The following is a 57,671-nucleotide window of genomic DNA, read 5'->3' as shown; positions in this document are numbered from 1 at the left end:
GACTCTTGTCTCAAGCCAATTAATTGCTCATTATTTACAAATGCTGCAGTCCAGTAGCCCTTCATATATATTGATGGCTTCTCTTGACGATGCGCGTTCGTATATCGCTTCCTATACAGAGGAAGATAAAGCCATATTCATGATAAAGCGCCTGTCATTTATCAAACGGTTGAAATCAAACCCACGATTACAAACGGTGGAATCGGATGATCCCCTTAAGCTCCTTTTGAGAATGGAAGGCTATTCGGGGTTTGAACTCCAAAGGTGTTTGGAAAAGCAAGGCGTGTACAGTGAGCTTGCAGATCCTTATCAAGTGCTATTTGTGTTGCCATTATTAAAATCGGAAACGGATTATCCGTTTGAAGAAACTTGTCGTCGTATCCAGTGGGCGATTGCAGAACTGGAAGTGCAGCATAACGCCAATGTTGCAGCGGAAGTGCCAGTATTTAATGAAGAGATTTCAAGCCCCGTGTATTCATTTGCGAAGATTGCAGAAATGGAGTCTGAGTGGATACCTTTTGAACAATCGGCCGGGCGTGTAGTGGCGGGTTCCATTATACCTTATCCGCCTGGCATCCCCTTTTTAATAAGCGGGGAAAGGGTATCGGAAGAAGATGTCTGTTATTTGGATGAATTGCAAAGAATGGGAGCCAAGTTCCAAGGCGCAATCCGGGTCCATGAAAAACAAATGCTTGTCGTAAAGAAAGGAATGGAAGAATAACATGGTACAGAAAGGTCAATTCATCACATTTGAAGGTCCGGAAGGGGCGGGGAAGACGACGGTTATACAGGAAATCTATCATCGCCTGAAAGAGGACGGCCGAAATGTACTTCTGACGCGTGAACCGGGGGGCATCCGGATTGCAGAAAAAATACGTACCATCATTTTGGATAATGACCATCAGGAAATGGATGCAAGAACTGAAGCATTACTCTATGCCGCAGCGAGAAGACAGCATCTTGCCGAAAAAGTGATTCCTGCCCTTCATGAAGGTTATACGGTTTTATGTGATCGGTTTGTGGACAGTTCACTTGCTTATCAAGGCTATGCACGAGGGCTTGGTATTGATGAGGTATGGGCAATCAATGCATTTGCAATCGATGGGGTCATGCCGGATTTAACGGTATTCTTTGATATTGATCCGGAAGTGGGGCTTGCCCGGATTGCGAAGAATGATCAGCGTGAAGAAAATCGGTTAGACAATGAAAGCCTCCATTTCCACCGTAATGTTTATGAAGGTTATCAAGAGCTGATCCGCCGTTATCCTGATCGGATTCAATTGACGGATGCATCGTTGCCGAAAGAGCTCGTGACGGAAAATGTTTGGAAAATCATAGGCGCGCAATTCATTTAATCGTTGGATTCATGATATAATGATTAGAAAGCGGATGAAAAGGGGAGATTACCGTGAAATTGGTTGTGGCAGTTGTACAGGATCAGGACAGCAATCGATTATCGACAGCATTGACTAAAAATGACTTCCGGGCTACGAAATTAGCGAGTACGGGTGGATTTTTGAGATCGGGTAATACAACATTCCTTATTGGTACCGATGATAGCCTTGTACCTAAGGCACTTGAACTCATTCGGGAAAATTGCCGTTCACGGGATCAAATGGTCGCGCCTGTTTCACCGATGGGAGGCAATGCGGACTCTTATATTCCCTATCCGGTTGAGGTTGAAGTGGGTGGAGCAACTGTGTTTGTTCTTCCTATCGAACAATTTCACCATTTTTGATGGACCGAGGTGAGCCGAAATGAAAGTCAATAGCGACTATAGGGCCGGTCTGGATAAGCTGAGGAGCGATCCGTTGCAATCAACACAAAGTGGAGCGCGGTTCGGTCAAATGGTCATGAAACAAGAGCAACGTCTTCATGGTGAACAGATCACTCGACTAATGGGCGATATTTCAGCGGCTGGCGATCGAATTGCACGTTCCCGTAATTTACGGGATATGGCAAAGTTTAAAATGTTGGTTCGCCGTTTCCTGAAGGAAGCTGTTGAATCTGGTTTGGGCCTAAAGCAATCCCATACTTGGAACCAGTTCGGTGAAGGACGTCGGTTGAAGCTTGTGGAAACGATTGACGAAAAGCTTATAGAATTAGCGGAAGACTTGTTGGATGAAGAAAAGACGTCTGTCGATTTATTGGCTAAAATCGGTGAAATCAAAGGACTTCTTATTAATCTATACATGTAATCCCGTGTTTTCTGTTTTTTTTAGAAACACGGGATTTTTTAGAAAATATGAAAGTATTATGTTTATTTTGAATTTCGGACATTCAATTAAGTGTTTGCACTGAACGGTTGATGTGGGACAAGTACAAATTAACATCGGTATATCCCGAGTTGTGAACGAACAAGGAGGTGTTCAAGATGACAGTTGAAAAAGAACGTCGATTTTTTGAAGAGCAGCATGTAGTGATGAAGCGAATTTCTACTTCATTTCAAAATGGCCGGATTGGTCATGCCTACTTGTTCGACGGTGAGAGAGGAACTGGGAAAGAAGCGATTGCACTCTATTTCGCTAAATTGCTTCTTTGTGATCAGCCTGAAAATAGTGTTCCATGTGAAACATGTCATTCTTGTCGCCGCGTCACTTCCCGGAATCATCCTAATATTACAATGATTCGTCCAGACGGACAGGATATAAAGAAAGAGCAAATGTCTGACTTGATTTTCACGATGACGAAAAAAGGGTTTGAGCTCGGACGAAAAATCTACATTATAGCTGCAGCCGAACGTATGAATGTCGCTGCAGCAAATACATTGCTGAAATTTCTTGAAGAACCTGAAGGCGAAGTGACGGCGATACTGCTAACTGAAGCCTATCACTCGATTTTACCGACAATTCAATCAAGATGTCAGCGGATCGCTTTTCATCCCCCCTCCAGAGAGAGGATGATTGAAAATTTAGTAGAGAAAGGGATTACCACTTCGATGGCAGCGACGGTCACGATGGTGACAGCTGACCCCGATGAGGCCTTTGAATTAGCAAATGATGATCAGTTTGCACACATGCGAAAAACAGTGTTAAAATTAGTTGAAGCATCAGATTTACATGTCCAAGAAGCGCTGTTATTCATCCAATCGGACTGGGCCTCCTTATTTAAGGAGAAAGAAGAAACGGAAAGAGGGCTTGACTTACTTCTCTATGCTTATAGGGATATTGTTGCCTATAAAGCAGGCTTGCAATCTGTTCCTACATTTCCGGATCAGCAAGAATTTTTAAGAAGTCTTTCAATGAAGATGACTTATAGCAAGTTGTCAGCTCATATGGATGCAATTTTACAGGCGAAAAAGCAGCTGCATGGCAATATGAACCGTACACTGTTAATGGAACAATTGGTGCTTAGCATGCAGGAGGGGTTACTCGTTGTATAAAGTTGTCGGAGTCCGCTTTAAAAAAGCGGGTAAAATATATTATTTCGATCCGCTCGATTTTCATCTTGTCGAGGGAGATTATGTCATTGTTGAGACTGCTAGAGGGATTGAGTATGGCAAAGTGGCAGGGCGAATAAGGGAAGTCGATGAAAATGATGTCGTGCTTCCATTGAAGAAAATCATTCGCCCGGCTCAGCAAGAAGATCAGGAAAAAGTGGAAGAAAACCGTATTGAAGCCGAAAGGGCTTTCAGTACGGGGGTAGACAAGATTTTGGAGCATAAGTTGGAGATGAAGTTGGTCGATGTTGAATATACATTCGATCGGAATAAGATTGTCTTTTACTTTACAGCAGAAGGTCGTGTCGATTTCCGCAATCTTGTCAAAGACCTTGCCTCCATCTTCCGTACAAGGATTGAGTTGCGCCAAATTGGTGTAAGAGATGAGGCCAAAATGCTAGGTGGTATAGGGCCTTGCGGACGGATGCTTTGTTGTTCGACATTTCTCGGCGATTTTGAACCGGTGTCGATTAAGATGGCGAAGGATCAGAACTTGTCACTGAATCCATCCAAAATATCGGGTCTTTGTGGACGCCTTATGTGTTGTCTGAAATATGAAAATGATGACTATGAGGAAGCAAAAGCGCTTATGCCAGATGTTGGAACGCGTGTCCATACGCCGGACGGGGTTGGAAAAGTTGTAGGTCTGAATTTGCTTGAGCGTCTCCTTCAAGTGAATCTGACCGAGCAGGATCATGTATTGGAATATTCCTTAGAAGAATTGTTGAATCAACAAAACAATATGGCTCAATTGATGAAATGATGAGGTGGAATAGTTGAAAGAAAGGAACTTTCTGGACAGAATTATGGAATTCGAGCAGCAACTTGAATCTACACATAAGCAATTCCGCGAATTGATTGGTTTCGTTGCGCAGATGACGGAAGAGAACCATTCGCTTCAACTCGAAAACCATCATTTGCGTAAGCGGCTTGAAGAAATCGATGAACAAGCAAAGCCTTCGAATAAGAAACAACCGAAGAAAAAAACAGGAAAAGTGGATGTCGGGGAAGGTGTCGATAACCTTGCGCGTCTTTATAACGAAGGGTTTCACGTCTGCAACGTCCATTACGGTAGCAGCAGAAAGGGAGAAGATTGTCTTTTTTGTCTTTCCTTTTTAAATAAACAAAACGTATGAAGTGAGCCGATCCTATAAATCTATAGGTATCGGTTTTTCTTTTTGAGGAGCGAAGTAAATGGAAAACATATTACGAGACGATGAGCGACTTGATTATTTATTGGCGGAAGGCTTACGGATCATTCAAAGCCCATCTGTATTTTCTTTTTCCTTGGATGCCGTTTTGTTAGCAAAGTTCGCTTATGTCCCGATCCGCAAAGGGAAGATTGTCGACTTATGTGCCGGCAATGGGGCTATCCCTTTGTTTTTAAGTGCGCGGACGAATGCAGAAATCACTGCGGTCGAATTGCAGGAACGCTTGGCCAATATGGCGGAAAGAAGTATTCGTTACAATGGATTGGAAAACAGGATTCACGTCGTAAACGATGACGTCATTAACATCGCATCCCGATTAGGTTATGAAAGATACGATACGGTGACATGCAATCCACCTTATTTTCCAGCACATGAGGCGAGCGAAAAGAATCTGTTGGAGCATGTTGCCATTGCCAGACATGAAATCAAGTTAAATCTTGAACAAGCGATTCAATCGGCGAGTGAATTATTGAAGCAAGGTGGAAAAGCGGCGTTTGTCCATCGGCCGGGACGTTTGCTCGATATTGTGACGGCGATGCGTGCCAATCGATTGGAGCCCAAGCGGATCCGTTTTGTTTATCCGAAAGAGGGAAAAGAAGCGAATACATTGCTGATCGAAGGGATTAAAGACGGAAAGCCGGATTTAAAAATATTACCACCACTCTATGTGTACGGTGCGGATGGTGCTTATACGGAAGAAGTGAGGCAGCTTTTATATGGACAAGAAAACTGAGCATTTCTTTTACGTGTTGGAGTGCAAAGATGGTTCCTATTACGCAGGCTATACAAACGATTTAGAGAAGCGCATCCAAGTCCATAATGAAGGAAAAGGGGCGAAATATACACGCGCGAGAAAACCTGTCCATTGTATCTACTACGAAAGTTTTGAAACGAAGCGGGAAGCGATGCAGGCAGAATATCGATTCAAGCAATTGACAAGAGAGTCGAAAGAACGGTATATCGGAAAGGAGAAAATAGGGCATGAAGTCACAAAAAAGTGCTGAAGCGGGAGGCGGAAAGTTATTTCTTGTCGGGACACCAATCGGCAATCTTGAAGATATGACGTTTCGGGCCATAAGAATATTAAAGGAAGCGGATGTGATAGCGGCAGAAGATACGCGAAATACGATTAGACTATGTAATCATTTCGATATTCAGACACCGCTAATGAGTTATCATGAGCACAATCTTGAAGTCGGCGGGGAAAAGATTTTGAAAATGTTGGAGGATGGCAAGTCCGTTGCCCTTGTCAGTGACGCAGGAATGCCTTGCATTTCAGACCCGGGAGCAGATATTGTAGCGAAAGCGGTTGCTGCAAGTTATGATGTTGTTCCGGTTCCTGGGGCAAATGCAGCCATTAGCGCACTGGTTGCATCCGGATTAGTCCCTCAACCTTTTTTATTCTTCGGATTTTTGTCTCGGCATAAAAAAGAGCGGGGCAGTCAATTGGAAACTTTAAAAAATCGTGAGGAGACAATCATCTTATACGAAGCCCCCCATCGGTTAAAAGAGACATTGCTTGCGTTGGAAGCAAGTTTTGGCGGGGATCGTTCGGTTGTTCTTGCACGGGAAGTGACAAAACGTTTTGAAGAATTTCTACGTGGCACATTGGTAGAAGCCGTTCATTGGGTAGAAACACATGAAGTGCGAGGGGAGTTCTGTATTGTAATTGAAGGAGGCGATGGTGCTGTTGAGGAAGAAGAACCGGCATGGTGGAATGAAATGAGTATCCGTGAGCATGTCGCCTCATTAATAGAAAGAAAAGAAATTCGTTCAAAAGAGGCAATTCGGGAAGTGGCAACGGAAAGAGGATTGAGCCGACGTGATGTCTATCAAGCGTACCACGTTGAAGAAGAATGAAGAAGGAGAAGCGCATGCTAAGAAGGTTAAGTCCAACGAAGCGGCGCTTTTTTTGTAGATGGACGCAAAAAGGAGAGTGGACAAAAAAACCAGAACGGCTCGCCATTCTGGATAATCGTAGTGCAATATCATTTTTTTAAGTTTTCTTGAATTTCGTTGATCAATTGTTCCGCACCTGCAGGGCTTAAGATCAACTTGCCGCCGATTAGGCTTAAATTGTCGTCAGACACATCGCCTGTAATTGAACAAGTCATATTCGGCATGTACTTTTTCAAGATGATTTTGTCATCATCAACATAGATCTCCAAGGCATCTTTCTGTTCGATACCTAATGTACGGCGCAATTCGATGGGAATGACTACACGTCCAAGTTCATCGACTTTCCTAACAATACCGGTTGATTTCATTATAAGTACTCCTTCCAATACTTGAAATTTCGTCAAAATTCGACATAATTCTATTGTCTGCTTTTTATCATATCAAGTCTTCCATTTTACGTCAATAAGTCTATCTCGAAATTATGTGAAAAATAATAGTTTTTTACTACATATGGAAAGGGAAGAACCAGTAGAGTACTAGAAATGAAGTCAATACAGTCTTTAAGGCAGTTTTGATCCCATGTTCTTCGAGTGACGAATGTTTTCCTTGGCGAAATATTAAGCTGTTAAAGAAGGTCACCAAAGCGGATTTCGACTTATAGAAACGCCAAAAATAGGGTATGGCTAGACAATTAGACGGGCTGTTAAAGAGGAATGATGGTGAAATTCATTGTATCGGAAGGGTGCTTTCGATAGAATAGAAAGTATATTTAATTACACTGGAGGAGTTTTCGTGGCTGAACAGAAGAATACATTTTATATTACGACCCCGATTTACTATCCGAGCGGAAAATTCCACATCGGTACTGCGTATACGACGGTTGCTTCGGACGCGATGGCACGTTATAAGCGTTTGCGTGGCTACGATGTCCGATTTTTGACAGGAATGGATGAACACGGACAAAAAATACAAGAAAAAGCGGAAGAGGCTGGTTTGCCACCGCAACAATATGTCGATGGCATTGCGGACATTTCCAAAAAAGTATGGGAAATCATGGACATTTCCTATGATGACTTCATTCGTACGACAGAAGAGCGCCATAAACAAGGTGTCGAAAAAATCTTCCAAACATTCCTCGACAATGGTGACATTTACAAAGGGGAGTACGAAGGATGGTATTGTGTCCCTTGTGAAACGTATTACACGGAAGGACAGCTGGACAACGGCAATTGCCCGGACTGTGGACGTCCAGTGCAAAAAGTGAAAGAGGAATCTTACTTCTTTAATATGAAGAAATACGCGGACAGGTTGCTGCAATTTTACGAAGACAATCCGACATTCATCGAACCGGAATCCCGTAAAAATGAGATGATCAATAACTTCATTAAACCAGGTCTTGAAGACTTATCCGTTTCTCGTATGTCATTTGATTGGGGCATTAAAGTGCCTGGAGATCCAAAGCATGTCATCTATGTATGGGTCGACGCTTTGACAAATTATATTAACGCACTCGGCTACCGGTCAGATGACGATAACCTGTTCAAGAAATATTGGCCTGCGGACGTACATGTAGTCGGAAAAGATATCGTCCGTTTCCACACGATTTACTGGCCGATCTTCCTTATGGCGTTAGACTTGCCGTTGCCGAAAAAAGTGTTTGCGCACGGCTTCATCATGATGAAAGACGGCAAGATGTCGAAATCGAAAGGGAATGTCGTCTATCCGGAAATGCTTGTCGAGCGTTACGGACTGGATGCGACACGTTACTTCCTACTTCGCGAATTGCCATTTGGTCAAGACGGCGTATTCTCGCCAGAGTCATTTGTTGAACGTACAAATTATGACTTGGCAAATGATTTAGGGAATTTATTGAATCGGACTGTGTCGATGATCAATAAATACTTTAATGGTGACATACCGACAGAAGGACTGGAACCGACAGCCTATGATGAAAGTTTGACGTCTTTCATGGCACAAACTGTAGAAAAATATGAGGCTGCCATGGAAAATATGCAATTCAGCGTTGTTCTTGCTGAATTATGGGCGCTCGTATCTCGCACCAATAAGTATATTGACGAAACGTCGCCTTGGGTATTGGCGAAAGAAGAGGCAGATCGTGGAAAGTTAGCTTCGGTCATGGCACATCTTGCATCGTCGCTTCGTCATATTGCGGTGCTGCTACAACCATTCATGACGGAGGCGCCTAAAAAGATTGTCGCCCAACTCGGATTGGATGAAAAATGGTTGGCATGGGATACGCTTGGAAACCTTGAGGCGATTCCTGCAGGCACGAAAGTTGTTGAAAAAGGTGTACCGATCTTCCCACGTCTCGATCCAGACGTAGAAGTCGTCTATATCCGCGACCAAATGGCGGTTACGGCGCCTGCGCAAGCAGAGCCGGCCGAACAGGAGGAAGTGGAAGAGGTAGATGAAATTACGATTGATGATTTCATGAAAGTCGATTTACGCGTTGCGACTGTGACGGCTTGCGAAAAAATGCCGAAAGCGGACAAATTGTTGAAATTGCAATTGGATCTTGGTTACGAACAACGGCAAGTTGTGTCTGGTATTGCAGAACATTACGAACCGGAGTCGCTAGTTGGCGAAAAAGTGATTGTCGTAGCGAACTTGAAACCTGTCAAATTACGCGGTGAATTATCACAAGGCATGATTTTAGCAGGAAAGTCAGATGGCATTTTAAAACTGGCAACTGTTGATCCATCATTGGAAAACGGCGCACAGGTTAAATAATCGTATAGGTCAAATAATTAATAAATGGAAACGGCGTATTCGTGTACGCGCCGTTTCTTTTTAATTTTTTGAAAGGATAAAATTACAAACCTTGTTAGGCGGATAAACCGGATAATATAGAGCTTGATGACAAGTGTATGGCACTTTTTATTTTCGTTTTTGTTATAGAAATTACGGCTTTGTTACGAAGTTGTAAACAACTTGTAACAAATGATACAATTCGTTCGAATAGAATAAAACCATTGTGAGGCGATCAAAAAAATGTTCATAGATACACATGTCCATTTAAATGCGGACCAATTTGAAGAAGACGTAGAAGCGGTTATCCAACGTGCGCTTGACGCAAAACTTGAAAAAATGGTTGTAGTCGGTTTCGACCGAAAAACCATTACAAAAGCGATGGAACTTGCCGAACAATATCCATTTGTCTACGCGGTAGTCGGCTGGCATCCGGTCGATGCGATTGATTGCACAGAGGAGGATTTGGAGTGGATTGAGTCGCTTGCTGCACACCCGAAAGTCGTCGGTATCGGAGAGACGGGACTGGATTATTATTGGGATAAATCCCCCAAAGACGTCCAGCAAGAATTATTCAGGAAACAGATCCGTCTTGCGCAGAAAGTGAAGCTCCCGGTCATCATTCATAACCGTGATGCAACGGCGGATGTTGTCCGGATTTTGAAAGAAGAGGAGGCGCAGATAACAGGTGGAATCATGCATTGTTTTGGCGGAAGTGTTGAAACGGCAAAAGAATGCATACAGATGAACTTCATGATTTCTTTAGGCGGTCCGGTGACGTTTAAAAACGCGAGAACACCAAAAGAGGTGGCAACTGAAATCCCGCTCGATCACCTGCTCATTGAAACGGATGCACCTTATCTTGCCCCTCACCCGAATCGAGGCAAGCGGAATGAACCTGCGTGGGTAGTACTCGTCGCTGAGGAAATTGCACGATTGAAGGAATTGCCGGTTGAAGAAGTGGCACGTCAAACAACCGCGAACGCGTTAAAAATATTTAAGATTGAATGAATAGATTAAGAGGATATTCCCTATACTTTGAAAATGGCTGACTGTCTCTAGTAATGTCATAGAGCAATTCTGGATAGGTTGACACTTGGAAAAGGAACCTTTATAATCAGCCGAGTGATGAAGGAGGAGTTTTTTTCATGTCAAATAGATCCATGGAAAACCTGTTCTTTAAGTCATTGAGGAGTAAACAAGTTGTGGTGACAGTCCTATCTATCACCCTATTTGTTGCTATCATTTCACTTGTCCTATTTGAAGGGACGAAACAATCGGTCACATTGGAAGTGAACGGTGAAAAACGAACAATCAATACACATGCACATACAGTTGGTGAACTTCTTTCCGCACAGGAAATCGAAGTTGCCGAATTCGATGTAGTAACACCCTCAGTGAATACACCGATCGAAGAAGGTTTGTCGGTCAGGTGGGAACAGGCAAAAGAAGTTGCAATACAAGTCGGACCGGAAAATACAACAATCTGGACGACTGAAGATAAAGTAAAAGATGTTCTGGCACAAGCCGACATCGACATTACTGAGCACGACCAGGTCAGCCCAGCATTGGATGAGGAAGTCGGAGCAGACAATCTAATTGCCGTCGAAAAGGCATTTGAAGTGACGTTAGAAGATGGCGGAGAAGAGAAGAAATTATGGTCCACTTCGACTACGGTCGCTGACTTTTTAAAGAGAGAGAACATTCATTTGAATGAAGACGACCGATTGAACAGAAAGGCGGATGGCTATTTGAAGCCCGGCTCTTTTGTGCAGGTCGTACGAGTGGAAAAGGTCACCGATGTAGTGGAAGAGCCGGCGAACTTTGCAGTGGAAACGCGCAATGATCCAAAATTACTGAAAGGACGCGAAAAAGTCGTTCAAGAAGGTAAAAAAGGAACCGTATCCCGGAAGTTTGAAGTGGTGAAGGAAAACGGTAAAGAAGTTTCCCGTACATTATTGGCGGAAACGACGATAACCGAACCGCAGAAGAAAATTGTTGCGGTCGGTACGAAGAAAATGGTTGCAAGTGCATCCTCCGGTGTCGGTGTCTCCCGCAGTAATGCGGAACCTTCGGGAGGTAAGGAATTTTACGTAACGGCTACGGCCTATACGGCTTATTGTAATGGCTGTTCGGGTATTACGCATACAGGTATTAACCTGCGCGCGAACCCGAATGTGAAAGTCATCGCAGTTGACCCGAAAGTGATCCCGCTCGGTTCAAAAGTGTGGGTGGAAGGCTATGGATATGCAGTAGCCGGGGATACGGGTGGAGCGATCAAAGGGAAGAAAATCGATCTTCACGTTCCGACCAAGTCCGAGGCCTATAAATTTGGAAGACGCCAAGTGAAAATGAAAATCATCGACTAACTTGATTCAGCAGAAGTCCCTCACTTCTATAAGTGATTGGATGAGTGCTAGTTATGCATTTAATTCAGTGGGGTCACCCCCGGCTGAATCAAGTTAAAGCCTCCGGACGCAATTCCACCGAGACGTAATTGATTAGAGATCCGCAGGACTTGTAACAGTCCTGCGGATTATTGTGTTCTGCGCCGTTTCTACATGAGGAAACCGAGCTGTTTGACGCTGCTTCCGTGTGCCTTTCTGTACTTCTGCGTCCATGCAGAGTAAAATTGAAGTAAGAACAGAATGGGAAAGAGGATTTTGGTGAATATAAAAGAAATTATCGTTGTGGAGGGAAAGTCGGATACCATCGCCATAAGACGTGCAACAGGTGCGGATACAATTGAAACGAATGGCTCAGCCATTGACCATGAAACACTTGCACGCATTCAACATGCATTGGAAACACGTGGTGTGATTGTTTTTACGGATCCCGATTATCCAGGTAGAAGAATTCGCTCCATCATTGAAGAAAGTATCCCTGGCGTGAAACATGCTTTTTTGGAGAAAAAGCTGACCATTGCGAAAAACGGCAAAGGTGTCGGTATTGAACATGCCGCTGATGAGGATATTCGAGAAGCATTGCGCTCAGTCTATAGCATAGATGACCAACCGACTGTGGCGATTTCGCTCGCTGATTTAATGGAGGCTCGATTGATGGGGCATCCTGATGCCAAAAGGCGGCGGGAGAGACTCGGCGAATTGTTGCAGATCGGTCATGTAAACGGCAAAGGTTTAAAAAAGCGGTTGGAAATGTTCCGAATTGGACAGGATCGACTGGAAGAAGCATTGCAAGTTCTCGACAAGGAGGAAAAAGATGAATAAAGATATCGCGACTCCGGTCAGGACGAAAGAGATTCTTGATAAATACGGATTTTCATTCAAAAAAAGTTTAGGTCAAAATTTCCTGATCGATCCAAATATATTGCGCAATATCGTTTCACACGCAAATCTCACAAAAAAGACGGGTGTCATTGAAGTAGGCCCGGGCATCGGGGCATTGACAGAACATATTGCCAGAAGTGCCGGGAAAGTCGTGGCCTTTGAAATCGATGGGCGACTTCTGCCTGTATTGGAAGATACATTATCCCCTTACGATAATGTGACAGTTGTCCATCAGGATATATTGGAAGCCGATCTCAAACAAGTCATGGCGGATCATTTTGCGGATTATGAAGATGTGGTTGTCGTAGCCAATCTACCTTATTATGTGACAACGCCAATCATTATGAAGTTCTTGCTCGGAAAAGTTCCGATTTCCGGGATGGTCATCATGATGCAAAAAGAAGTGGCGGATCGTATTACAGCTGTTCCAGGGACAAAAGCTTACGGTTCTTTATCCATCGCCATTCAGTACTATATGGATGCAGAAGTGTCGATGATTGTGCCGAAGACGGTATTCATGCCGCAGCCGAATGTGGAATCAGCGGTTCTGCGCCTGACAAGGAAAGAAGTGGCACCAGCAGAGGTGATCGACGAAGACTTCCTTTTCCAAGTATCCAAAGGTTCTTTTATTCAACGGCGAAAAACAATTTTTAATAATTTACAAACGTCGTTGCCTGATGGAAAAGCGAAAAAAGAGCAGATTTTGCAGGCATTTGACAAAGCCGGTATTGAGCCGGGCAGACGCGGAGAGACGCTGAGCATTCAAGAATTTGCAAAGCTATCCAATGCCTTATATGAGGAATTTGGCAAGGGACGATAAAAAAGAAAAGGTTAAATCAACTTTTCTTCGAAAAAAATGACTAGATCAATAATAAAAAGATTGACAAGATGCATGGTCCATTGTTAAAATAAACATTTTAATTGACAGAACTTTTTAAAAGTGTTATGCTTATACTTAGTGAGGTGTAAGCGACATGCCAAAAACATTAGCGGACATTAAGAAGTCATTGGATTCTCATCTTGGTAAAAGGCTGCAAGTAAAAGCGAACGGTGGTCGGAAGAAGACAATCGAACGCGCTGGAGTACTGCGTGAAACTTATCGTGCTGTATTCGTAGTCGAACTTGACCAAGACGAAAATGCGTTTGAAAGGGTATCTTACAGCTACGCAGATATTTTAACCGAAGCGGTTGAAATAACGATTCTCGATGACGCAGATTCCTCTGCGTTTGTCATCAAATAATAACAGCATTTATGATTCAATTCATTTCATTTTTTTGAAAAAGCACTTGTGTAAACACTTCGCATCGGAGTGATTTGCACAGGTGTTTTTTCTTGTCTTTCGCACATACTGTGTTTGTCAGCCGAAAAGGAGGAAAACCGAATGGCGAGAAAACGTGGTATTATGTCTGAGCACTTGAAGGAAGAAATTGCGAAAGAGCTTGGCTTTTACGATGTTGTTGAGCGAGAAGGTTGGGGAGGCATCAAAGCACGGGACGCTGGGAATATGGTGAAACGTGCCATTGAAATGGCCGAACGAGGAATAGCACGGAACAACGACAAGCTATGACTGACCCGAAGTCCAAGAAAGGCTGACAAAAGAAGGGCTATATTCAATCGTCTTACAGACGGTGGATATAGCCCTTTTTATCTTCATTCAGCAAATGTTTTTGTACTGAAAGCGAAGCGTCAGCTACAGAAGAGTCCCACTTCATTGGTGGCGAGATGAATGTTTTTTGGTTTACTGTTCAACGGGTGTTCAAACGCCCGCTGAACGAATAATGGAGGGCAGTCTAAGTGCGCGACGTCCTAAAAGGAAAGTGCCTTAATTTCTGCAAAGATCGCAGAAATACGGCAAATCGAACCCTTCGTTGTTCGATTCGCAATTCAAAATCTGGACGCAATCACGCCTCGGCGTGATTGATCTTCATTCCCCTCATAATTATACTTATTTCACAATGCAAACAAAGCACCCTATGGTAAAATAGGAAGCAACTATAAGCTGGAATGGAGGTGGCTGGATGTTATATGAAAAGGCCCCCGCGAAAATTAATTTGACATTGGATGTATTACATAAGCGATCAGATGGTTTTCATGAAGTGGAAATGATCATGACGACGGTCGATCTGGCAGATCGGATTTGGTTGCGCCCAGCAGAGAGTGGAAACATCATCATTAAGGCATCTGAACGATTCGTGCCGAACGATCGGAAAAACTTAGCCTACCAGGCCGCAGAATTGCTCCAACAACGATATGGCATTCAGAAAGGCGTTGAAATTACTCTTGAAAAGAGCATTCCCGTAGCCGCTGGATTAGCCGGTGGGAGCTCGGACGCGGCAGCCACATTGCGTGGATTGAATCGATTGTGGAACTTGGGGCTGAGTGCGGACAAGTTAGCGGAGCTTGGTGCAATCATTGGTTCGGATGTTTCTTTTTGTGTCCATGGCGGTACGGCTCTCGCTACTGGACGAGGGGAGAAAATCCAAAGCTTGCCGGCCCCGCCGAATTGCTGGGTCATTCTTGCCAAACCGCCGATTTCTGTGTCGACAGCGGACATATATGGAAACTTGCGCCTATCAAAGATGGATCATCCCGATACAGCGAGCATGATGAATGCTTTGCGGCAGGGTGATTATGACAAAATGTGTGCTTCGGTCGGTAATATTCTTGAACCGGTGACGATGAGCATTCATCCACAAGTGGCTGTACTGAAGGAGCAGATGAAAAAATTCGGTGCAGATGCAGTACTGATGAGTGGCAGCGGTCCAACGGTTTTTGGACTTGTGAAACATGAGTCAAGGGTGCCGCGCATTTATAACGGGCTAAAGGGCTTCTGTTCAGAAGTGTATGCAGTTCGAATGATTGGCGAACGTCATTTTCTTGCTTAGAAACGTACGATTATGATAATGTACGATTAAAAGATTCGGATTTAGGAGTTGGTACCGTGAAGTGGAAAAGGAGCGAGCGATTAGTCGATATGACGCGCCATCTGTTGGAACATCCACATGAACTCATTCCGTTGACTTTCTTTTCAGAGCGTTACAAAGCGGCGAAGTCTTCCATTAGTGAAGATCTGACCATTGTGAAGGAAACGTTCGAAGAGAAAGGCACGGGAAAACTGGTGACGGTATCCGGGGCTGCAGGGGGTGCAAAGTTTGTACCTCAAACGACAGAAGCGGAAGTCCGTGACGTCATCGCCCTTTTAAAGGATGAGCTGGGCCATTCAGATCGATTATTGCCGGGGGGGTATTTGTTCATGACAGATTTACTCGGCAATCCCCGTATCATGGACCGTGTCGGCAAAGTGTTTGCCTCCGCATTCGCGGATAGGGAAATCGACGCGATTATGACGGTTGCAACAAAAGGGATACCGATCGCCCATGCCATCGCCCGCCATTTGAACGTCCCTGTCGTCGTTGTCCGACGGGATAGCAAAGTGACGGAAGGGTCAACTGTAAGCATTAATTATGTTTCAGGGTCGACACGACGTATTCAAACAATGGTATTATCAAAGAGAAGCATGCAGAGTGGACAAAAAGTGCTGATTACTGATGACTTTATGAAGGCCGGCGGAACGATGGTGGGGATGAAGAATTTACTGGAAGAGTTCGGTTGCGAGCTTGCTGGTATAGCGGTCCTCGTCGAAGCTGTCCACCATGAAGAAGTCCTAGTCGATAATTATCTTTCTCTTGTGAAGCTTCATGGGGTTAATGAAAAAGATCGAACGATTGAATTGGACGAAGGAAACTATTTTACGAAGGGTGGAAATTGAGATGAATTATGTAGCAACAGAAAATGCACCAAAGGCAATCGGTCCTTATGCACAAGCGGTAATCGCTAACGGTTTGGTTTACACATCCGGACAAATTCCGTTGACGCCGGCAGGAGAGCTCGTTGAAGGGGCGATTGAAGAGCAGACGCATCAAGTATTCGCCAATCTGAAAGCTGTTCTTGCAGAAGCCGGTTCTTCATTGGATCAGGTAATTAAAGCGACTGTATTTATTAAAGATATGAATGAATTCGGCATTGTAAACGAAATCTATGCACAACATTTCGGATCTCATACCCCTGCGCGTTCAACAGTTGAAGTGGCAAGACTGCCAAAAGACGTAAAAATTGAAATCGAAGTCATTGCTCTTACGGACAAGTGATTCCAACCCGCCCGGTTAATCGGGCGGGTTTTTCCAATCCTTCCGCGTCCTATACAGTAATGTTTTTTTGATTTAATTCAAAAAAAAGAGCCGTTTATGGAAAAAGTTTTTGAAAAATTTCGTTTTCACGGGAGGAAAACGCTTTCTTTTGTGGAATATAGACGTCATGCGTTGTAATGATAAAAGGAGTGGTAACGGATGGAAGTAACGGATGTAAGGTTGAGAAGAGTAGAAACGGACGGTAGGATGAGGGCAATCGCCTCCATTACAATTGATGATGAGTTCGTCGTTCACGATATCCGCGTCATTGACGGAAACGAAGGGCTATTTGTTGCAATGCCAAGCAAGCGTACACCAGATGGGGAATTTCGGGATGTGGCACATCCGATCAACTCCAATGCACGAACAAAAATCCAAGATGCAGTACTTGCCGCCTATCACACTTCAGCCAAGGAGGAAGTACTTGAAGGGGCAGGTGCATGAGTACGAGCCGTGTGGAGTATGTATTTTCATATGAAGGGGAAGGGGCTGCCTGTTTGTAAAATAGGCGGCTTTTCACATAGAGAGTCCTCGTTGGAAAAAGTGGTAAAAAACGAGATTAATAATGATAAGAGATTGCAATCCGGTTGTCAAGTGGTATGTAGTTGAAAAAAAGCTTGAATTCAGCTATAGTCAATATTGAAAACAGTAGAGAGGAATTGTTTTCGATTCCTTATCGATGATGGGGGCAAACAAATGACAAATACATATGCCGTCGTCCTCGCTGCAGGACAGGGCACACGGATGAAATCCGGTTTATATAAAGTGCTACATCCCGTTTGTGGGAAACCGATGGTCGAGCATGTCATCGATCATATACACGGTCTCGGAGCTGACCGAATCGTGACGGTTGTCGGACATGGAGCGGAAGCGGTAGAAGAAACGCTTGGCCAGAAGAGTGAATACGTACTGCAACAAGAGCAACTAGGCACCGCGCACGCCGTCCAACAGGCGGAGGCGTTGATCGGGAGTCTGGAAGGCACCACGCTTGTCGTTTGCGGCGATACGCCACTCATCCGCTCGGAAACGATGGAGGCATTAATTGCCCATCATAATGCAACAGGAGCTAAAGCGACCATTCTGACTGCCCATGCGGATGATCCGACAGGATACGGAAGAATCATCCGGGGAGAAGATGGACAAGTCCTTCGAAATGTTGAGCAGAAGGACGCAACAGAAGAAGAAAAGAAAGTAACGGAAATCAATACAGGAACGTATTGTTTTGATAACAAGGCGCTATTTGAAACGTTGAAAAAGGTGAAAAATGATAACGCCCAAGGGGAGTATTATCTTCCGGATGTTGTCGGCATTTTACAATCCGAACATGCGAGGGTATCGGCTTTTGTGACGGATGATTTCAGTGAGACGCTCGGTGTCAATGACCGTGTTGTACTGGCTGAAGCAGAAAGCGTGATGCGCCGCCGTATTGCTGAAAAGCATATGCGCAATGGCGTCACGATCATCAATCCCGACAATACGTATATTAGCGCCGCTGCGGAAATCGGACGGGATACGCTCCTCCAACCGGGCACAATGATTGAAGGGCATACCGTAATTGGTGAAAATTGTACGATCGGGCCAAACAGTCAAATCGTCAATAGTGAAATCGGTGACGGGACATCCGTTCATTCATCGGTCGTCCTTGCGAGTAAAATTGGCGCGGATACGACAATCGGTCCCTTTGCCCATATCCGACCGGAATCCGCACTGGGCGACAAGGTGAGGATCGGTAACTTTGTTGAAGTGAAGAAATCGACAATCGGAGACGGCAGTAAAGCATCCCATTTAAGCTATATTGGAGATGCGGAGGTCGGGTCCGGCGTCAATTTTGGCTGCGGTACGATCGTCGTCAATTATGACGGGAAGCATAAGCATGTGACGACGGTGGAAGACGATGCATTTATTGGCTGCAACTCCAATCTAATCGCACCGGTTAAAATTGGAAAAGGTGCTTATATAGCCGCTGGTTCAACCATTTCAGAAAATGTCCCAGAAAGTTCACTTGCAATTGCGCGTGCGCGACAGGAAAATAAAGAAGACTATGTAAAAAAACTAAAACTCAAATAAACAGGGGGACCATGATGGCTAATCATTATCCAAACGATAAACTGAAGATATTCTCTTTGAATTCCAACGAATCACTGGCGAAAGAAGTGGCGGAGGCAATCGGGCGGCCGCTCGGTCAATGTTCTGTAAAACGATTCAGTGATGGAGAAGTGCAAATCAATATCGAAGAAAGTATCCGAGGCTGTGATGTATTTGTCATCCAGTCGACATCGAACCCTGTCAATGAGAATTTGATGGAACTGTTGATCATGATCGACGCGCTGAAACGTGCTTCTGCACGGACTGTCAATGTTGTCATGCCTTATTATGGATATGCGCGACAAGACCGCAAAGCAAGATCACGTGAACCGATCACTGCCAAGCTTGTTGCCAATTTGTTAGAGACAGCTGGTGCAAACCGTGTTATCGCTATCGATCTACATGCGCCGCAAATTCAAGGATTCTTTGATGTTCCGATCGATCACCTCGTCGCCGAGCCGATCTTGACGGAATACTTCAAAGGAAAAGGCTTCAATCGGGAAGAATTAGTCATTGTTTCACCGGACCACGGTGGCGTAACACGTGCTCGGAAAATGGCAGATCGTATGAAAGCCCCTATCGCAATCATCGATAAACGTCGCCCGCGCCCGAACGTTGCAGAAGTGATGAACATCGTCGGAAATGTAGAAGGGAAAACAGCCATTCTCATTGACGATATCATCGATACTGCAGGTACAATTACAATCGCAGCAAACGCTTTAATCGAAAGTGGAGCAAAAGAAGTGTATGCTTGTTGTACACACCCTGTGTTGTCCGGTCCTGCTATCGAACGGATCGACAACTCAAAAATTAAAGAATTGGTCGTTACAAATTCAATCGAACTTGCGAAAACGCAAGCGTCTCCGAAGATTCAACAGCTTTCAATTGCCAAGCTTTTAGGTGATGCGATCGTTCGTGTATTCGAGGAGAAGTCCGTCAGTACGCTGTTTGATTGATTGGTGTGTGTTTCATGTCGTCTGTCATGGGGTATTTATGCTTTAGAATAACTTTTTCACAAGAAAGGTGACTAAACAATATGAGTACAACAATTCAGTCGGAACTAAGAGAAGCAACGAAACAATCAACATTAACAGAATTACGTAAAGAGGGAATCGTTCCATCCGTCGTTTACGGCTTTAAAACAGAATCGATACCGATTGCTGTTAAAGAGCGTGACCTCTTAAACACATTGCGCGAAACAGGTCGCAATGGCGTTATGAAATTAAACGTAGATGGCAAAGATTTAAATGTCGTCTTGAGTGATTATCAATCTGATGCCTTGAAAGGGACAATCGTCCATGCAGACTTTTTGGCCATCAATATGACCGAAGAGCTTGAAGTGAACGTACCTGTCCATCTCACAGGCAATTCCGTAGGGGAAAAAGAGGGCGGCATTCTTCAGCAGCCGAATCGTGAAGTGACAATTAAAGTGAAACCTTCGGATATACCAGAGACTTTTGATATCGATATTTCGGACTTAAAGATCGGTGAAACGATTACAGTGGCGGATATCCGTGAAAAGTCCCAATATGAAATCTTAAGTGAAGATGATCATGCACTTGTTCTGATCTCAGCGCCGCGCACGGATGCGGAGATGGAGTCGCTTGAAGGGGATGCAGAGGGGACAGCAGCTGAACCTGAAGTGATTGGTGAGAAACAAGACGAAGCGTAAAGTACAAAGCGTCTGAAGCCCAGACGTTAATAGAGCGCACGGATTTCCGTGCGCTTGTTTTCTGTTTTAACTTCCCTGCATTTGTAGTAAAGCAAGCGTGTAGTCTAAAATCAGATTGGTTGCGATGGGCATCAAGCTTTATTAAAAAAGTGGACGCAATTGATGAAAAGGAAGAGGGAAGAGGAAATCGATGAAAATGATCATTGGACTCGGGAATCCGGGGAAACAATATGAAAGAACGCGTCATAACGTGGGCTTCCATGTCATTGATGCGCTTTGTGACCGATTATCGGCCCCTGTCATGCAATCTAAATTCAATGGCATGCATACAGTCATCCATCGCCCGGAAGGCAAGGTGATGCTTGTGAAGCCTCTCACCTATATGAACCTATCTGGGGAATGTGTCCGTCCATTGATGGATTATTATGATGTGGCTGTAGAAGATATCGTTGTCCTATATGACGATCTCGATATTGCACCGGGGACGATCCGCTTGCGTCAAAAAGGTAGTGCGGGAGGACATAACGGGATGAAGTCGCTGATTGCACATATTGGAACCGACCAATTCAATAGAATCCGGATCGGTATTGGGCGCCCAACAGGCGGTATGAAAGTGGCCGATTACGTATTGGCGCCATTTGCTAAAGAAGAGATCCCGTCCATTGAAGAGATGGTCCAGAAGAGTGCATCCGCTTGCGAAGCATGGCTGAGCCGACCATTTCTTGAAGTGATGAACGACTATAATGGCGTCTAACGAATAATGGGGACGTCTCTCGCCTATACTTTGAGAAAAAGGGGCGGGATGAATATGGCAATCCATTATAGATGCAGGCATTGTAATACTGAAATCGGGACACTCCCATTCGAATCGGCGAAAGACACGATTCTGGAGCTTCAAAAGTTGGATGAAGGGGAAGAAGAGCGGTTTCTTACAGTGGAACAGGACGGAAATTTGACGGTGCGTTGCATATGTGAACAGTGTGAACAATCGCTTCTACGTTTTCCGGACTATTATACACTCAGCAAATGGCTTCAATAGGTTGTACGCTTTGGCGCTAGACGGCGTTCAAAGCTTTTTCTGCATATAACTCGCTTAAGCGGTAGTACCCACTGGGGCTTCCGTAGCTGACGCTTCGCTTTCAGTACAAAAAATATTCGCTGAACGAAGATAAATAATACAGAGTCTCGATGACTCTTAAAATGAACGCTGGAAAGGATGTGCCACACTAATGGAAGCGCTTATAGATTTGTTTTTACAAGAAAAAGAGATTGGCAAATTGAAAGAAGAGTTACAGGCGGGGAAGGATCGTCAATTGATAGCGGGATTGTCCGGAGGGGCTAAGTCGATATTTTTTAAAGCGCTTCAACAAACTCTGGAAAAGCCCATACTCATCATTTCTCCCAATTTATTGCAAGCGCAGCGCACGTATGAAGACCTTGTGAAGATGCTTGGCGAGTCGTTCGTTCATCTATATCCTGCGGAGGAATTGATTGCAGCGGACTTCTCCGTTTCGAGTTATGAGCTTCGTGCACAAAGGATCGATACATTAGATCATATGGCGAGGATTGGTAAAGGGATTTATATCACGCCGATTGCGGGGATGAAAAAATGGTTGCCGACGAAAGAACAGTGGTTGTCTAGTGCATTGTTCACCAAAGTAGGGGAAACAATTGACATTGACGAGTGGCTCGTTCGGCTTGTCGCCATGGGATACACACGGCAAGACATGGTGACTGCGCCGGGAGAATTTGCGGTGCGTGGCGGTATTTTGGATTTGTATCCGTTATATATGGATGATCCGATCCGAATCGAATTATTCGATACGGATGTCGATTCAATCCGGACATTTTCGGCGGATGACCAACGCTCGACAGGCAAGTTGGAGGACATTTCAATCCTTCCGGCAGCTGAGTTCGTTTGGTCTGCCCAATCGTTAAGCGACATTGCAGAAAAGTTGGAGCAAGCGCTTGGAAACAGTTTGAAGAAAATGAAAGACGTCAATGCGAAAGAGCAGATGACACTACATATAACGGGCGATATCGGGTTAATGAGAGATGGAATCGTACCCGAGAATATGTTGAAATATGCTTCTTTCGCATCGGAATCGGCATCCTTGGCAAGTTATTTCCCGAGTGAGGGTGTTGTTTCATTCGATGAAATCGGAAGGATTGTAGAAGTCGTTTCTTCTTTGGAATCAGAAGAAAAGGAATGGATCATCACACTTCTAGAAGACGGGAAGATTGTACATGATGCCGAAATCTCGTTCTCATTCGACGAAGTAAACGCAATGTTGGAGCAACGGAGAATCTATCTATCTCTATTTGTCCGTTCCATACCGGGAATCACCATTAAGAAAAAAGTAACATTCTCCTGTAAACCGATGCAGCAATTTCACGGGCAGATGAATTTACTGAAAAATGAGATGGAGAGATGGCAACAAGGCCGATACAATGTGTTCATCATTGCGGATGGAGCAGAGCGGATGCAGCAAGTACAGGCGATCCTGCAAGATTATGATATCACTGCGAAACTCGACGGAACGTCTGTAAAAGATGGGACGATAGCGATTCTCGATGGTGATTTGTCGGCAGGATTTGAATTGCCTTTACAACAAGCCGTTGTCGTAACAGATTCGGAATTGTTTCAAGGCAAGGCAAAACGTAAAGCACGTCCACAAAAAATGACCAATGCTGAACGGATCAAAAGCTATTCGGAGATTAAACCGGGCGATTATATCGTTCATGTCCATCATGGAATCGGGAAGTATTACGGAGTTGTTACACTTGAGGTCGGCGGCATCCATAAAGATTACTTAGATATCCGTTATCGTGGGGAAGATAAGTTATTTGTACCTGCAGATCAGATCGATTTGATACAGAAATATGTCGCTTCCGGTGAAAAAGAGCCCAAATTGCACAAGCTTGGCGGGACGGATTGGAAGAAGACGAAAAGTAAAGTATCGGCGGCCGTCCAAGATATCGCAGACGATTTGATCAAGCTCTATGCGAAGCGGGAATCGGAAAAAGGTTACGCATTTGCACAGGATGACGATTTACAACGGTCCTTTGAAAATGCATTCCCTTATGACGAAACGGATGATCAGCTCCGGTCCATTAAAGAAATAAAACAGGACATGGAAAAAGAGCGTCCAATGGATCGGTTGCTATGCGGAGATGTCGGATACGGAAAAACAGAAGTGGCCATCCGTGCCGCATTCAAAGCGGTAGCAGACGGCAAGCAAGTTGCATTTCTAGTGCCGACAACCATCTTGGCACAACAGCATTACGAAACGATGAAAGAGCGTTTTTCAGGCTTTCCGGTTGAAGTTTCACTGCTGAACCGTTTCCGGACGAAAAAACAACAGACAGAAACGTTGAAAGGCTTGAAAGCCGGCACAATTGACGTTGTAGTAGGGACTCATCGTCTGTTATCCAAAGATGTTGTGTATCAAGATCTCGGCTTGCTTATTGTAGATGAAGAGCAACGATTTGGCGTTACCCATAAAGAAAAAATCAAGCAGTTGAAAACGAATGTCGACGTCCTGACATTAACGGCAACGCCGATACCGCGTACGCTTCATATGTCGATGCTCGGTGTACGGGACTTATCCGTCATCGAAACCCCGCCATCTAACCGTTTTCCAGTCCAGACGTATGTGATGGAGCATAATTTCGCCCTTGTTCGGGAGGCGATTGAACGGGAAATGGCTCGGGGTGGGCAAGTGTTCTACTTATACAACCGGGTAGAGGATATGGCGCGAAAAGTTGATGAGATTAAACAACTCGTACCGGATGCACGTGTCGGTTTCGCTCACGGACAAATGGGAGAGGCTGCACTTGAGTCGATTATTCTGAGTTTTCTAGAAGGTGAATACGATGTACTTGTCACAACGACGATCATTGAAACAGGTATCGATATTCCGAATGTCAACACGCTAATTGTTCATGATGCTGACCGCATGGGCTTGTCGCAACTGTACCAGCTTCGTGGGCGGGTTGGTCGTTCCAATCGTGTTGCGTATGCGTACTTCCTTTACCAGCGTGACAAAGTGCTGACAGAGGTCGCCGAAAGCCGTCTACAAGCGATTAAAGAATTTACCGAGTTAGGATCTGGCTTTAAAATTGCGATGCGTGACTTGTCGATTCGTGGGGCAGGAAACTTACTCGGTTCCCAGCAGCACGGCTTCATCGACTCGGTCGGTTTTGACCTGTATTCGCAAATGTTACAAGATGCCATTGAAGAGAAACAGACAGGTATTGTGAAAGCAGATATCCCCGATGTCGAAATTTCTTTACCGGTCAATGCTTATCTTCCGGACGAGTATATCCGTGACGGTTTCCAAAAGATCCAAATGTATAAACGGGTGAAAGCAATCGACAGCGTAGAGGATTATACAGAGCTTGTCGATGAGATGACGGACCGCTTCGGCGACTTGCCGTTAGAAGCCGATCTGTTGCTCCGTATCGCGCGTATAAAAGCATGGGGGCGAAAGGCAGGAGTCGAGTCGATTAAAAAACAGCAACATCAAATCGAAGTGCGAATGTCGCCAGAAGGAACTGCTGAAACAGACGGCGCTAAACTTGTCGGAGACTCCATGCAATTCGGACGTGCTGTCGGATTTTCTATGGAGAATAGTCAGTTGGTGTTAACCGTTGACGAACGCCATACAGGGCAGAAGACCGAATTCGATATTTTAGAGGAGATCATGCAACTTCTCCAATCGTCTAAAAAGGAAACCGCTGTTATTGATTCCGTCTAAAGGACATCTTGCATAAAATGTCCATGTATGATGCATACTAAAACAGAAATGAAGTCGATTTTTAATTTTGTGGAAAGTGAGGCATCATGCATGAAAGCAACAGGAATCGTCCGCAGAATCGACGATCTGGGAAGGGTAGTTATTCCGAAGGAAATTCGACGGACATTACGTATCCGTGAAGGAGATCCGCTTGAAATTTTTACCGACCGGGACGGCGAAGTGATCTTGAAAAAATACTCACCCATTTCGGAACTAGGGCAATTTGCCAAGGAGTATGCGGAAACGCTATATGAAACACTCGGTACTCCTGCACTGATTAGTGATCGAGATGAAATGCTTGCTGTGTCCGGTTTATCAAAGAAAGATTATTTGAACCGTCAGCTATCACCGGACGCTGAGGAGCTCTTGGCAGGCCGAAAAATCGTCACGGAAAAACTGGAAAAAGCGGTGGAATGGGTGCCGGGACAAGTTGAACAAGTCAAATCGTATTGCGTTGCACCGATTGTGGCAGCCGGTGATACGATCGGTGCTGTCTACCTTTTATCGAAAGTGCATTTTATTGGCGAACCGGAACAGAAGGCCGCTGAAACAGCTGCACACTTTTTAGCAAAACAGATGGAACAATAGAAAACAGCCCGCATGCACCGGATTTTTAATCGGTTCGTGAGGGCTGTTTCTTTATAGTTTTTTCATCATGGACACAACTGGTACGGAAAGACCGTTTGGTTTGGAAATCGTTTCTTCGTCATAGATGTGGTAGCCGATTGAACGGTATAACTGAATATTTTTTTGCACAGTCATGCGAACTTTGCACCGTATGACGTTCTTTCCTTGTTCAAGGGCATAGGATTCCAGTGATCCCAATAGCTTCTTAGCCAATCCTTGTCCTTGCTTTTCTGGCAGTACAGATAACCGATAAAAGTAGACTTCATTTTCATACAGTTGAAAGCGAACCATTCCGACAGGTTCTTCCTTCATCGTACAAATGAGGGCTCGTTCTCCACCTTCCAAAGCGTGTGTTATCGAGTGTACCGTTTCTTCTAATGCACTGGATGGAGGAATTTCGTCTTTGTATACACTAAACGCTTGAATCATTAAGTTGTGAAGCGTGGGTGCGTCCGTTGCTTTGGCCGATACTATTTTCATTGGATACCCTCCCTTTTTAAGTGAATATACAATTACTAGAATATATATTCAAGGAGGAGTGGGGTGGTCTTTATAAAATCAACCCATCTTTCATCGTAATAATACGATCTGCGTAAGGGAGCATCTCGTCATCATGCGTCACCATTAGCGTTGTGATCTGGAGCGTTTTCGTCAATTTGCGAATCAATGTCATGACGTCTTTTGACCTTTTCGAGTCAAGGCTCGCCGTCGGTTCATCTGCAAATAATATTTTGGGCTTGTGAATAATGGCACGCGCAATGGCCACACGTTGTTTTTCGCCACCTGAGAGTGAAGAGGGGTAAGCATTTTTTCGATGATTCATGTCGACCCATTGGAGGATCTTTTCGATTTCCTCGTTTCGTGCTCGTTTGCTCAACTTCGTTTCCGAGACGTCTAACATTAGTAGCAATTGTTCTTCCACTGTTAGAAAAGGGACAAGGTGAGAGGACTGAAAGACAAAACCGAATTCACTTGCCCGGATTTTCCGTATTTGCTCCTGGCTCATATCCGTCATGTTTTTTCCATGGAAAAGAATTTGACCGTCAGTGGCACTTTGGAGTCCTGCAGCAATTGTCAGGATTGTACTTTTACCGGATCCTGATGCGCCTATCAAAGCCGTGATTTCCCCCTCCTGAAGGGAAAGATTGATTCCTTTTAATACTTGTTCATCGACTTCACCATTTGTAAATGTTTTTGTCACCTCATTGATCGTGAAAATTGTCATGTTACACCTCTCCTTGTTGGATAGCTTGCAGGGGCTCCACTTTTTTAATTTGAAGACCGGATAGTGTTGCACCGATGAATCCGATAATCATGAATAGAATAGATAATTGGATGGTTGTTTTCACTGTTAAACTGAAAGGCATACTTTCAGGGGCAATCATTGTAAAGACCTGGCTTAACGCTATGGAGAAGGCGAGTGCAATACACGTGATGACAATCATTTGGTACCACATCATGTTAAACAATTTGTTTGTTTTTACGCCGATTGCTTTCAAAATCCCGTACAATCCGATTTTTTGTACATTCATCATGTAGAAGAAAATAGCGAACAACATGCCGCTAATGACGACTAAAAACCAAATAATCATATTGAGGGACATTTGTTCTGCATTGTAACTTGGTATCGTGTTGAGAAACTCCTTGTTTGAAAAAGCTTGTAGGGATGAAATGACTTCCACCTTGTCATCTCCTGGTATGAAGATCAATTGCATTTCATGGACACGATACATTTCTTTGTAATTGTCCATGTTAATGAAAGCAACGGGCGCGTGGCTAAATTTTTGTTGATCGACAAAGCCCTTCACTATAAATTCTCCGCTGAATTGATTGTTTGTCAAAATATCCCCAACTTTGATACCGGCATCTTCCAAAGAACGGTCTAAGATGATTTCTCCACGCCCGACCGACTCAAATAACTCGGAATCGGTAGAGGCGACAAATGAGACACTGTGCTGTTTGTCATCCGTGTCATTAACAAAACCCATTTGAATGGAAAGGGCAACTGCATCTTTCTGTTCAGTCAATAAGTTCGCCTGTAGGTCCTCATCGACTCTTGAAAGATTGTACGTTTCATTTGCATTGGCATTCATAAAAAATTGGCCATCTGGCAAGTTTTTTATGAGGGCTGCATTATCTTGAGAAAGCCCGTTTGATAATCCAGAAATGATAAATGTTAAAAAACTGACCAGAAAAATGATGGAACCTAAAATCATAAACTTTCCTTTGTTCTTCTTCATTTCTTTCCATGCAATATTCATTGCTACGCCTCCGTTTTTCTTGTTAACTAAAGTATATTTCCGTTAAATGAACGGAGGATAAATGGAAAGTGAACGGAAGATGAACGGAACTTTACAAATTTCAAAGAGTGGATGTACTGACCCATTTGTCACCTCAATATAAAAAGTGCCTTCTTTCTACCGTCTATGCGATAGAAGAAGGCACTTTTTGTTATTAAGAGACAAACATATTGATCAGTAAAACACCTGCTAGTCCTACGATGGATAGGATTGTCACCATGATGGACCAAGTTTTGATCGTTTTCCCGATGGAAAGATTAAAGTACTCTTTGTAAATCCAAAAACCAGCGTCATTGACATGGGAGAACGTGATACTTCCTGCACCGGCAGCTAATACCATCAGTTCCGGGCTAACACCGGTGATTCCGATAAGCGGCGCTGCAATACCTGCTGCTGTCATACCTGCTACAGTAGCTGAACCGACGGCAACTCGTAAAATAGCGGCAATCAACCATGTGAGAAGGAGTGGAGAAAGCGTCGATCCTGCCATGATATCGGCAATGTATTGGTCAATATGACTATCGATCAATACTTGCTTGAACGCGCCACCGCCTGCAATAATGAGGAGAATCATGGAAATTCCGCTGACAGCTTCAGCAACGGATTGCATGACCTCCTTCATCTTCTTGCCTCGATTCAAGCCGAACGTAAAGAAGGCAAGAATGACGGAAAGGAGCAATGCGACATTTGGATTACCGATAAAGTCAAAGAACGGCATAACGGCGGATTCTGGAACTGCAATCTCGACAATGACTTGTGAGGCAATCAAAATGACTGGCATTAAAGAGGTAAGTAGACTTGTTAGGAAGCCTGGCATTTCTTCCTCTTTAAATTCTTTCGGATTGAATAATTCTTTTGGAATTTCGACCTCTAAATCTTCTTTTTTGAACAACTTCGTAAACAGTGGGCCGCCAATAATGATCGCAGGAATCGCAATAATAATCCCATAGATCATCGTTTTTCCGATATTTGCTTCAAATACACTCGCAACAGCGGTTGGCCCGGGATGCGGCGGCACAAAGCCGTGCATCGTAATGAGCGCAGCAATGACAGGCATCCCGATATAAAGAATCGGTACGCCGGCTGCAGCCGCAATCGTAAATACTAACGGAATTAAGACAACGACCCCAGTTTCAAAAAATAGGGCAATCCCTACGACAGATGCGGTTAAGACGGCCGCAAGTTGAACTCTCTTTTTTCCAAATGATTGAATAAGAGTCGTCGCAATTCTTTGTGCACCACCTGAATCGGTCATCAGTTTACCAAGGATCGCCCCGAAAATAATAATCATCGTCAGACTTCCGAGCGTTCCACCTAAACCGCTTTGAACGGATGTAATTGCGTCAATTGGCGACATTCCTTCTAATATCCCAACTACTAAGGCAACAAGAATTAAAGAGATAAATGCATTCAATTTAAATACAATCATCAATAGAAGTAATACAGCAACTCCTATACAGATGGATACGATCGGCATTGTACTTTATCCTTCTTTCATTGTTTGTTATGCGCCGGTAAGGGGACTGGAAGATAAGGCGCCCCTGCCAGCGCATTAAGGATCAAATTTCTATTTCAACCTGACTGGGAATGAAACATTTTACTTGTTTGCAAATAACCGAACAAATTTCGTCATGACGGGCTCCATAGCTTGTTGCGTTTCAGCCATCACAGTCGAAAGATGGACCATTGTTTTATCATCAAAGTAGTTTTGTAAATAGGAAACAGCCGCCATGGATACTTCCGTATTTACATTGACTTTGCAGATTCCAAGTTGTATCGCTTGTTTGATGATCTCATCAGGTGTGCCTGAACCTCCATGGAGGACAAGGGGAACAGTGACAGCCTGTTGAATTTGTTCTAACAGAGCCAAGTCAATTTTAGGTTCTCCTTTGTACATCCCGTGAACCGTTCCGATAGCGGCTGCCAAAAAGTCGACACCTGTCGCATTGACAAAGTCTTTTGCAGATTGTGGGTCCGTCAATGTACCATCGCCTTCTTCTTCGTCGGAGAAATCCCCTTTGGCTAACGAACCAATTTCCGCTTCGACAGATACACCAGCCATATGGGCAATTTCTGTAATCTCTTTTGTAAGACGGATATTTTCCTCTAAATCATAGTTGGAACCGTCGAACATCACGGACGTAAACCCGCAACGGATGGCACGGATAATCGATTCTTTTTCATAAGCATGATCTAGGTGAAGTGCAATCGGAACAGAAGATTTTGCAGCCAGCGCTTGAACGAAAGCAGCAAAACCTTCAACGTCAACTGTCGGGAAATAGCGTTCACCTAATGCGATAATGACCGGCTGATTTTCCTGCTCCGCAACGCGTACGGCTGCTTGAACCGTTTCTAAATTGTATACATTAAAGGCGGCTACGGCGTATTTCTCTTGCTGTGCACGCTGTAAAATTTCTTTGGTATTTACTAACATGTGAAATGCCCTCCATCTCTTCCTTGAAGAATCATCGGATTAGTCATTTAAAATATCAACGGTCTCTTTTAAAGTCGTCACGGCGCCTACATTGCCTGGGAAGATGACATACGTCATGCCCGGGAACTTACTTTCCTCTCCAGTAATCCATACAGGGATACCTGGCTTAATTTGCCCGGCGACTGTCGCTCGTTTAACTTGCAGGCCTTTTGTGCCAATATCGCTGGACGTAATGCCGCCTTTCGCGATGATGTATTTAGGTCTTACGCTTAAGCGTTGGACAATGCTAGTGACTGCGTCTGCAATTTTAACAGAGAGTTTCAGTTCTTCTTCCTGTTTCCCTGCTCCAAGGTCAAGTCTTTCCCGTCTCGTGTACACCGTCACAGTTTTACCAGTGCGGATAAAGTTCTCGGTCGCTTCGATTACTCGGTCGACTTCTGTTTGGAAATTTTTAGGTTGCAAGACGAGATGGCTATCGAACTCGATGAACTCGATCATATCCTTTGTTTTTAATACTTCCAGTTGTTCCGTCGTCTTTTTAACGTGCGAACCGACGAGGATCAAACCGCCGTGATCCGTCTCTTGTCGAATCAATTCCTCTTTCGTCAGTAGTGCTTTGTCGCTGACGCCGCCGATCACTTTTGTGAGGGCTGCCGCACTTCTGAACATGAACTGTTTTCCGTCTTTCATCGCTTGGATGAGCGCGATGACGAAAACTTCTACATCTACATAATCGACTGCATTCACAACAACTTTATTGAAATCGTTCACTTGCAGCAATTGGTTTGCAATGCCATCAACATCAAATGCTCGTAAACTTTCAAGTGTAATGTACGTCGTATTTTCCGATTGGAATGCACCGTTTGTTTTTTCTTCGACATATTCACCTAAGTGGGAGCTTGAGTAACCAAATGTTCTGTCACTCGCAAATTCCGTCTCACCAGCTGGTACCAAAATGTCGTCATATTGCACATAGTGAATATTGTCCACTGTGAAACGGCCGCCTTCTTTGAAAAACGGCAAAATGACTTCTCCGTCATAACGGAGATCCAAATTTGCTTCAATCGTATTTTTTAACACCTCTGTTTCGAGAGGGTAATGACCGCGCAATGTGGAATCACCACGACTGATGACGATAAATTCCTTATTTAGTTTTTTGGCGACTTCGACAATGTTTTTGGCGATTTCCGTATGTGTTTCTTCCGTTTCGGCAACAGTCAATCCTCTGGAGTTCGTCAGGATGAAAAACATGGAATTCTCTTCTTGAAATCCTTGCGTCAAACTTTCCACTGACCAATCCGTATAGACGGAAATGCCGTGAACCGTTTGAACACCTGTTGGGTCGTCATCAAGCACAATAATTTTTTTGTTTAAATCCTTCAATTTGTTTTGAAGCATCTGCTTGACGGCTTGTCCATCAATTTCTGGGATTTTTCCGAACACGTCTTGAACATTTCTCTTTTCCTTACTTCCGATTGTGGCCATTCATTCAGCCCTCCCGACTGTCACATTTGCGAGTTTCTCATAATATTGAACGATTCCGCCGTGATCGTCCGCAGCCTTTCCATCCACTTTTAATGCATGGAAAATTTCCAACAAGTGGCTGGATAATGGCATTGGAACACCAATATTATGTGCAGTTTCCATCACGTTGGAAATATCTTTTAAGTTAATATCGATTCTTCCACCCGCTACGAAATTTCGATCAAGGATCAATGGGACTTTTGCGTCAAGTACAGCACTGCCGGCTAATCCGCCTCTGATCGCTTGGTACATTTTTTCGACATCAATGCCTGCTTTTGCAGCCAATACTAAAGCTTCCGACATCGCAGCAATATTTAAGTTCACGATAACTTGGTTCGCTAATTTTGCTGTCGTACCGCTTCCGTTGGTCCCAACCAATGTGATTTCGGAGCCCATTGCACTTAGGACATCTTTCACTTGCTCAAATACTTCTTCTTTGCCGCCAACCATGATCGCAAGCGTACCGTCTATCGCTTTCGGCTCTCCGCCACTAACAGGGGCATCGAGCATGTCCACTCCTTGTTTTTCTGCTTGAGCGGCAATCTCTTGTGAAACGACAGGCGAAATTGAGCTCATGTCAATGATGACGGACCCTTTTTTGGCCCCGCTCAGCACTCCGTTTTCACTTAAGACGACTTGTTGAACATGATGAGAGGCAGGAAGCATGGTAATGATGACATCGCTATTCGCACCAACCTCTTTGGCGGAATCTGCCGCTGTTGCACCGGCATCTACTAAAGCTTGTACCGCTTCTTTATTTAAATCGTTCACTGTAAGTTCATAGCCTTTGGATAGTAAATTTAATGCCATCGGTTTCCCCATAATCCCTAACCCGATAAAACCAATTTTTTTCGACATATTCATTCCTCCTAGTGATTTGAGTGTTCCCTGCTTTATGTTGTGCAATACGTTGAATTCATGTAGATCTGTAACCGTTTACAGCTATCTTAACGCCTTTATTGTATACCTTTTATTATATTTTGTACACAAATTAAACTATTTTGTGTGCGGAAAAATAGACTGAAGTGGACATCCGTCGTCTTCATCTTCAGTAAAAAAACAATTGCTGAAAGATGATAAACTTTCCTTCATCTATTATTTTTGATAACGTTAAGATTATTAGGGTATAGAAAATTAGGAGAGAACGACATGACTCGAAAAAATACACAGTCCCGCCCTGCATACCTTCAAGCATATGAGGTGATTCGGGATCGAATCCTCAACGGAGAAATACCAGGTGGTACGAAAATCGTGGAAGAAAAGTTGGCGACGGAATTAGGGTTTAGCCGTACGCCTATTCGAGATTCTTTGCGGCAACTGGCCCATGAAGGACTTATAGTGAACAAGAAAGTCGTGCAACCGTCAGAAAAAGACTTGATAGATCTATTTGAAGTGAGGAGCCTGCTAGAAGGCGCCTCAGCAAAATCAGCGGCGACCTATTTGGCAGAGGAAGATTTACAATCGCTTTCCGAGTGCATCCGAATGGGAAAAGAGGGTTCCTTTGAAGAAATCATGGAAGCCAATGAACGCTTTCATGAAATTATCGTACAGGCAAGTGGGAATGCCTTAATGATCGATACAATTGATCGGATGAAGTCCATCATCTATCTCTTTCGTAAAACCGTTGTGCTCAACAAACGACCAAGGTTAATAGATGAGCATGAAGAGATCTATGAAGCCATTAAGGCAAGAGATACCGAAAGGGCACAACAACTCATGGAAGCCCATTTACAGGCGGATTTAGATTTTTGCCTACGTATTTTGAGAAGCTCAAGTCAACGTTGAAGGCTTGTGGAAAAAGTGCACCCTCGACAAACCGGAGGCAACCGATTTGTCGAGGGTTGTTTTATCTTCATTCAGCAAAAAACTCCCACCTCCATAGTTGGCGAGATGAATGCATTTTGGTTTACTGTTCAGCGGGTGTTCAATCGCCTGCTGAACAAATAATGGATGGCAGTCTAAGTCCGCGACGCCCTGATAAAGTGCCTTAATTTCTGCAAAAACCGCAGCAATACGGCAAATCGAACTCTTCGCTGTTCGATTCGCAATTCAAAATCTGGACGCAATCACGCCGAGGCGTGATTGATCAAATATCATGCTGTAATTGGTTATAAAGAATTGATTCTTTGGTACTTATTTAATAATGTATCCAACTCTTGACTGACTGCTACCACTTCAGGATGAGTAAAACCAAAACGTTTTGCTTTTACATACATACGTTTTCTTTTATGGTTAATTTGAAATAAAAGAATATGTTTTTTAGACATGGCTCTCATATTCCTTACCCCCTTAGAATATTCATATTGGAATTATTTCAATTATGTTCATTCGTCAAACCAAATAGTCGATACTTACTATAGGGATTTCCCCTACTCTGAAGGAAATAAACCTGAATTAGTCGGAAAATAGGTCAATGAGTCGTTCATGGTATAATGGGGGCAAGATGTACCTATAGAAAGAGGCATGGATATGACGCAACAAGGGGATATGAAAACGTTCATGAAAGGTGCGTCGATCCTGACAATATCGGCAATTATCGTGAAATTGCTCAGCGCGGTGTATCGGGTGCCGTTTCAAAATTTAGTCGGAGATAAAGGGTTCTACATTTACCAACAAGTGTATCCATTCGTCGGCATTTTTATCGTTTGGACGTCGTATGGTTTTGCAGTGGCCGTGTCCAAATTATTAGCGGGCAGTACAAAGGTTGAGGAATCGAAAGCCCTGATGCGTGTGGCATTCTCGTATCTACTCATCCTCTCCTTGCTGTTTTTTGTCGTTTTGACTGTTTTCGCTCCATTCTTTGCCCGTCTCATGGGGGATCCTTCCCTATCCCCGTTATTGCGGGCGGGAGCGTATATTGTGTTGGTGATGCCTGCTTTAGCCGTATTGAAAGGTTCATTTCAATCGAAAGGGCAGATGATCCCAGTAGCTGTTTCAGGAGTCGGTGAACAGGCATTTCGCGTTGCGGTCATTCTGATTGGGACATGGCTTGCAGTACGGACAGGAGCTTCCCTCTATACAGCAGGGGAAGTTGCGATATGGGGAGCTGTTGTTGGGGAAATAGTGGGAGTGGTGATTCTTGCGCTCTATTTCCAAAATGCGTTCAAAGGACCTTTCGCAAAGGTGGATACGTGGCGCATCGTAAAAGAATTGACAGTTGTCAGTGTCAGCATCAGTGCAAGTTCCCTCATCCTCCTGTTATTTCAGCTTGTCGATTCGTTTACCATCTACAATATCCTCCTTTCTTCCGGATTTGTAGCCGACAGAGCGATGGAGATGAAAGGCGTTTACGATCGCGGACAACCCCTAGTGCAACTGGGCATTCTCGTTGCATCGACGCTGGCACTTGCTATCGTTCCTTTGATTGCCCATCATACGACAAAGCAGGGAGGACGGGGAGCGGTGCCGTTTGTCCGGTTGACGTTCCGGATCGCTGTTCTATTTGGTTGGGCTGCTGCAGCGGGTCTCGCCCTTGTACTGCCTTATGTCAATGAAATGCTGTTTGAAACGCGTAATGGGTCGCTGGCGCTTATCCTCTTCTCGCTGCAAATTTTTTGGCTTTCGCTCATATTACCTTTAACAGCCATCCTCCAAGGGGCGGGGAAAGTGAAGGTACCAACGCTGTTCCTACTAGGAGGGCTTGGGGTAAAAATTATCGCCAATCTTCTTCTTATCCCTCTGTGGGACATCACGGGGGCAGCGATTGCAGGCAATATTGGTTTTGCAACCACTTCGCTAGGTCTTGTGCTTTATTTTAAACAAGTGTGGCCAATCCAGCTGGCTCCACGTCGCTTTTACGGCTGGGTGCTGGTGGCGACTGCTCTTATGGCTACGGTCATCTTACCGTGGATGCTGGTGGCGGATGGGATGCTGTTCGATGAATTACCATCCCGCATCGGAGCGACGCTCATCGCCTTCACATCTGTAACGGCAGGGGCGGTTGTTTTCCTGTTCATCATCATGAAATCACGTATAATGACGGAGAAAGAATGGTATCTCCTGCCGTTTGGCAAACGTTTAGCGACCTTGCAATTACGACTCCATAATAGAAAAAGGTGAAGAAGATGCATCAGTTAACAGTGATCGGTCTTGGGGCAGGTGACCTTGCTCAATTATCTATCGGGACTTATCGAAAATTAAAAGAAGCGGAACATCTTGTCGCGCGGACAGATCAGCACCCTGCTATCGCGGAATTAAGGGCGGAGGGTGTCGCGTTAACAAGCTTCGACGAAATTTACGAAAACAATGATTCCTTCCAAGTAGTCTATGAAAAGATTGTAGACGAGCTACTGAAGATGTGTGGGGAACGTCCGGTTACCTATGTTGTTCCAGGGCATCCTCTTGTCGCAGAACGGACTGTTCAACTTTTGATTGAGAAGGAGCGGGAAGGCGACGTCAAATTGGATATTGCAGGAGGAAACAGCTTCCTGGATCCAATATTTGCGGCATTGCGCATCGATCCGATCGAAGGTTTTCAGTTGCTGGACGGCACGGATATCCAACGGGATGCTGTGCAGATGACGCAACATGTGTTGATTGCCCAAGTGTATGATGCTTTTGTCGCCTCCGAAGTGAAGTTATCACTTATGGAGAAGTACGCATATGACCATCTGGTGACAATTGTCACAGCAGCAGGTTCTAAGGATGAAAAACTGACGACAGTTCCATTGTTTGAATTGGACCGGGTGACTGAAATCGACAACTTGACGACGATCTATGTCCCTCCGGCCGTTTCGCGGGAGGAGCGGTTGAAAGATTGGTCGACCTTCAGGGAGATCATCGCAGCCTTGCGTGCACCAGATGGCTGTCCTTGGGACCGCGAACAAACCCACGAGACATTGAAACGACATCTGATTGAGGAAGCGCATGAATTGCTTGAGGCGATCAATCAGCAGGACGACGAGGCTATTGTTGAAGAACTCGGGGACGTATTATTACAAGTGTTCTTGCATGCACAAATCGGTGAAGATGAAGGATATTTTGCAATGGAGGACGTGTTACAAGCTGTCGCTTCGAAAATGATCCGTCGTCATCCGCATGTTTTCGGAAATGACAATGTAGAGAGCTCGGAAGAAGTGCTTCAAAATTGGCAGGAGATTAAAAATAGTGAAAAGCCGCAAACGGCATCCCTTTTGGATGGACAGGACCGTCATACATCATCCCTTCTGACATCCTTCAATTATCAGAAGGCGGCGGCAAGGGTCGGGTTTGATTGGCCGGCAATCGATGGGGCAATTGAAAAGTTCAAAGAGGAATGGCAGGAGTTCCAGCATGAGGTCCAGCAAGGAACGAAGGAACGCCAAATGGACGAACTGGGAGATGTGCTGTTCACAATCGTCAACATTTCCCGCTTCCTGAAACTTTCTCCGGAGGAAGCGATGGTCCATGCCAACCAGAAATTCAAATCCCGTTTTGCATTTGTGGAAGCTTGTGTAAAAGAAGACCGCGGTCATTTTTCCGATTATACACTCGATGAACTGGAAGCGTTTTGGCAACAAGCAAAAGAAAGGGGAGAGCATGCATGAGACTTGATAAATTTTTGAAAGTATCCCGCCTCATTAAACGACGGACACTTGCTAAACAAGTGGCTGACCAAGGCCGTATTACGATCAATGGGAAAGTTGCGAAAGCCTCTTCCGTAGTGAAAGAAGGCGATGAGTTGGCGATTCGTTTCGGTCAGAAAATCGTCACAGTGAACATTGATCAGCTGAAAGATACGACGAAAAAAGAAGATGCAGCATCGATGTACACCATTTTGAAAGAGGAGAAGCTTGAAAAAGTGGAGCCAGAATTTATTGACGATGAAGCATGACGGGGATTTCCCTGTCATGTTTTTTTATGTGCAGGCATATGATGGCTATGAACGTACAAGCAGAGGAGGAAGCATAGTATGCAAATTCAAACAGACAGTCCTACGTACGCTATACCGTCCGGCGATCATGTCGTCACAATGCGTAACAGAAAAAGGATGGACCTCACATCAGTCAAATCGATCGACCGCTTCGATCAGGAAGAGTTTCTTGTTCGGACATCACAGGGGCTGTTGCAAATACGCGGAGAGGAACTGCGCATCGTCCATCTGGATGTCGATAAAGGACTTCTCACATTGGAAGGAACGGTTACGACTATCCAATATGATGAAGAAGAAACAGGTTCACGGAATTTCCTCCATAAATTGTTTGGATGAGTCTATCTGTTCAGTTTCTTAGCTTGCTTGCGATGATTGGGACAGGCATTGTAGCGGGGGCGTTCATGGACATGATCGGGACGGGGACTGCCTATGCGGGAAAAAAGTCATTCATTCGAAAATATGCTGTAGCCATTGAAGTGATCGGGTGGGTGCTCGTCGGCTGTGGAACATTTTATGTTCTTTACCTTGTAAGAGACGGAGCTTGGCGGATGTATGATCCGGTTGCCCAAGTGAGCGGATTGTTGTTATACGCAAGTTTTTTTTATCGCCCGTTCCGTCTGTTAGGAAGAATTGTGCTCTTATTAGTCGTTAAGCCGCTTTGGTTCTTGATTCGTCTAATTGTTTCCATCGTCCGTCAAATCATCCGTTTGCTCATGAAAATTCTTTCAGTACTTGTGCTGCCTTTTGTCAAGCTCTTCCGTCTCATTTCTATGAAAGGCTTTAAAAGAAAAGAGAAGTGAGCTATAATCGATATACTAACCGCTTGTCCCCCTTATCGTTCGGGCAAGATCGAATGGGGTCAAGACTTCCGGTGGATTCGATTAGGAGAGGAAGTGCAGGACATGGAACAGAAGAAGAGGAAATCGTCCGCAACTATCGCGTCGATCGAAACCGAATATGTCCGCTCCCTGCAAAAGAAAGCAAGCAGGAAGCACGCGCGAAAAATCCGGTTATATCGTAGATTGACTGTCTTTGCGGTAGTGGCGGCGATTATTCTTGTCGGCATGACGCAAATGTACATGAAGCAAAAACAGGTACTGGAAGCGAAGGAACTCGAAAAGATGGAAAAGACTGCCCAACTCGAAGAGGTACAACAGGAACAGGAAGCATTGAACAGACAGCTTATCAAATTGGATGATGATGACTATATTGCGAAGTTAGCGCGTAAAGACTACTTCTTGTCTGAAAACAACGAGATTATTTTCTCCATTCCAGAAAATAAGAAGAAAACGGATAAAAAAGACAACGGAAAAGAGTAGTCTTATTGACACTCTTTTTTTGTTGGCTATAATGGGAGTAAGAATCTTGCATTTTGCAGGGCTCGTCAAAGCGGTTGCAAAGCTACCGACGAGGAGTCCGCTTAAATTTTAAGGAGGAGCATTTTTTTTATGTCAATTGAAGTAGGCAGCAAGTTAGAGGGGAAAGTAACAGGAATCACAAACTTCGGAGCATTTGTTGAGCTACCGAACGGTTCGACAGGTTTAGTCCATATTAGTGAAGTGGCGGACAATTATGTCAAGGATATCAATGATCATTTGAAAGTCGGCGACGTGATTGAAGTGAAAGTGATGAATGTCGGTACTGATGGAAAAATCGGATTATCGATTAGAAAAGCAAAGCCGGAATCAGAGCGTCCGGAACGTCCTCAACGCCCTCAACGTCCTCGTCATGGTGGTGGTCGTCCATCGAACGATCGCCCAGAGAATTTTGAGCAGAAGATGGCGAAATTCATGAAAGATAGCGAAGAGCGACTTTCTACTTTGAAGAGAGCAACAGAATCGAAACGCGGTGGACGCGGCGCAAGAAGAGGGTAATTTGCTAGCTGTTTCAATTCATGAAAAAATGTACAGTAGATAAAATAGCGGCGGACAATAGGTGACTTACCTAGCGTCCGCCGCTTTTCGTCATACTTGTTTTCAATTGTCGCATTTCTTGAAGTCGGTAGCACTGTATCCTAAGAAACAACAAAAAAGCGGTCTTGTCACAAAGGTATTTACCTTGTGGACAAGACCGCTTAGAAGGATGGCGGCAGAGGGGATCGAACCCCCGACCTTACGGGTATGAACCGTACGCTCTAGCCAGCTGAGCTACGCCGCCAGTATAGGTTCCGGAGGTGTTCAATGGGACATCTCGGAACAACAGTTTCTATCATACATGCGAATGATCTTCCTGTCAACACTTCTTGGAAAAAAGAAAAACAGTTCATAAGAAGTCGAAATATTTTGTTTGCCAATTGTCAGGAACAGACAATTTCTTTCCGTTTGCTTATGTATACTGGGTGCATAGTAGACATAGGGGGAATGGGAAATGAAACTGATAGACAATGTAGCACGACCTGTTGGCGAGCCGATTCGACTATATTTCGAAACACTCAGCAAGCGTAGGCTGCACATCTTCATTGCAGGTCTATTCTTAGTAGGTTCCTTTTTCTTGGCGCAAGCTGTCTTGTTTGACACAGCTGTCCCGTTTTTTTTGCCGGTATGGGCGTTGGCGCGTGCCCGTTATCGGAAATACTTAATGTGGGTGTTTATCGGTGGTATGTGTGGCAGTGCGTTTCTTGGCTTGGGACAGGCTGTCATCCATTTACTGCAGTTGGCGCTATTCAACGCAGTCACCAAGTACGCATTCATGCGAAAGTCGATGCCGTTGACGGTAGCAGGCTCGATTATCGTCGTCCAAATGCTTTGGCAGTTTTTGATGCATATGGGACAACCGCCTGTCCATACCCAATTATCGATCGGTTTTGAGGCCGTGTTGGCTGCGCTCATGACCTTTTTCCTCTTTATCGCATTCCCGGCTGCCGACCGAATCTATTTCGGTAAATGGACGCCTGAACGGCTTGGAGCGGCGTGTATTATTGGAGCGATGGCTACAACGGGGATGGGGGCCGTTATGATTGGGCATGTTTCAGTTGCGGGTGCTTTGATCCATCTCGCGATTTTGCTCGCAGCTCTTGTTGGAGGCTTGCCATTTTCAACAACCGTAGCAATGATCATCGCTGCCATTGTAGGAATTGCGGAACTATCTTTTACGGGAATGATGGCGGTCTACGGCATGACAGGATTTTTTGCCGGAGCTCTAAGCCGCTTCAAAAAAATCGGCATTGCACTTGGGGGCGTTTCCGTATCGTTATTTTTCCTGCTTTACGATTTAACATTGCCGTTGGATAATTCACACTTCTTTACAATAGGCGTTGCTACGCTCATCTTTTTCCTCATCCCATCGAAAAAGTTGGAGCCGATTCGTCAAGTTTTTCATCCGGAAAATACGGAAGTAACGGAAAAACGTCATAAGTGGTTATCGGATCGGTTGGACGAGCAATTATCTGATTTTCGTCAGTTTTCGGAGTTCATGTCCACGCTTGTCAGCGGCCGTTTCCCGGCTACTGAAAAGTCGGATGCCTCTGCGCTTCAAGATATACCTAAAACATGTCAGTCCTGTTTTCGGTATGCGAAATGTTGGGGAGACGGCAATCATGACATGGCCCAGTTGCTTCAAGATTGGGAAACGACGTATTCTATGACGACAAAGGCGCCACGACACCGGGTGGAAGAAAAGATTAACTATAAATGTATCCGCTTTAATGGGCTAATTACGGAATTGGAAGAGCAATCCGCAAGCCGCTTATTGACGGGACAGTTGCAGCACGGAAGGAAGATGCTGGCACTACAACTACGCGATATGAGTACGCATTTGGACAAAATTATGCATGAAATCAAGGAGGATCTGTCTGTCTACAAGCCTGCTGAAGAAGAATTGGCGAACCGGTTGGAAAAGTTGGGAATTGAATATTTCCAAATCGACGTTTTGGCTGGAGAACGCGGGTCCCGTCGCGTCGTTTGTTGTATTCCAGAGAAGCGCTCGGATTTTGAAACGGATACGACTGTTGCAGAAAGGCTTATCTTGCCGGTTCTCGAAGAAATGTATGAGGAGCCGTTTCAAGTCGCCAAATCTCTCGTTAAACAAGAACCGTTCCCGCATCTGCAATTGACCTTCACTTCTGCCGTTCGTTTTTCGCTTGATTACGGCATTGTAGCGGCAGCGGGAGGGGGGACTTTCCACGCGGGCGACGCCTATGAAGTGTTTCCACTCCATGATGGCTTGACGGCCGTCTTGTTATCAGATGGGATGGGGAAAGATTTGAATGCCTATCGGGAAAGTAGAAAAGTGATCCGGCTGATGCGCGAATGCCTAAACCGTAAAATGGATCCAGAAACCGCTATGCATACGCTTCATTACATGATGTCCTTAAATGGACTGGATGATATGTATGCTACGCTCGATTTAGCTTTAGTAGATTTACAAGATGGCCGCCTTTGGTCATGGAAAGCTGGTTCAATGAGTACGTATATCAAACGGGGGGAAGACTTCTTGAGAATGGATAGCAAATCGGTACCTGTCGGATTTCTACCTTCTTTCTCGGTCGAGGCGAAAAATGAACAACTCAAGTCAGGAGATATTATCGTTATGATGACCGACGGGGTATTCAATGGGGATGTATCTCTAGAAGAGCAAGAAAAAACATTGTATAGCACGCTTGAAAGATACGGGAGCTATAATTGTGATAAAATTGCAGAACGGATTATGAACAACATGGAAATGAAATATCAGGCTGTATCCGACGATCGGACTGTATTAGTTATGAAGGTTGAGCACGTGCTTCCTTCTTGGTCAAGTTTCAGGCCTTCATCACAATCGCGTAAATTCGTGAAAATGACGGGGTGAAATGATGAACGCCGACAATAACTTGAACTTGGGGCGTCCTATCGATAAGTTTTTTATAATAAATTGATAAAAACGGAAAAGGAATTGGTTGAAGAGGGGGCCGCAAAGGTGAAAAATTTGAATTATACCGTTTTGCGGTTTATCAAGGAACAGTCACTCTTGATGGCAGGAGAGCGGGTTCTTGTCGCTTGTTCCGGTGGTGTCGATTCAGTAGCGCTGTTACATTTTATGGCTACACACCAACGTGAACTGGGCATAGAAGTCGGCGCCGTTCATATAGATCATATGTTACGTGGAGAAGAATCGGCCGAAGATGGGCTGCTTGTAGAACAATTGTGTAAGACGTTAGGTGTGCCGTTTTTTGGCAGGAATGTCCCGGTTCCTCAACTGCTGAAGGAAGGGGGAGGGAATGTGCAAGACGTTTGCCGGACCGGGCGTTATGCTTTGTTTACGGAGCTAATGCAGGAAGAGGCTTATCCTATTTTGGCTACGGCCCATCATGCCGAAGACCAACTTGAAACGGTATTGATGCAAGTGACAAAGGGGAGGAAGCCTGCCGGGATGCCCGTGAAACGGAAGACGGGCGGAGGTATGCTGATCCGTCCGTTCCTGCCGGTCATGAAAGATAGTTTATACGCGTATACTTTCGAACATCAGTTGCAGTATCGGGAAGATCCGAGCAATGAAAGTGACGCCTATATGCGCAACCGTTTCCGTCATCATTTACTCCCGTTCATATTGGAGGAAAACCCTGCTGCCGCCAAAAATGCAGTGAAAATTTCCGGCTGGTTACAGGAAGATGAAGAACTACTTAGCGAGCTGGCTATGGAGCAATATGAACGGATTGTAGACTTTTCGGAAGAGGGGATCGTATCTGTAGAAAAAGAACTGTTTTCCCGCATACACCCTGCTTTACAAAGGCGCATAATTACACTAGTATTAAGGTATATTTACAATGGGGAAACTCTACCCGTTCCATACAATTCCACTCTGATCAATGAACTGCTATTCCATATTTCTGAGCAGAGTGGAAATGTATCAATCAGCCTTCCGCACGGTTATCGATTGCTAAGAGAGTATGATCAGTTGACGTTTGTCCGGGAGCCAAAACAACCGGACGAAGTGTTGCGGAAACAGCTGCCGAAACGGGTTTGGACGGAAATAGGGAATGGTCTGTCCTTTTTTTGGACGGATGTAGAGGATGCCGCTGAAGCATTGCATATGGATGCAGATGACATTTTCTATGTTGATTTGCCCGATTCAGCTTTTCCTTTATCCGTTAGGAAAAGGGAAGAGGGGGACCGGATTTTGTTACACGGTATGAGTCATCCGAAACGCTTATCTAGGCTGTTTATTGATGAAAAAGTACCGATGACAGAGCGGGACCGTTTACCGGTGATCGTAACGGCGCAAGATAGAGTTTGTGCGATTCCAGGATTACGGTATGGTGTGGCGTTTTCACGAAATAGAACAGAGCGGAGTAATTACATAGTTAGTTTGCGGAAGTTCTAATCGATTTGTTGGAAAGAGGAGGAATTTCGATGTTGGAAAAAGATATCGAAGAAGTATTGATCACGGAAGAAGAAATCCAAGGGAAAATTGAAGAACTGGGAGCGGTATTGACAGAAGAATACCAAGATAAGTTCCCGTTGGCTATCGGTGTGTTGAAAGGTGCTCTTCCTTTCATGAGCGATCTTATTAAGCGTGTCGATACTTACATTGAGCTTGACTTCATGGATGTGTCAAGTTATGGGAATGCGACGGTTTCTTCAGGAGAAGTGAAAATCGTCAAGGATTTAAATACAAGTGTCGAAGGGCGCGACGTGCTGATTATCGAGGATATTATCGACAGCGGAAAAACATTGAGCTACCTCGTTGATTTGATGAAGTATAGGAAAGCGAACTCCATAAAAATCGTCACGCTTTTGGATAAGCCTACTGGTCGGAAAGTAGATTTGAAGGCGGATTATGTTTGTTTTGACGTGCCCGATGCGTTTGTGGTCGGATACGGATTGGATTATGCAGAAAAATACAGAAACCTACCTTACATCGGTGTGTTGAAAAAGGAAATCTACTCTTTCTGAAAGCTTCCCAATTTTGTTCCGGGTACGGACGATAAAGCATTTTCGTTGTAGGATGAATCTTACATATGGTAAGATTTACACTAGTTTTCTGTTTAATGAGATGAGGAGGCTTGGGATGAATCGGATACTTCGATACTTTCTATTATACGGGCTGATTTTCCTTGCAATCATGGGGATTTTCAGTTCACTTAATAATACGGATCAAAGGACTAAAGACATTGACTTCACAGAGTTCGTCACCTTGCTTTCGGATGGTAAGGTAAAAGAATTCACACTTCAGCTTGATCAGCTCGTTTACGTGGTCAGAGGTGAAATGGAACCCGCAAAAGGGGATGAAACCGGCGAAATGTTCATCACGAACATGGCGCAAGACAATGAACAAATGATGAATACAGTGACCGCGGCAGCCGAAACGACAAATACGAAGTATAAATTCCTACCGGCACCTTCGACGAGCGCATGGGTATCCTTCTTCACAGGACTCGTACCTTTCATCATCATCTTCATTCTTTTCTTCTTCCTATTGAACCAAGCACAGGGTGGCGGCGGTGGCCGTGTCATGAACTTCGGTAAGAGTAAGGCGAAGCTTCATACGGATGAAAAGAAGAAAGTCCGTTTTACGGATGTCGCAGGAGCAGACGAAGAGAAAGCGGAACTTGTGGAAGTTGTTGACTTCCTGAAAGATTCCCGCAAATTCGCTGAAGTCGGCGCGCGCATTCCGAAGGGAATCCTGTTAGTGGGACCTCCTGGTACGGGTAAAACATTATTGGCACGTGCGGTTGCAGGCGAAGCGGGCGTTCCGTTCTTCTCCATCTCCGGTTCCGACTTCGTTGAAATGTTTGTCGGTGTTGGGGCATCCCGTGTACGTGACCTATTTGAAAATGCAAAAAAGAATGCACCATGTATTATCTTTATTGACGAAATCGATGCAGTAGGCCGTCAACGTGGCGCTGGCCTCGGTGGTGGACACGATGAGCGTGAACAAACATTGAACCAACTCCTCGTTGAGATGGATGGTTTTGGCGAAAACGAAGGAATCATCATCGTAGCGGCTACAAACCGCCCGGATATTCTTGACCCGGCACTTCTACGTCCTGGCCGTTTTGACCGTCAAATTACGGTTGGCCGTCCGGATGTAAAAGGACGGGAAGCGGTTCTGAAAGTGCATGCACGCAACAAACCGCTGGATGATTCGGTTAACTTGAAGGCACTTGCACAACGCACGCCAGGGTTCTCCGGAGCGGATCTTGAAAACTTATTGAACGAAGCGGCATTGGTCGCAGCACGAAGCAACAAATCGAAAATCGATATGTCTGATATCGACGAAGCGACGGACCGTGTCATTGCTGGACCAGCGAAAACAAGCCGGGTCATTTCCGAGAAGGAACGGAATATCGTTGCTTTCCACGAAGCGGGTCACGTTGTTGTTGGACTCATGCTGGATGATGCTGAAATTGTTCATAAGGTAACGATTGTTCCGCGCGGTCAAGCAGGCGGTTATGCCGTAATGCTACCGAAAGAAGACCGTTACTTCATGACGAAGCCGGAACTTCTCGACAAGATCGCTGGCCTTCTTGGAGGGCGTGTTGCGGAGGAGATTGTACTCGGAGAGGTATCTACGGGTGCGCATAATGACTTCCAGCGCGCAACTGGCATCGCGCGTTCGATGGTAACGGAATATGGAATGAGCGACAAGCTTGGACCGATGCAATTTGGTCAATCTCAAGGCGGCAACGTCTTCCTTGGAAGAGATTTCAATTCCGAACAAAACTATTCAGAGCAGATTGCGTATGAAATTGACCAAGAAATGCAAACGATTATTAAAGATCAATATGATCGTACAAGACAAATTCTTACGGACAATCGCAAGTTGCTTGATCTGATTGCAACGACACTTCTTGATGTGGAAACGCTCGATGCCGAACAGATCAACCACTTGAAAGATCACGGTACGCTACCGGATCGTCCATACGATCGTAATGGAGTCGCTAATGCGGATAAAGATGCGGCAAACGAAGGAAATGACACGGTCATTTCCGATGCAACTGGTGCTCCGACAGATCCTTCTGTTGGCGATTTGCCGAAAGAAGAGGCGCCGGATCAGCCATTGAAACCGATCGACGAAGACCGTCGCGGCTAATAATATTAAAACTGACTGTTTCTTTTTGAGACAGTCAGTTTTTGTTTAACTTGATTCGGCAGAAGCCCCCAACTTTCATAAGCGACAGGATGAATGCCAGAATGTATTTTGATCAGTGGGAGTCCAAACTCCCTGTAGCTGACGTTTCGCTTTCAATACAAAAAGATTTGCTGATTAGAGGAACTCAGGCTAAGATCGCCGCACCCAGAAAGTGCCTTAGTTTTGGCAAAAAACGCAGAAATACGGCGAATCAAACCCTTCGCTGTTTAATTGGCAACGCCTGAGTGACCAACATCCTGTTAGCCCTAGCCTCCGGTGGATGTCACAGATTTTGAATTGAGCTTCGCTCAATTCAAAATCTGGACGTAATTACGTCGCGGCGTAATTGATTGGGTACTTGCGCTTTTCCTGAATTGTAAGTGTATGGTATGATGTGTGGGAAAACGTCGAAGTTAGCGAGGAAACCATTATGATTTTAGTGTTGGATACAGGGAATACGAATATCGTCCTAGGTGTCTATGAACATGGACAATTGAAGTATCATTGGCGTATGGAGACCCATCGGCATAAGACAGAAGATGAGTATGCGATGCAAGTGAAAGCTCTCTTTTCGCATGTCGATCTCTCCTTTAGTGATATAAAAGGTATCATTATTTCGTCAGTTGTTCCGCCGGTCATGTTTCCGCTGGAACAAATGTGTAGAAAGTACTTCCATCAAAAACCGCTCGTCGTAGGGCCGGGCATTAAAACTGGTTTGAACATTAAATACGAAAATCCGCGTGAAGTGGGAGCGGACCGAATTGTTAACGCTGTCGCGGCTATCCATGAGTACGGAGATCCACTCATCATCGTGGACTTCGGAACGGCGACGACTTATTGCTATGTCAATGACAAGGCGGAATATATGGGGGGAGCCATTGCACCGGGCATCGGCATTTCAATGGAGGCGTTGTTCGATCGCGCATCCAAGCTACCGCGTATTGAACTGACAAAGCCGGATCATGTCGTCGGGAAAAATACGATAGCAGCTATGCAGGCCGGCATTGTCTATGGATATGTCGGGCAAGTTGAAGGAATCGTTGCGCGGATGAAAGCGCAAAGTAAAGTGGAGCCGAAAGTGATTGCAACAGGTGGCTTGGCCGAGCTGATTGCAAGTGAGACGTCTATCATTGACGTTGTCGATAACTTCCTCACGTTGAAGGGACTTCACTTGATTTACGAACGAAACATGTAAAAGGAGAAGAGAACATACATGAAAGATTACTTAGTAAAAGCGCTCGCCTATGACGGGACAATTCGGGCGTATGCGATCCAATCAACAGAGACGGTTGGCGAAGTGCAAAAACGCCATGCGATGTGGCCGACAGCTACGGCAGCACTCGGTCGTGCGATGACGGCAGCAGTCATGATGGGGGCGATGGTCAAAGGTGAAGATAAATTAACGATCAAAATCGAAGGGAAAGGTCCCATCGGTTCGATGATTATCGATGCCAATGCACACGGAGAGGTACGCGGTTATGTCACCAATCCACAGACGCATTTCGATTTGAATGCCCAAGGCAAGCTCGATGTGAGACGGGCAGTCGGTACAGATGGGATGTTGACGGTCGTAAAGGACTTGGGACTGCGTGATTTCTTTACAGGACAAGTTCCGATTGTTTCCGGTGAGATTGCCGAAGACTTCACACAGTATTTTGCCGTATCGGAGCAAGTTCCTTCCGCTGTCGGACTAGGAGTCCTTGTCAATCCGGATAACACGGTTAAAGCGGCAGGCGGTTTTATCATCCAAGTGATGCCAGGTGCGACTGACGAAACCATCAGTCAACTGGAAGAACGGATTGCAACGGTCGAGCCCATTTCGAAATTGATCGATCGTGGACTTACGCCTGAAGAGATTCTTGGTGAAGTGTTAGGCGCAGATAATGTAGACATTCTGGATCGGATGGATGTTTCATTCAATTGCAATTGCTCGAAAGAACGATTCGGCAATGCCATCATCGGACTTGGGGAACAACAGATCCAAGAGATGATTGAAGAAGACGGAAAAGCGGAAGCGCACTGTTATTTCTGTCTGGAAACATATGTCTATCCGAAAGAGGAACTGGAAGGTTTCATCGATGAAATACGGTCGGGTTCATGAGGCGAAGTCAGCCGGTCCGCAAAAGCGTAAACTGAAGACCAAGCCGCTTCTCATCATAATCGGTATTCTATTTGCAATGAACCTTTTTTGGTTTATTGGCTGGCTCATTCCAGACAAACCAAACAAACCGGTACTACCGGATGAGGAAGTGGCTTCGGTTGCGGGCAAGTCGATTACGAGGGAGCAGTGGATGACGGCGATGGAAGAGAAAGTGGGCCGTGAAACGTTGTTGGATCTCGTTAACGATCAGGTGATGGAGGCGGCTGCCAATCGCTATGACATTACAGTCACCGACAAAGAAATCGATCTTGAAATCGCGTTGATTCGCTCTGTTGACGGGCATGCTTATACAGGTATGGATATGGAAGATATGCGGCAGAAAATTCGTTCGATGCTAATACTCGAAAAGGTACTAACGAAAGACATTGTCATCGGGGACGAGGCAATCGAGGACTATTACGAAGAAAATACTTCTTTGTTCCATACATTGACAACCTATCGCACAGCAATCATCGTCGTTCCGACAAAAGAAGAGGCGGAACAGACATTGGATGAGTTGTCGAAAGGGTCGAGTTTCGAAGTGCTTGCCAAAGAACGGTCCACCGAACTTGCATCGGCAAGCCTCGGAGGAGATATCGGTTACCTCAACGCGTCGACCGATGTGATTGACAAGGCCATTGTAAAAACCGCGACCGATATGAAAGAAGGGGCTATCAGTGATGCCATCCTGTTGGAAGATGGATCATTTGCGATTATCCATGTCAGTGAAGTGATGGAAGGTCAATCCTTCGACTACAAAGACGTCAAAGATTATATTCAACGTGGATTGGCAATGGAACAACTCCCCCGATCGGTCAGTCCGGAAACGTTCTGGAAAGAATTTGACGCGGAATGGTTTTATAGCAAATAAGAATGCTGTTTGGAGACCCGTATAACTAGGTGCATCCAAGCAGCTTTTTATTTAGCGAAGAGATAGATACATTAAAAAATCAATGAGTCCGAAGATTCTATCATTGACAAACCGCATATATTGGTAGTAATATGAAGTCAATAAAGCTTATCAAAATAGTAGGGATTGGGAGAGGATAATCATGACGGTAGTTGGAAACTCTATTGTAGATTTAGTCGGAAAGACACCTTTAGTAAAAGTGAACCGCTTGACAGGCCCGGAGGATGCAGAAGTCTATTTAAAATTGGAATACTTTAACCCGGGCTCCAGCGTTAAAGACCGTATTGCGGTGGCAATGATTGAAGCGGCGGAAAAAGCCGGAGATTTAAAAGAAGGAAGCACGATTATCGAGCCGACAAGTGGGAATACAGGAATCGGTCTTGCAATGGTTGCGGCAGCGAAAGGTTATAAAGCGGTTCTTGTCATGCCGGATACGATGAGTACGGAACGTCGTAACTTGTTACGTGCATACGGGGCTGAGCTTGTTTTGACACCAGGTGCCGAAGGGATGAAAGGTGCAATCTCGAAAGCGGAAGAACTTGCAAAAGAAAATGGTTGGTTTGTTCCACAACAATTCAACAACGAAGCGAATCCTGAAGTTCACCGTTTGACGACGGGCCCTGAAATCGCCGATGCACTGGATCGTGTAGATGCATTCATTTCTGGAATCGGAACAGGCGGTACGATTACGGGTGCAGGAAGTGTGTTGAAGGAACGTTTCCCGGAAGTACAGATCATTGCAGTCGAACCGACAGATTCTCCTGTACTTTCTGGTGGAAACCCGGGTCCGCATAAAATCCAGGGAATTGGTGCTGGATTCGTGCCGAAAGTGTTGGATACGGATATTTACAATGAAATCATTCAAGTGTCGAATGACGAAGCTTATGAAACAGCTAGACGCGCAGCACGTGAAGAAGGGATCCTAGGCGGTGTTTCTTCAGGTGCAGCTATCTACGCGGCATTACAAGTTGCAAAAAGACTTGGAAAAGGAAAAAAAGTCGTTGCGGTTCTTCCTTCAAATGGAGAGCGCTACTTGAGTACACCGCTTTACCAATTCGACGAATAATAATGGGAAGAGAGAAAGGGCTGAGAGGCTCTTTCTTTTTTTGTTTGGAAATCGCTTTTGAGTGTCGTTATTTATTCTGGCGTAAAGGTGTACGCTCGCGGTAAGATGAGTGTAAGAATTTTAACTTCATTCAGCCGCTGCTGAACGAAGATAAAGCCTCCGGCGGATGTCACAGATTTTGAATTGAACTTTGCTCAATTCAAAATCTAGACGCAATTACGCCGAGGAGTAATTGATTCAGTATCGGGAGGCAACAATTATGCAAAAACAGACACCAGATTATACGGCTTCAACGATGACGAAAGCGCAATTTTTCTATGCATATAAAGAGTTGGCGCAGCTACATCGCCGCCATCTCCTTCTTGAAAGTGGGCGCGGTGGTTCTTTATGTATGGCGGGGATTGATCCGCTCGTGACATTACAAACGCTAGAAGGTGATAAACTGCAACTTACTTGGCGGGATGGCACCGTGGAAGTAAGGGAGGGGGAGCCGCTTGAACTGATCGCTGAATTCGTTCAGTCCTATGAGTTGGAATCCATTCCAGGATTGCCAGATTTTCAAGGAGGGGTAACAGGTTTCATCAGCTATGATTATGTGCGCCGCTACGAACCGATCCCTGAAGTTGCGGTCGATGACTTGGATACGCCTGATCTATTCTTTTATTTATTCGATCGATGGGCGGTTTTAGATATTCAAACAGAGACCGCTTATTTCATGACACTTCCGAACCGGGGCTTGGAACCTGCGATGCTTGAGGCGGAGTGGCTGGCAGCTGCTGAACAAGGGGTGAGCAAACAAGTTTTCGAAGCTGGTAGTGCGGAGGAAGTCTCTTTGGGACAAGAAGACCTCGCTGTGTCGGTTACAGGTCCACAATTTGAGCAGATGGTCCGCGATGTGCAAAGCTATATTGCCAACGGGGACGTCGTGCAAGTGAATCTGACGGTCAGACAGTCGAAGCCGCTCGCTGTACAACCGCTTGCGATGTATGAAGCACTCCGTTCCTTTAATCCATCGCCGTATATGGCATCGATCGGTTCTCCGGATTTTGCGGTCGTTTCGGGGTCTCCTGAACTGCTGCTGAAAAAACGCGGTGCCGAACTGAGTACACGTCCAATAGGCGGAACGCGGCGCCGTGGGAAAGACGAACAGGAAGATGCCGCGTTATATGCAGAACTGTTGTCGAATGAAAAAGAGAAAGGCGAACATATTATGCTCGTCGATTTGGAAAAAGAAGATTTTGAACGTATTTGTAGACCGGGAACGGTGGAGACAAATGAATTCATGGTCGTGGAAAAATATTCGCATGTCATGCACCTCGTTTCGAATGTCCGAGGAACAGCGGCGGATGGTTTATCGAATGCGGAGATCGTCAAAGGTGTATTTCCCGGCGGTTCGATAACGGGCTCTCCCAAACTGCGTACGATGGAAATTATTGAAGAGTTGGAGCCGACGCGGAGAGGCCTCTATACGGGATCGATCGGGTGGTTTGGATTCAATGGCGATCTAGAGTTGAATATAGTCATCCGGACGGCTTATATCAAAAATGGGATCGCGCATATCCAAGCAGGAGCAGGTCTTGTAGCGGATTCGGTACCGGAAGCGGAATACGTTGAATCGTTAAATAAGGCAAAAGCGCTCTGGCAAGCGAAGGCGATGGCAGAAAACTAAGAATGGAGGGGCTGGCATGTGGTGCTGGATGAATGGCGAATATAGGCGTGCGGAAGATTTGAGGATTTCACCTTTCGACCACGGCTATTTGTATGGCGCAGGTTTTTTTGAAACGTTTCGGACATATGAAGGGAACGCATGGTTGTTCAGCCAACATATGGACAGGCTGCGTACAGCGTTGGAAGAGTATCGCATTGCAATGCCGTATGGGGATGCAGAAATCCTTGAGGTTGTGCATCAGTTGGATGTGTTAAGTGGTGGCCATGACGGTTATTTTAGATTGAACGTCTCTGCCGGTGTCCATGATATCGGGCTTGCGCCTTCCACTTATGCATCACCAACTGTCATCGTATTTCGAAAAGAACTTCCACCGACCGTCCGGGGGACAGAAAAGAAGGCTGTTTGGCTCGAGACGCCTCGCAATCGCCCGGAAAGCGTTGTGCGCCACAAATCCCATAATTTTTTAAATAATGTTCGAGGGCGGTTGGAACTCCCTTCATTGAAAGAGTTAGAAGGAATATTTCTCACGGAAGCAGGTTTTGTTGCGGAAGGAGTCACGTCCAATGTGTTTTGGGTCGAAGATGGAACGCTATTCACGCCAGCGATTGAAACGGGCATTCTTCCGGGGACTACCCGCGCTTTCGTGATCGAGCTTGCTCGTTCATTGGGAGTGGAAGTGAAACAAGGGTTGTATAGCCAAGAAGATGTAGAAAGAGCAGATGAATTATTTGTCACGAACGCGGTGCAGGAAATCGTACCTTTATCGGCAATCGGAGACAAATCGTTCCTGGGAGCTTCCGGGGTTTGTTACCAAAAGCTCCACGGGAGTTATATGCAGGCAATAAATGAAATGAAAGAAGGTGGCCAGTGATGGAATTGACGAAAGCACGGGACCATTACCGGTTTGGAAACACGACGTTGGATTTTACAAAAGAAACGATCATTATGGGAATTTTGAATGTGACACCAGATTCGTTTTCAGACGGTGGAAAATACGCTGCAATCGATGCTGCACTTAAACATGCGGAAACAATGCTGCGCGATGGTGCGAAAATCATCGATGTGGGTGGTGAGTCGACTCGGCCGGGCCATATACAAATTTCGGTGGAAGAGGAGATTGAACGCACAGCTCCCGTCATCGAGGCGTTGGCAAAAGAATTCGGCTGTGTAATGTCCATCGATACATATAAAGCACAAGTGGCAGAGGCCGCGGTTCAAGCAGGGGCACATATCATCAATGATATTTGGGGAGCGAAGTACGATCCAGCCATTGCGGAAGTGGCAGCTAAATACGAAGTACCGATCATTTTGATGCATAATCGTCAAGATGTAAATTATGGAACGGCCTTCATGGATGAAGTCATTGTTGATCTGGAAGAAAGTGTCGCCATTGCGGTACGGGCGGGCGTTAAGCATGAAAACATATGGCTCGATCCGGGTATCGGTTTTGCGCGGAATACGATGCAGAACATTTGGACGATGCAAGAACTGCGTCGAATATCGAATATGGGTTATCCGGTTCTACTAGGCACGTCACGCAAATCTTTTATTGGCAATATCATGGATTTACCTGTCGAGGAACGGTTGGAAGGGACTGGCGCAACAGTCTGTTTTGGCATTGAGCATGGCTGTCATCTCATGCGTGTACATGATGTAAAAGAAATTGCACGAATGGCAAAAATGATGGATGTGTTGACAGGAAAAACGGTATTTGAAGGGTAGGATTGATTTGGATTATATTCATCTGAATGAAATGGAGTTTTATGGCTATCATGGCGTATTGCCCGAAGAGACAAAGTTGGGTCAGCGCTTTCGTGTGACGGTTTCACTTGCGGTGAATTTATCGGAAGCCGGGAAAACCGATGAGTTAGATAAGACGGTCAATTATGCGGCAGTCTATAGTGTGTGCCAATCCGTTGTGGAAGGCAAACCTCTTAAATTGATCGAGGCCGTTGCAGAAACAATTGCGGATGAGATTAAGAGAAAATTTGCCGATAAAGTATTTGGCGTCCGTGTTGTATTGGTCAAGCCGGATCCGCCAATACCCGGCCATTATGCCTCGGTGGCGGTCGAAATTACGAGGGGGCGCTTCGTGTGAATTTGTCGTACATTTCGATCGGTTCAAATATCGGAGACCGATTCCGCCGTCTTCAGGAGGCGACACTGGCCCTTCATACATATGGAGGGGTGGAAGTGTTAGCTGTTTCCTCTGTCTATGAAACGGAGCCCGTCGGTTATACTGTCCAAGCGAATTTTCTTAATCTGGTTGTGAAGATCGGAACGGATTTAAGCGCACAGGATTTGCTGGAAGCATGTCAAAAAATTGAACAAGAACTTGGGCGCGAACGTACAGTTAGATGGGGTCCCCGCACGGTAGACCTTGACATTTTACTGTACAATAACGACAATATTGCAGTGGAGAAGTTGACTGTACCGCATCCGCGTATGCATGAACGGGCATTTGTTCTCATTCCCCTTCTTGAAATCGAGCCATCCATCGCCCATCCGGTGACGGGAAGGTTATTTTCAGAGGAAGCTGCTGTCCAAGACAGTGGCGTTGTGTTATGGAAAAGGATTGACGGAGTCGAACATTTCTTGCAAATGAAGGAATGACACTGTATTAAAAATGATTCGGGCTGTCATATTATGTGGCGGCTTTTTTTATTACATAATGGATCCTCGGATAAGTAATACGTGTCCAGTCGGCGCAAATTGTGTACAATAGGTGCATGCTGTCTAATGCATCGGATAAAAATGAAGGAGTGAAAGAAATGTCCCATTTGGATGAACTAAACGATCAGCTTCTGGTGAGACGCCAGAAGATGGAAGATATACGGGAAAGCGGATTGGATCCGTTCGGTTCAAGATTTGAACGGACACATCTGTCGAATGAGATAAGGGAACAATATGAAGAGCTATCGAAAGAAGAGCTTGATGAAACACCACACGAAGTGAAAATTGCGGGCCGGATCATGACGAAGCGCGGTAAAGGAAAAGCAGGATTCGCTCATTTACAAGACCTCGGCGGCCAAATCCAAATTTACGTGAGACAAGATGCCATTGGTGAAGAGGCATACAAACTCTTCAATAGTACGGATCTAGGGGATATCGTTGGGATTTCAGGAACGGTATTTAAAACTAAAGTCGGTGAATTATCCGTAAAAGCGACTGAATTCACGTTCTTGACAAAAGCATTGCGTCCTCTACCGGAGAAATTCCACGGGTTGAAAGATATTGAACAACGCTATCGTCAACGTTATTTGGACTTGATTGCAACAGAGGGAAGCAAAGAGACATTCATCCTCAGAAGTAAGATCATTCAATCGATGCGCCGTTACTTAGATGGACAAGGTTTCTTGGAAGTCGAAACGCCAATGCTTCACTCAATTGCAGGAGGAGCTTCAGCACGTCCGTTTATCACGCATCATAATACGCTCGATATGGAACTTTATATGCGTATTGCTATCGAACTCCATTTAAAACGACTCATTGTAGGAGGGCTCGAGAAAGTTTATGAAATCGGTCGCGTATTCCGGAATGAAGGGATCTCAACGCGCCATAACCCTGAATTTACAATGATTGAGTTATACGAAGCGTATGCGGATTATAAAGACATCATGGAACTAACGGAAAATTTAATCGCGCATATTGCACAAGAAGTCCTCGGAACAACGCAAGTACAATATGGTGAAGACACGATTGACCTTGCGCCGGGCTGGACACGTCTCCACATGGCGGATGCAGTCAAAGAATATACAGGCGTTGACTTCTGGAAAGAAATGACGAAAGAAGAAGCGCATGCACTCGCGAAAGAACATGGAGTAGAAGTGGCGCCTCCAATGGAAGTAGGGCATGTATTGAATGAGTTCTTCGAACAAAAAGTGGAAGAACAACTTGTACAACCAACATTCATCTACGGCCATCCGGTTGAGATCTCTCCGCTTGCGAAGAAAAATGCAGAAGATGGTCGCTTCACAGATCGCTTCGAATTATTTATCGTTCGTCGTGAACATGCAAATGCCTTTACAGAACTGAACGATCCAATTGATCAACGCCAGCGCTTCGAAGCGCAATTAGTTGAAAAAGAACAAGGAAACGATGAAGCGCATGAAATGGATGAAGACTTCATTGAAGCACTTGAATATGGTTTACCGCCAACAGGAGGACTCGGAATCGGAGTCGATCGCCTCGTCATGCTATTGACGAATGCACAATCGATTCGCGACATCCTACTCTTCCCGCAAATGCGTTCAAAAGAATAAAGGGTTCTCCCCTGTGCAAAGCTGTTTCAATACGCTCTGCATGGGGGATTTTGTTTTCATTTGTTTCAGGAGAAGCCTTCCGCTTCTATAAAGAGGGTGGTAGGAGTGATTCAATGAGAGAGGGTATAAATGTTAGACGCAATTACTCCGAGTTATAGTTGATTAAAATAAAATGACATGTATTTCGAAATTAGTGTTGCAATAGGAAAGACATGCTGGTATAGTAGAGAACGTTGCGCTTCCGGTATACGGAAACAACGAAAAAAGTTTAAAAAAGTTATTGACTTCTATCCAGCGAAGAGTTATGATAGAAAGCGTCGCACTTCTGGTGTACGAAACAACAACAAAAGAAATTAAAAAAGTTGTTGACATCGAATCGATAAAGTGATAAGATATAAGAGTTGCTGCTGAAACGCAGTAATGATATGAACCTTGAAAACTGAACAGCAAAACGTTAACAAATACAGTTTGTCGAACCGACTCTGTCGGGG

At 45.0% G+C, this 57,671-nt stretch carries 59 protein-coding genes and 1 tRNA gene (1 of these 60 running past the window's edge); 50 read left to right on the top strand and 10 right to left on the bottom strand.

What is annotated here, in order from left to right; all coding sequences use genetic code 11:
* The 10 genes from ACFPRA_RS18780 to rsmI form a co-directional block, all read left to right on the top strand.
* On the top strand, positions 1 to 721 hold the 3' portion of the coding sequence (locus ACFPRA_RS18780; protein ID WP_381438082.1) for an aminotransferase class I/II-fold pyridoxal phosphate-dependent enzyme. It extends 716 nt beyond the left edge of the window; only the last 721 of its 1,437 coding nucleotides appear in the window; its start codon lies beyond the left edge, outside the window; its stop codon occupies positions 719 to 721.
* 1 nt (position 722) lies between these two features.
* Positions 723 to 1,355: a dTMP kinase gene (tmk, locus tag ACFPRA_RS18775; protein WP_381438080.1), complete on the top strand. Its 633-nt coding sequence runs from the start codon at positions 723 to 725 to the stop codon at positions 1,353 to 1,355.
* Between the two features lie 53 nt (positions 1,356 to 1,408).
* The gene (locus ACFPRA_RS18770) at positions 1,409 to 1,738 is read left to right on the top strand and encodes a cyclic-di-AMP receptor (protein ID WP_239392521.1); all 330 of its coding nucleotides are present in this window, start codon (positions 1,409 to 1,411) and stop codon (positions 1,736 to 1,738) included.
* Positions 1,739 to 1,757: 19 nt separating this feature from the next.
* Positions 1,758 to 2,198, top strand: a complete 441-nt coding sequence (locus ACFPRA_RS18765) for a YaaR family protein (RefSeq protein WP_239392520.1) — start codon at positions 1,758 to 1,760, stop codon at positions 2,196 to 2,198.
* 176 nt (positions 2,199 to 2,374) lie between these two features.
* Positions 2,375 to 3,382 carry a DNA polymerase III subunit delta' gene (gene holB / locus ACFPRA_RS18760; RefSeq protein ID WP_381438077.1) on the top strand — a complete coding sequence of 336 codons (1,008 nt, stop codon included), beginning with the start codon at positions 2,375 to 2,377 and terminating at the stop codon, positions 3,380 to 3,382.
* The gene (locus ACFPRA_RS18755) at positions 3,375 to 4,202 is read left to right on the top strand and encodes a PSP1 domain-containing protein (protein ID WP_381438075.1); all 828 of its coding nucleotides are present in this window, start codon (positions 3,375 to 3,377) and stop codon (positions 4,200 to 4,202) included. Before holB ends, ACFPRA_RS18755 begins: the two co-directional genes overlap by 8 nt.
* A gap of 13 nt (positions 4,203 to 4,215) precedes the next feature.
* Complete coding sequence (yabA, locus tag ACFPRA_RS18750; protein ID WP_381438072.1) at positions 4,216 to 4,575, top strand: DNA replication initiation control protein YabA; 360 nt, start codon at positions 4,216 to 4,218, stop codon at positions 4,573 to 4,575.
* Positions 4,576 to 4,633: 58 nt separating this feature from the next.
* Positions 4,634 to 5,383 carry a tRNA1(Val) (adenine(37)-N6)-methyltransferase gene (locus tag ACFPRA_RS18745; protein ID WP_381438070.1) on the top strand — a complete coding sequence of 250 codons (750 nt, stop codon included), beginning with the start codon at positions 4,634 to 4,636 and terminating at the stop codon, positions 5,381 to 5,383.
* Positions 5,367 to 5,654, top strand: coding sequence for a GIY-YIG nuclease family protein (locus ACFPRA_RS18740; RefSeq protein WP_381438068.1), 288 nt, complete (start codon positions 5,367 to 5,369; stop codon positions 5,652 to 5,654). The genes ACFPRA_RS18745 and ACFPRA_RS18740 overlap by 17 nt, the downstream gene beginning before the upstream one ends.
* Positions 5,632 to 6,510 carry a 16S rRNA (cytidine(1402)-2'-O)-methyltransferase gene (gene rsmI / locus ACFPRA_RS18735; protein ID WP_381438066.1) on the top strand — a complete coding sequence of 293 codons (879 nt, stop codon included), beginning with the start codon at positions 5,632 to 5,634 and terminating at the stop codon, positions 6,508 to 6,510. Before ACFPRA_RS18740 ends, rsmI begins: the two co-directional genes overlap by 23 nt.
* Before the next feature lie 128 nt (positions 6,511 to 6,638).
* On the opposite strand, the gene ACFPRA_RS18730 is transcribed toward rsmI, so the two are convergent.
* Positions 6,639 to 6,917, bottom strand: a complete 279-nt coding sequence (locus ACFPRA_RS18730; protein ID WP_381438063.1) for an AbrB/MazE/SpoVT family DNA-binding domain-containing protein — start codon at positions 6,915 to 6,917, stop codon at positions 6,639 to 6,641.
* 424 nt (positions 6,918 to 7,341) lie between these two features.
* Here ACFPRA_RS18730 and metG point away from each other — a divergent pair, with 424 nt between their 5' ends.
* From metG to spoVT, 18 genes are all read left to right on the top strand, one after another.
* Positions 7,342 to 9,300, top strand: coding sequence for a methionine--tRNA ligase (gene metG / locus ACFPRA_RS18725; protein ID WP_381438060.1), 1,959 nt, complete (start codon positions 7,342 to 7,344; stop codon positions 9,298 to 9,300).
* Positions 9,301 to 9,561: 261 nt separating this feature from the next.
* On the top strand, positions 9,562 to 10,329 hold the full coding sequence (locus ACFPRA_RS18720) for a TatD family hydrolase (protein ID WP_381438058.1): 768 nt from the start codon (positions 9,562 to 9,564) through the stop codon (positions 10,327 to 10,329).
* Between the two features lie 137 nt (positions 10,330 to 10,466).
* The gene (locus ACFPRA_RS18715; RefSeq protein ID WP_381438056.1) at positions 10,467 to 11,687 is read left to right on the top strand and encodes a ubiquitin-like domain-containing protein; all 1,221 of its coding nucleotides are present in this window, start codon (positions 10,467 to 10,469) and stop codon (positions 11,685 to 11,687) included.
* Positions 11,688 to 11,984: 297 nt separating this feature from the next.
* The gene (gene rnmV / locus ACFPRA_RS18710; RefSeq protein ID WP_381438054.1) at positions 11,985 to 12,545 is read left to right on the top strand and encodes a ribonuclease M5; all 561 of its coding nucleotides are present in this window, start codon (positions 11,985 to 11,987) and stop codon (positions 12,543 to 12,545) included.
* Complete coding sequence (gene rsmA / locus ACFPRA_RS18705; protein ID WP_381438051.1) at positions 12,538 to 13,425, top strand: 16S rRNA (adenine(1518)-N(6)/adenine(1519)-N(6))-dimethyltransferase RsmA; 888 nt, start codon at positions 12,538 to 12,540, stop codon at positions 13,423 to 13,425. The genes rnmV and rsmA overlap by 8 nt, the downstream gene beginning before the upstream one ends.
* 154 nt (positions 13,426 to 13,579) lie before the next feature.
* Positions 13,580 to 13,846, top strand: a complete 267-nt coding sequence (gene veg / locus ACFPRA_RS18700; protein ID WP_239392508.1) for a biofilm formation stimulator Veg — start codon at positions 13,580 to 13,582, stop codon at positions 13,844 to 13,846.
* Between the two features lie 141 nt (positions 13,847 to 13,987).
* Entirely contained in the window at positions 13,988 to 14,173 is a 186-nt protein-coding gene (locus ACFPRA_RS18695; RefSeq protein WP_381438048.1) for a small, acid-soluble spore protein, alpha/beta type, read from the top strand.
* Between the two features lie 451 nt (positions 14,174 to 14,624).
* Entirely contained in the window at positions 14,625 to 15,491 is an 867-nt protein-coding gene (gene ispE, locus ACFPRA_RS18690) for a 4-(cytidine 5'-diphospho)-2-C-methyl-D-erythritol kinase (RefSeq protein WP_381438046.1), read from the top strand.
* Between the two features lie 56 nt (positions 15,492 to 15,547).
* On the top strand, positions 15,548 to 16,375 hold the full coding sequence (purR, locus tag ACFPRA_RS18685; RefSeq protein WP_239392505.1) for a pur operon repressor: 828 nt from the start codon (positions 15,548 to 15,550) through the stop codon (positions 16,373 to 16,375).
* A gap of 1 nt (position 16,376) precedes the next feature.
* A complete protein-coding gene (locus ACFPRA_RS18680; protein WP_239392504.1) occupies positions 16,377 to 16,754 on the top strand; it encodes a RidA family protein in 378 nt (125 codons plus the stop codon).
* Between the two features lie 198 nt (positions 16,755 to 16,952).
* Positions 16,953 to 17,237, top strand: a complete 285-nt coding sequence (gene spoVG / locus ACFPRA_RS18675; RefSeq protein WP_381438042.1) for a septation regulator SpoVG — start codon at positions 16,953 to 16,955, stop codon at positions 17,235 to 17,237.
* A 252-nt stretch (positions 17,238 to 17,489) separates the two neighbouring features.
* On the top strand, positions 17,490 to 18,860 hold the full coding sequence (gene glmU, locus ACFPRA_RS18670) for a bifunctional UDP-N-acetylglucosamine diphosphorylase/glucosamine-1-phosphate N-acetyltransferase GlmU (protein ID WP_381438040.1): 1,371 nt from the start codon (positions 17,490 to 17,492) through the stop codon (positions 18,858 to 18,860).
* 14 nt (positions 18,861 to 18,874) lie between these two features.
* Positions 18,875 to 19,834, top strand: coding sequence for a ribose-phosphate diphosphokinase (locus tag ACFPRA_RS18665; protein ID WP_381438038.1), 960 nt, complete (start codon positions 18,875 to 18,877; stop codon positions 19,832 to 19,834).
* A gap of 80 nt (positions 19,835 to 19,914) precedes the next feature.
* On the top strand, positions 19,915 to 20,550 hold the full coding sequence (locus tag ACFPRA_RS18660) for a 50S ribosomal protein L25/general stress protein Ctc (protein ID WP_381438036.1): 636 nt from the start codon (positions 19,915 to 19,917) through the stop codon (positions 20,548 to 20,550).
* A gap of 190 nt (positions 20,551 to 20,740) precedes the next feature.
* Positions 20,741 to 21,304, top strand: a complete 564-nt coding sequence (pth, locus tag ACFPRA_RS18655; RefSeq protein WP_381438034.1) for an aminoacyl-tRNA hydrolase — start codon at positions 20,741 to 20,743, stop codon at positions 21,302 to 21,304.
* Between the two features lie 54 nt (positions 21,305 to 21,358).
* Positions 21,359 to 21,589 (top strand): anti-sigma-F factor Fin, encoded by a 231-nt coding sequence (locus tag ACFPRA_RS18650; protein WP_381438030.1) that lies wholly within the window; start codon positions 21,359 to 21,361, stop codon positions 21,587 to 21,589.
* Positions 21,590 to 21,779: 190 nt separating this feature from the next.
* On the top strand, positions 21,780 to 25,310 hold the full coding sequence (gene mfd, locus ACFPRA_RS18645) for a transcription-repair coupling factor (protein WP_381438028.1): 3,531 nt from the start codon (positions 21,780 to 21,782) through the stop codon (positions 25,308 to 25,310).
* Between the two features lie 90 nt (positions 25,311 to 25,400).
* Positions 25,401 to 25,937 carry a stage V sporulation protein T gene (gene spoVT / locus ACFPRA_RS18640; RefSeq protein ID WP_239392496.1) on the top strand — a complete coding sequence of 179 codons (537 nt, stop codon included), beginning with the start codon at positions 25,401 to 25,403 and terminating at the stop codon, positions 25,935 to 25,937.
* 51 nt (positions 25,938 to 25,988) lie between these two features.
* Here spoVT and ACFPRA_RS18635 read toward each other — a convergent pair whose 3' ends face one another.
* The 7 genes from ACFPRA_RS18635 to garR all read right to left on the bottom strand — a co-directional run bounded on the left by ACFPRA_RS18635 (position 25,989) and on the right by garR (position 33,092).
* Positions 25,989 to 26,456, bottom strand: a complete 468-nt coding sequence (locus ACFPRA_RS18635; RefSeq protein ID WP_381438025.1) for a GNAT family N-acetyltransferase — start codon at positions 26,454 to 26,456, stop codon at positions 25,989 to 25,991.
* A 70-nt stretch (positions 26,457 to 26,526) separates the two neighbouring features.
* Positions 26,527 to 27,201, bottom strand: a complete 675-nt coding sequence (locus ACFPRA_RS18630; RefSeq protein ID WP_381438022.1) for an ABC transporter ATP-binding protein — start codon at positions 27,199 to 27,201, stop codon at positions 26,527 to 26,529.
* Position 27,202: 1 nt separating this feature from the next.
* On the bottom strand, positions 27,203 to 28,237 hold the full coding sequence (locus ACFPRA_RS18625) for an ABC transporter permease (protein WP_381438020.1): 1,035 nt from the start codon (positions 28,235 to 28,237) through the stop codon (positions 27,203 to 27,205).
* A gap of 193 nt (positions 28,238 to 28,430) precedes the next feature.
* Complete coding sequence (locus ACFPRA_RS18620; protein ID WP_381438018.1) at positions 28,431 to 29,753, bottom strand: gluconate:H+ symporter; 1,323 nt, start codon at positions 29,751 to 29,753, stop codon at positions 28,431 to 28,433.
* A 120-nt stretch (positions 29,754 to 29,873) separates the two neighbouring features.
* Positions 29,874 to 30,710 (bottom strand): class II fructose-bisphosphate aldolase, encoded by an 837-nt coding sequence (locus ACFPRA_RS18615; RefSeq protein ID WP_381438016.1) that lies wholly within the window; start codon positions 30,708 to 30,710, stop codon positions 29,874 to 29,876.
* A gap of 39 nt (positions 30,711 to 30,749) precedes the next feature.
* Entirely contained in the window at positions 30,750 to 32,195 is a 1,446-nt protein-coding gene (locus ACFPRA_RS18610; RefSeq protein ID WP_381438013.1) for a four-carbon acid sugar kinase family protein, read from the bottom strand.
* Complete coding sequence (gene garR, locus ACFPRA_RS18605) at positions 32,196 to 33,092, bottom strand: 2-hydroxy-3-oxopropionate reductase (protein WP_381438011.1); 897 nt, start codon at positions 33,090 to 33,092, stop codon at positions 32,196 to 32,198.
* A gap of 291 nt (positions 33,093 to 33,383) precedes the next feature.
* Between garR and ACFPRA_RS18600 the strand changes: the two genes are divergently transcribed.
* Positions 33,384 to 34,019 carry a GntR family transcriptional regulator gene (locus ACFPRA_RS18600; RefSeq protein WP_381438009.1) on the top strand — a complete coding sequence of 212 codons (636 nt, stop codon included), beginning with the start codon at positions 33,384 to 33,386 and terminating at the stop codon, positions 34,017 to 34,019.
* Between the two features lie 323 nt (positions 34,020 to 34,342).
* Here the strand turns inward: ACFPRA_RS18600 and ACFPRA_RS18595 are convergent, their stop codons facing one another.
* Positions 34,343 to 34,510, bottom strand: coding sequence for an aspartyl-phosphate phosphatase Spo0E family protein (locus ACFPRA_RS18595; RefSeq protein ID WP_381438007.1), 168 nt, complete (start codon positions 34,508 to 34,510; stop codon positions 34,343 to 34,345).
* 193 nt (positions 34,511 to 34,703) lie between these two features.
* On the opposite strand from ACFPRA_RS18595, the gene ACFPRA_RS18590 reads away from it, so the two are divergent.
* From ACFPRA_RS18590 to ACFPRA_RS18560, 7 genes are all read left to right on the top strand, one after another.
* Positions 34,704 to 36,293: a putative polysaccharide biosynthesis protein gene (locus ACFPRA_RS18590; protein ID WP_381438004.1), complete on the top strand. Its 1,590-nt coding sequence runs from the start codon at positions 34,704 to 34,706 to the stop codon at positions 36,291 to 36,293.
* Positions 36,294 to 36,298: 5 nt separating this feature from the next.
* On the top strand, positions 36,299 to 37,759 hold the full coding sequence (gene yabN, locus ACFPRA_RS18585) for a bifunctional methyltransferase/pyrophosphohydrolase YabN (protein ID WP_381438002.1): 1,461 nt from the start codon (positions 36,299 to 36,301) through the stop codon (positions 37,757 to 37,759).
* Positions 37,756 to 38,046, top strand: a complete 291-nt coding sequence (locus ACFPRA_RS18580) for an RNA-binding S4 domain-containing protein (protein ID WP_381438000.1) — start codon at positions 37,756 to 37,758, stop codon at positions 38,044 to 38,046. Before yabN ends, ACFPRA_RS18580 begins: the two co-directional genes overlap by 4 nt.
* A 78-nt stretch (positions 38,047 to 38,124) precedes the next feature.
* Positions 38,125 to 38,421, top strand: a complete 297-nt coding sequence (gene yabP / locus ACFPRA_RS18575) for a sporulation protein YabP (protein ID WP_381437998.1) — start codon at positions 38,125 to 38,127, stop codon at positions 38,419 to 38,421.
* Complete coding sequence (gene yabQ, locus ACFPRA_RS18570; RefSeq protein ID WP_381437995.1) at positions 38,418 to 38,885, top strand: spore cortex biosynthesis protein YabQ; 468 nt, start codon at positions 38,418 to 38,420, stop codon at positions 38,883 to 38,885. Before yabP ends, yabQ begins: the two co-directional genes overlap by 4 nt.
* Before the next feature lie 102 nt (positions 38,886 to 38,987).
* Positions 38,988 to 39,404, top strand: a complete 417-nt coding sequence (locus tag ACFPRA_RS18565) for a septum formation initiator family protein (protein WP_381437992.1) — start codon at positions 38,988 to 38,990, stop codon at positions 39,402 to 39,404.
* A gap of 129 nt (positions 39,405 to 39,533) precedes the next feature.
* Positions 39,534 to 39,959 carry a S1 domain-containing RNA-binding protein gene (locus ACFPRA_RS18560; protein WP_381437990.1) on the top strand — a complete coding sequence of 142 codons (426 nt, stop codon included), beginning with the start codon at positions 39,534 to 39,536 and terminating at the stop codon, positions 39,957 to 39,959.
* A 209-nt stretch (positions 39,960 to 40,168) separates the two neighbouring features.
* On the opposite strand, the gene ACFPRA_RS18555 is transcribed toward ACFPRA_RS18560, so the two are convergent.
* Positions 40,169 to 40,242: transfer RNA gene (locus ACFPRA_RS18555), tRNA-Met, on the bottom strand.
* Positions 40,243 to 40,452: 210 nt separating this feature from the next.
* Here ACFPRA_RS18555 and ACFPRA_RS18550 point away from each other — a divergent pair.
* From ACFPRA_RS18550 to lysS, 14 genes are all read left to right on the top strand, one after another.
* A complete protein-coding gene (locus tag ACFPRA_RS18550) occupies positions 40,453 to 42,870 on the top strand; it encodes a SpoIIE family protein phosphatase (protein ID WP_381437988.1) in 2,418 nt (805 codons plus the stop codon).
* Between the two features lie 108 nt (positions 42,871 to 42,978).
* Positions 42,979 to 44,382 (top strand): tRNA lysidine(34) synthetase TilS, encoded by a 1,404-nt coding sequence (tilS, locus tag ACFPRA_RS18545; RefSeq protein WP_381437986.1) that lies wholly within the window; start codon positions 42,979 to 42,981, stop codon positions 44,380 to 44,382.
* A gap of 29 nt (positions 44,383 to 44,411) precedes the next feature.
* Positions 44,412 to 44,954 (top strand): hypoxanthine phosphoribosyltransferase, encoded by a 543-nt coding sequence (hpt, locus tag ACFPRA_RS18540; protein ID WP_381437984.1) that lies wholly within the window; start codon positions 44,412 to 44,414, stop codon positions 44,952 to 44,954.
* Between the two features lie 115 nt (positions 44,955 to 45,069).
* Entirely contained in the window at positions 45,070 to 47,094 is a 2,025-nt protein-coding gene (gene ftsH, locus ACFPRA_RS18535; RefSeq protein WP_381437982.1) for an ATP-dependent zinc metalloprotease FtsH, read from the top strand.
* Between the two features lie 469 nt (positions 47,095 to 47,563).
* Positions 47,564 to 48,328: a type III pantothenate kinase gene (locus ACFPRA_RS18530; RefSeq protein ID WP_381437980.1), complete on the top strand. Its 765-nt coding sequence runs from the start codon at positions 47,564 to 47,566 to the stop codon at positions 48,326 to 48,328.
* Positions 48,329 to 48,346: 18 nt separating this feature from the next.
* The gene (hslO, locus tag ACFPRA_RS18525) at positions 48,347 to 49,234 is read left to right on the top strand and encodes an Hsp33 family molecular chaperone HslO (protein ID WP_381437978.1); all 888 of its coding nucleotides are present in this window, start codon (positions 48,347 to 48,349) and stop codon (positions 49,232 to 49,234) included.
* Positions 49,212 to 50,144, top strand: a complete 933-nt coding sequence (locus ACFPRA_RS18520) for a peptidyl-prolyl cis-trans isomerase (protein WP_381437976.1) — start codon at positions 49,212 to 49,214, stop codon at positions 50,142 to 50,144. The genes hslO and ACFPRA_RS18520 overlap by 23 nt, the downstream gene beginning before the upstream one ends.
* Before the next feature lie 181 nt (positions 50,145 to 50,325).
* Positions 50,326 to 51,249, top strand: a complete 924-nt coding sequence (cysK, locus tag ACFPRA_RS18515; RefSeq protein ID WP_381437974.1) for a cysteine synthase A — start codon at positions 50,326 to 50,328, stop codon at positions 51,247 to 51,249.
* 259 nt (positions 51,250 to 51,508) lie between these two features.
* Positions 51,509 to 52,918, top strand: coding sequence for an anthranilate synthase component I family protein (locus tag ACFPRA_RS18510; protein WP_381437971.1), 1,410 nt, complete (start codon positions 51,509 to 51,511; stop codon positions 52,916 to 52,918).
* A gap of 16 nt (positions 52,919 to 52,934) precedes the next feature.
* Positions 52,935 to 53,789, top strand: coding sequence for an aminodeoxychorismate lyase (gene pabC / locus ACFPRA_RS18505; RefSeq protein WP_381437969.1), 855 nt, complete (start codon positions 52,935 to 52,937; stop codon positions 53,787 to 53,789).
* On the top strand, positions 53,789 to 54,640 hold the full coding sequence (gene folP, locus ACFPRA_RS18500; protein WP_381437967.1) for a dihydropteroate synthase: 852 nt from the start codon (positions 53,789 to 53,791) through the stop codon (positions 54,638 to 54,640). Before pabC ends, folP begins: the two co-directional genes overlap by 1 nt.
* Before the next feature lie 7 nt (positions 54,641 to 54,647).
* Positions 54,648 to 55,016, top strand: a complete 369-nt coding sequence (gene folB, locus ACFPRA_RS18495) for a dihydroneopterin aldolase (protein ID WP_381438085.1) — start codon at positions 54,648 to 54,650, stop codon at positions 55,014 to 55,016.
* Positions 55,013 to 55,531, top strand: a complete 519-nt coding sequence (gene folK / locus ACFPRA_RS18490; protein WP_381437964.1) for a 2-amino-4-hydroxy-6-hydroxymethyldihydropteridine diphosphokinase — start codon at positions 55,013 to 55,015, stop codon at positions 55,529 to 55,531. The genes folB and folK overlap by 4 nt, the downstream gene beginning before the upstream one ends.
* Before the next feature lie 158 nt (positions 55,532 to 55,689).
* Positions 55,690 to 57,180: a lysine--tRNA ligase gene (gene lysS, locus ACFPRA_RS18485; protein WP_381437961.1), complete on the top strand. Its 1,491-nt coding sequence runs from the start codon at positions 55,690 to 55,692 to the stop codon at positions 57,178 to 57,180.
* Positions 57,181 to 57,671: the final 491 nt, after the last annotated feature.

Source organism: Sporosarcina soli, from assembly GCF_042655805.1.
In the GTDB taxonomy this organism is placed as follows: domain Bacteria; phylum Bacillota; class Bacilli; order Bacillales_A; family Planococcaceae; genus Sporosarcina; species Sporosarcina soli.
The sequence above is the reverse complement of the archived record's forward strand: the minus strand, read 5'-3'. Positions and strand labels throughout refer to the sequence as shown.

Bases quoted from the DNA above. Each gene is read 5' to 3' on its own strand.
- tmk (WP_381438080.1), top strand. From the start codon at position 723: ATGGTACAGAAAGGTCAATTCATCACATTTGAAGGTCCGGAAGGGGCG.
- ACFPRA_RS18765 (WP_239392520.1), top strand. From the start codon at position 1,758: ATGAAAGTCAATAGCGACTATAGGGCCGGTCTGGATAAGCTGAGGAGC.
- holB (WP_381438077.1), top strand. From the start codon at position 2,375: ATGACAGTTGAAAAAGAACGTCGATTTTTTGAAGAGCAGCATGTAGTG.
- ACFPRA_RS18745 (WP_381438070.1), top strand. From the start codon at position 4,634: ATGGAAAACATATTACGAGACGATGAGCGACTTGATTATTTATTGGCG.
- ACFPRA_RS18740 (WP_381438068.1), top strand. From the start codon at position 5,367: ATGGACAAGAAAACTGAGCATTTCTTTTACGTGTTGGAGTGCAAAGAT.
- rsmI (WP_381438066.1), top strand. From the start codon at position 5,632: ATGAAGTCACAAAAAAGTGCTGAAGCGGGAGGCGGAAAGTTATTTCTT.
- ACFPRA_RS18730 (WP_381438063.1), bottom strand. From the start codon at position 6,917: ATGAAATCAACCGGTATTGTTAGGAAAGTCGATGAACTTGGACGTGTA.
- ACFPRA_RS18720 (WP_381438058.1), top strand. From the start codon at position 9,562: ATGTTCATAGATACACATGTCCATTTAAATGCGGACCAATTTGAAGAA.
- ACFPRA_RS18715 (WP_381438056.1), top strand. From the start codon at position 10,467: ATGTCAAATAGATCCATGGAAAACCTGTTCTTTAAGTCATTGAGGAGT.
- rsmA (WP_381438051.1), top strand. From the start codon at position 12,538: ATGAATAAAGATATCGCGACTCCGGTCAGGACGAAAGAGATTCTTGAT.
- veg (WP_239392508.1), top strand. From the start codon at position 13,580: ATGCCAAAAACATTAGCGGACATTAAGAAGTCATTGGATTCTCATCTT.
- ACFPRA_RS18695 (WP_381438048.1), top strand. From the start codon at position 13,988: ATGGCGAGAAAACGTGGTATTATGTCTGAGCACTTGAAGGAAGAAATT.
- ispE (WP_381438046.1), top strand. From the start codon at position 14,625: ATGTTATATGAAAAGGCCCCCGCGAAAATTAATTTGACATTGGATGTA.
- ACFPRA_RS18680 (WP_239392504.1), top strand. From the start codon at position 16,377: ATGAATTATGTAGCAACAGAAAATGCACCAAAGGCAATCGGTCCTTAT.
- spoVG (WP_381438042.1), top strand. From the start codon at position 16,953: ATGGAAGTAACGGATGTAAGGTTGAGAAGAGTAGAAACGGACGGTAGG.
- glmU (WP_381438040.1), top strand. From the start codon at position 17,490: ATGACAAATACATATGCCGTCGTCCTCGCTGCAGGACAGGGCACACGG.
- ACFPRA_RS18665 (WP_381438038.1), top strand. From the start codon at position 18,875: ATGGCTAATCATTATCCAAACGATAAACTGAAGATATTCTCTTTGAAT.
- ACFPRA_RS18660 (WP_381438036.1), top strand. From the start codon at position 19,915: ATGAGTACAACAATTCAGTCGGAACTAAGAGAAGCAACGAAACAATCA.
- pth (WP_381438034.1), top strand. From the start codon at position 20,741: ATGAAAATGATCATTGGACTCGGGAATCCGGGGAAACAATATGAAAGA.
- ACFPRA_RS18650 (WP_381438030.1), top strand. From the start codon at position 21,359: ATGGCAATCCATTATAGATGCAGGCATTGTAATACTGAAATCGGGACA.
- mfd (WP_381438028.1), top strand. From the start codon at position 21,780: ATGGAAGCGCTTATAGATTTGTTTTTACAAGAAAAAGAGATTGGCAAA.
- spoVT (WP_239392496.1), top strand. From the start codon at position 25,401: ATGAAAGCAACAGGAATCGTCCGCAGAATCGACGATCTGGGAAGGGTA.
- ACFPRA_RS18635 (WP_381438025.1), bottom strand. From the start codon at position 26,456: ATGAAAATAGTATCGGCCAAAGCAACGGACGCACCCACGCTTCACAAC.
- ACFPRA_RS18630 (WP_381438022.1), bottom strand. From the start codon at position 27,201: ATGACAATTTTCACGATCAATGAGGTGACAAAAACATTTACAAATGGT.
- ACFPRA_RS18625 (WP_381438020.1), bottom strand. From the start codon at position 28,237: ATGAATATTGCATGGAAAGAAATGAAGAAGAACAAAGGAAAGTTTATG.
- ACFPRA_RS18620 (WP_381438018.1), bottom strand. From the start codon at position 29,753: ATGCCGATCGTATCCATCTGTATAGGAGTTGCTGTATTACTTCTATTG.
- ACFPRA_RS18615 (WP_381438016.1), bottom strand. From the start codon at position 30,710: ATGTTAGTAAATACCAAAGAAATTTTACAGCGTGCACAGCAAGAGAAA.
- ACFPRA_RS18610 (WP_381438013.1), bottom strand. From the start codon at position 32,195: ATGGCCACAATCGGAAGTAAGGAAAAGAGAAATGTTCAAGACGTGTTC.
- garR (WP_381438011.1), bottom strand. From the start codon at position 33,092: ATGTCGAAAAAAATTGGTTTTATCGGGTTAGGGATTATGGGGAAACCG.
- ACFPRA_RS18600 (WP_381438009.1), top strand. From the start codon at position 33,384: ATGACTCGAAAAAATACACAGTCCCGCCCTGCATACCTTCAAGCATAT.
- ACFPRA_RS18595 (WP_381438007.1), bottom strand. From the start codon at position 34,510: ATGAGAGCCATGTCTAAAAAACATATTCTTTTATTTCAAATTAACCAT.
- ACFPRA_RS18590 (WP_381438004.1), top strand. From the start codon at position 34,704: ATGACGCAACAAGGGGATATGAAAACGTTCATGAAAGGTGCGTCGATC.
- yabN (WP_381438002.1), top strand. From the start codon at position 36,299: ATGCATCAGTTAACAGTGATCGGTCTTGGGGCAGGTGACCTTGCTCAA.
- ACFPRA_RS18580 (WP_381438000.1), top strand. From the start codon at position 37,756: ATGAGACTTGATAAATTTTTGAAAGTATCCCGCCTCATTAAACGACGG.
- yabP (WP_381437998.1), top strand. From the start codon at position 38,125: ATGCAAATTCAAACAGACAGTCCTACGTACGCTATACCGTCCGGCGAT.
- yabQ (WP_381437995.1), top strand. From the start codon at position 38,418: ATGAGTCTATCTGTTCAGTTTCTTAGCTTGCTTGCGATGATTGGGACA.
- ACFPRA_RS18565 (WP_381437992.1), top strand. From the start codon at position 38,988: ATGGAACAGAAGAAGAGGAAATCGTCCGCAACTATCGCGTCGATCGAA.
- ACFPRA_RS18560 (WP_381437990.1), top strand. From the start codon at position 39,534: ATGTCAATTGAAGTAGGCAGCAAGTTAGAGGGGAAAGTAACAGGAATC.
- ACFPRA_RS18550 (WP_381437988.1), top strand. From the start codon at position 40,453: ATGAAACTGATAGACAATGTAGCACGACCTGTTGGCGAGCCGATTCGA.
- hpt (WP_381437984.1), top strand. From the start codon at position 44,412: ATGTTGGAAAAAGATATCGAAGAAGTATTGATCACGGAAGAAGAAATC.
- ftsH (WP_381437982.1), top strand. From the start codon at position 45,070: ATGAATCGGATACTTCGATACTTTCTATTATACGGGCTGATTTTCCTT.
- ACFPRA_RS18530 (WP_381437980.1), top strand. From the start codon at position 47,564: ATGATTTTAGTGTTGGATACAGGGAATACGAATATCGTCCTAGGTGTC.
- hslO (WP_381437978.1), top strand. From the start codon at position 48,347: ATGAAAGATTACTTAGTAAAAGCGCTCGCCTATGACGGGACAATTCGG.
- ACFPRA_RS18520 (WP_381437976.1), top strand. From the start codon at position 49,212: ATGAAATACGGTCGGGTTCATGAGGCGAAGTCAGCCGGTCCGCAAAAG.
- cysK (WP_381437974.1), top strand. From the start codon at position 50,326: ATGACGGTAGTTGGAAACTCTATTGTAGATTTAGTCGGAAAGACACCT.
- ACFPRA_RS18510 (WP_381437971.1), top strand. From the start codon at position 51,509: ATGCAAAAACAGACACCAGATTATACGGCTTCAACGATGACGAAAGCG.
- pabC (WP_381437969.1), top strand. From the start codon at position 52,935: ATGTGGTGCTGGATGAATGGCGAATATAGGCGTGCGGAAGATTTGAGG.
- folP (WP_381437967.1), top strand. From the start codon at position 53,789: ATGGAATTGACGAAAGCACGGGACCATTACCGGTTTGGAAACACGACG.
- lysS (WP_381437961.1), top strand. From the start codon at position 55,690: ATGTCCCATTTGGATGAACTAAACGATCAGCTTCTGGTGAGACGCCAG.